The sequence below is a fragment of the Corynebacterium meitnerae genome (assembly GCF_027570075.1).
GTDB classification, from domain to species: domain Bacteria; phylum Actinomycetota; class Actinomycetes; order Mycobacteriales; family Mycobacteriaceae; genus Corynebacterium; species Corynebacterium meitnerae.
In genome coordinates this window covers 1-57,671 of sequence record NZ_JAKMUS010000008.1, presented here as the reverse complement: position 1 = coordinate 57,671, position 57,671 = coordinate 1, and the positions used below count along the sequence as shown (strand labels likewise).

The 57,671-nt window shown below is 61.1% G+C and carries 51 protein-coding genes, 2 tRNA genes and 1 riboswitch (1 of these 54 running past the window's edge); of the genes, 28 read left to right on the top strand and 25 right to left on the bottom strand.

The features are described 5' to 3' along the window. The 8 genes from L8U60_RS06365 to L8U60_RS06330 form a co-directional block, all read left to right on the top strand. Positions 1 to 1,017 carry the 3' portion of an anthranilate synthase component 1 gene (locus L8U60_RS06365; RefSeq protein ID WP_269965529.1) on the top strand. Its footprint begins 528 nt before the window's first position, so 1,017 of the gene's 1,545 nt are visible here — the last part of the coding sequence; the start codon falls outside the window, past its left edge; the stop codon is at positions 1,015 to 1,017. Further along, on the top strand, positions 1,014 to 1,694 hold the full coding sequence (locus tag L8U60_RS06360) for an anthranilate synthase component II (RefSeq protein WP_269965528.1): 681 nt from the start codon (positions 1,014 to 1,016) through the stop codon (positions 1,692 to 1,694). The genes L8U60_RS06365 and L8U60_RS06360 overlap by 4 nt, the downstream gene beginning before the upstream one ends. Beyond that, a complete protein-coding gene (gene trpD / locus L8U60_RS06355; protein ID WP_269965527.1) occupies positions 1,687 to 2,715 on the top strand; it encodes an anthranilate phosphoribosyltransferase in 1,029 nt (342 codons plus the stop codon). Before L8U60_RS06360 ends, trpD begins: the two co-directional genes overlap by 8 nt. A 64-nt stretch (positions 2,716 to 2,779) precedes the next feature. Further along, a complete protein-coding gene (trpCF, locus tag L8U60_RS06350) occupies positions 2,780 to 4,201 on the top strand; it encodes a bifunctional indole-3-glycerol-phosphate synthase TrpC/phosphoribosylanthranilate isomerase TrpF (RefSeq protein ID WP_476728562.1) in 1,422 nt (473 codons plus the stop codon). Between the two features lie 32 nt (positions 4,202 to 4,233). Further along, complete coding sequence (gene trpB, locus L8U60_RS06345; RefSeq protein WP_269965525.1) at positions 4,234 to 5,541, top strand: tryptophan synthase subunit beta; 1,308 nt, start codon at positions 4,234 to 4,236, stop codon at positions 5,539 to 5,541. Continuing rightward, complete coding sequence (gene trpA, locus L8U60_RS06340; RefSeq protein WP_269965524.1) at positions 5,541 to 6,383, top strand: tryptophan synthase subunit alpha; 843 nt, start codon at positions 5,541 to 5,543, stop codon at positions 6,381 to 6,383. Before trpB ends, trpA begins: the two co-directional genes overlap by 1 nt. Further along, positions 6,380 to 6,790 carry a Rieske (2Fe-2S) protein gene (locus tag L8U60_RS06335; RefSeq protein WP_269965523.1) on the top strand — a complete coding sequence of 137 codons (411 nt, stop codon included), beginning with the start codon at positions 6,380 to 6,382 and terminating at the stop codon, positions 6,788 to 6,790. The genes trpA and L8U60_RS06335 overlap by 4 nt, the downstream gene beginning before the upstream one ends. 8 nt (positions 6,791 to 6,798) lie before the next feature. After that, a complete protein-coding gene (locus L8U60_RS06330; RefSeq protein ID WP_269965522.1) occupies positions 6,799 to 7,122 on the top strand; it encodes a hypothetical protein in 324 nt (107 codons plus the stop codon). On the opposite strand, the gene L8U60_RS06325 is transcribed toward L8U60_RS06330, so the two are convergent. The 11 genes from L8U60_RS06325 to L8U60_RS06275 all read right to left on the bottom strand — a co-directional run bounded on the left by L8U60_RS06325 (position 7,119) and on the right by L8U60_RS06275 (position 15,222). Further along, complete coding sequence (locus L8U60_RS06325; protein ID WP_269965521.1) at positions 7,119 to 8,615, bottom strand: HNH endonuclease signature motif containing protein; 1,497 nt, start codon at positions 8,613 to 8,615, stop codon at positions 7,119 to 7,121. The two genes, L8U60_RS06330 and L8U60_RS06325, sit on opposite strands and share 4 nt — an antisense overlap. A 176-nt stretch (positions 8,616 to 8,791) precedes the next feature. Beyond that, entirely contained in the window at positions 8,792 to 9,286 is a 495-nt protein-coding gene (locus L8U60_RS06320; protein ID WP_269965520.1) for a hypothetical protein, read from the bottom strand. A 209-nt stretch (positions 9,287 to 9,495) separates the two neighbouring features. Then, complete coding sequence (locus L8U60_RS06315) at positions 9,496 to 9,918, bottom strand: hypothetical protein (protein ID WP_269965519.1); 423 nt, start codon at positions 9,916 to 9,918, stop codon at positions 9,496 to 9,498. Between the two features lie 259 nt (positions 9,919 to 10,177). Beyond that, positions 10,178 to 10,546, bottom strand: coding sequence for a hypothetical protein (locus tag L8U60_RS06310; RefSeq protein WP_269965518.1), 369 nt, complete (start codon positions 10,544 to 10,546; stop codon positions 10,178 to 10,180). A 96-nt stretch (positions 10,547 to 10,642) separates the two neighbouring features. Then, positions 10,643 to 11,008: a hypothetical protein gene (locus L8U60_RS06305; RefSeq protein WP_269965517.1), complete on the bottom strand. Its 366-nt coding sequence runs from the start codon at positions 11,006 to 11,008 to the stop codon at positions 10,643 to 10,645. 96 nt (positions 11,009 to 11,104) lie between these two features. Further along, the gene (locus L8U60_RS06300; RefSeq protein ID WP_269965516.1) at positions 11,105 to 11,470 is read right to left on the bottom strand and encodes a hypothetical protein; all 366 of its coding nucleotides are present in this window, start codon (positions 11,468 to 11,470) and stop codon (positions 11,105 to 11,107) included. A 57-nt stretch (positions 11,471 to 11,527) separates the two neighbouring features. Further along, entirely contained in the window at positions 11,528 to 11,899 is a 372-nt protein-coding gene (locus L8U60_RS06295) for a hypothetical protein (protein WP_269965515.1), read from the bottom strand. A gap of 154 nt (positions 11,900 to 12,053) precedes the next feature. Beyond that, positions 12,054 to 12,371: a branched-chain amino acid transporter permease gene (locus L8U60_RS06290; RefSeq protein ID WP_269965573.1), complete on the bottom strand. Its 318-nt coding sequence runs from the start codon at positions 12,369 to 12,371 to the stop codon at positions 12,054 to 12,056. 38 nt (positions 12,372 to 12,409) lie between these two features. Next, the gene (locus L8U60_RS06285; protein WP_269965514.1) at positions 12,410 to 13,138 is read right to left on the bottom strand and encodes an AzlC family ABC transporter permease; all 729 of its coding nucleotides are present in this window, start codon (positions 13,136 to 13,138) and stop codon (positions 12,410 to 12,412) included. Beyond that, positions 13,128 to 13,736 carry a YqgE/AlgH family protein gene (locus L8U60_RS06280; protein WP_269965513.1) on the bottom strand — a complete coding sequence of 203 codons (609 nt, stop codon included), beginning with the start codon at positions 13,734 to 13,736 and terminating at the stop codon, positions 13,128 to 13,130. The genes L8U60_RS06285 and L8U60_RS06280 overlap by 11 nt, the downstream gene beginning before the upstream one ends. Continuing rightward, positions 13,729 to 15,222 (bottom strand): CCA tRNA nucleotidyltransferase, encoded by a 1,494-nt coding sequence (locus tag L8U60_RS06275; RefSeq protein WP_269965572.1) that lies wholly within the window; start codon positions 15,220 to 15,222, stop codon positions 13,729 to 13,731. The genes L8U60_RS06280 and L8U60_RS06275 overlap by 8 nt, the downstream gene beginning before the upstream one ends. Positions 15,223 to 15,343: 121 nt before the next feature. Here L8U60_RS06275 and L8U60_RS06270 point away from each other — a divergent pair, with 121 nt between their 5' ends. The 7 genes from L8U60_RS06270 (at position 15,344) to L8U60_RS06240 (ending at position 25,365) form a co-directional block, all read left to right on the top strand. Next, the gene (locus L8U60_RS06270) at positions 15,344 to 16,162 is read left to right on the top strand and encodes an NUDIX hydrolase (RefSeq protein WP_269965512.1); all 819 of its coding nucleotides are present in this window, start codon (positions 15,344 to 15,346) and stop codon (positions 16,160 to 16,162) included. 35 nt (positions 16,163 to 16,197) lie between these two features. Continuing rightward, positions 16,198 to 18,705, top strand: coding sequence for a DUF6049 family protein (locus tag L8U60_RS06265; protein WP_269965511.1), 2,508 nt, complete (start codon positions 16,198 to 16,200; stop codon positions 18,703 to 18,705). A gap of 73 nt (positions 18,706 to 18,778) precedes the next feature. Next, positions 18,779 to 21,853: a murein biosynthesis integral membrane protein MurJ gene (gene murJ, locus L8U60_RS06260; RefSeq protein ID WP_269965510.1), complete on the top strand. Its 3,075-nt coding sequence runs from the start codon at positions 18,779 to 18,781 to the stop codon at positions 21,851 to 21,853. Positions 21,854 to 22,038: 185 nt separating this feature from the next. Continuing rightward, complete coding sequence (locus L8U60_RS06255; RefSeq protein ID WP_269965509.1) at positions 22,039 to 22,656, top strand: RNA polymerase sigma factor; 618 nt, start codon at positions 22,039 to 22,041, stop codon at positions 22,654 to 22,656. 56 nt (positions 22,657 to 22,712) lie between these two features. Next, complete coding sequence (gene trxB, locus L8U60_RS06250) at positions 22,713 to 23,657, top strand: thioredoxin-disulfide reductase (protein WP_269965508.1); 945 nt, start codon at positions 22,713 to 22,715, stop codon at positions 23,655 to 23,657. Positions 23,658 to 23,782: 125 nt separating this feature from the next. Then, the gene (gene trxA / locus L8U60_RS06245) at positions 23,783 to 24,106 is read left to right on the top strand and encodes a thioredoxin (RefSeq protein ID WP_269965507.1); all 324 of its coding nucleotides are present in this window, start codon (positions 23,783 to 23,785) and stop codon (positions 24,104 to 24,106) included. Between the two features lie 80 nt (positions 24,107 to 24,186). Next, positions 24,187 to 25,365 (top strand): N-acetylmuramoyl-L-alanine amidase, encoded by a 1,179-nt coding sequence (locus L8U60_RS06240; RefSeq protein ID WP_420840160.1) that lies wholly within the window; start codon positions 24,187 to 24,189, stop codon positions 25,363 to 25,365. A gap of 132 nt (positions 25,366 to 25,497) precedes the next feature. Here the strand turns inward: L8U60_RS06240 and L8U60_RS06235 are convergent, their stop codons facing one another. The 7 genes from L8U60_RS06235 to rpmH all read right to left on the bottom strand — a co-directional run bounded on the left by L8U60_RS06235 (position 25,498) and on the right by rpmH (position 30,080). Then, the gene (locus tag L8U60_RS06235; RefSeq protein ID WP_269965506.1) at positions 25,498 to 26,622 is read right to left on the bottom strand and encodes a ParB/RepB/Spo0J family partition protein; all 1,125 of its coding nucleotides are present in this window, start codon (positions 26,620 to 26,622) and stop codon (positions 25,498 to 25,500) included. Between the two features lies 1 nt (position 26,623). Beyond that, on the bottom strand, positions 26,624 to 27,565 hold the full coding sequence (locus tag L8U60_RS06230) for a ParA family protein (protein WP_269965505.1): 942 nt from the start codon (positions 27,563 to 27,565) through the stop codon (positions 26,624 to 26,626). Between the two features lie 101 nt (positions 27,566 to 27,666). Further along, positions 27,667 to 28,308, bottom strand: a complete 642-nt coding sequence (gene rsmG / locus L8U60_RS06225) for a 16S rRNA (guanine(527)-N(7))-methyltransferase RsmG (protein ID WP_269965504.1) — start codon at positions 28,306 to 28,308, stop codon at positions 27,667 to 27,669. Positions 28,309 to 28,313: 5 nt separating this feature from the next. Next, positions 28,314 to 29,330, bottom strand: coding sequence for a membrane protein insertase YidC (yidC, locus tag L8U60_RS06220; protein WP_269965503.1), 1,017 nt, complete (start codon positions 29,328 to 29,330; stop codon positions 28,314 to 28,316). Between the two features lie 6 nt (positions 29,331 to 29,336). Beyond that, complete coding sequence (yidD, locus tag L8U60_RS06215; RefSeq protein ID WP_269965502.1) at positions 29,337 to 29,579, bottom strand: membrane protein insertion efficiency factor YidD; 243 nt, start codon at positions 29,577 to 29,579, stop codon at positions 29,337 to 29,339. Continuing rightward, complete coding sequence (gene rnpA / locus L8U60_RS06210) at positions 29,576 to 29,932, bottom strand: ribonuclease P protein component (RefSeq protein WP_269965501.1); 357 nt, start codon at positions 29,930 to 29,932, stop codon at positions 29,576 to 29,578. Before rnpA ends, yidD begins: the two co-directional genes overlap by 4 nt. Before the next feature lie 10 nt (positions 29,933 to 29,942). Then, positions 29,943 to 30,080 carry a 50S ribosomal protein L34 gene (gene rpmH, locus L8U60_RS06205; RefSeq protein WP_084576676.1) on the bottom strand — a complete coding sequence of 46 codons (138 nt, stop codon included), beginning with the start codon at positions 30,078 to 30,080 and terminating at the stop codon, positions 29,943 to 29,945. Between the two features lie 977 nt (positions 30,081 to 31,057). Between rpmH and dnaA the strand changes: the two genes are divergently transcribed. From dnaA to L8U60_RS06165, 8 genes are all read left to right on the top strand, one after another. Next, on the top strand, positions 31,058 to 32,605 hold the full coding sequence (gene dnaA / locus L8U60_RS06200; RefSeq protein WP_420840166.1) for a chromosomal replication initiator protein DnaA: 1,548 nt from the start codon (positions 31,058 to 31,060) through the stop codon (positions 32,603 to 32,605). Positions 32,606 to 33,358: 753 nt separating this feature from the next. Further along, positions 33,359 to 34,549: a DNA polymerase III subunit beta gene (dnaN, locus tag L8U60_RS06195; RefSeq protein WP_269965570.1), complete on the top strand. Its 1,191-nt coding sequence runs from the start codon at positions 33,359 to 33,361 to the stop codon at positions 34,547 to 34,549. Positions 34,550 to 34,593: 44 nt separating this feature from the next. Next, entirely contained in the window at positions 34,594 to 35,793 is a 1,200-nt protein-coding gene (gene recF, locus L8U60_RS06190) for a DNA replication/repair protein RecF (protein ID WP_269965499.1), read from the top strand. Then, a complete protein-coding gene (locus tag L8U60_RS06185) occupies positions 35,790 to 36,404 on the top strand; it encodes a DciA family protein (RefSeq protein ID WP_269965498.1) in 615 nt (204 codons plus the stop codon). Before recF ends, L8U60_RS06185 begins: the two co-directional genes overlap by 4 nt. Positions 36,405 to 36,547: 143 nt before the next feature. After that, positions 36,548 to 37,360, top strand: a complete 813-nt coding sequence (locus tag L8U60_RS06180; protein ID WP_269965497.1) for a hypothetical protein — start codon at positions 36,548 to 36,550, stop codon at positions 37,358 to 37,360. A gap of 154 nt (positions 37,361 to 37,514) precedes the next feature. Beyond that, positions 37,515 to 39,596, top strand: a complete 2,082-nt coding sequence (gyrB, locus tag L8U60_RS06175; protein WP_269965496.1) for a DNA topoisomerase (ATP-hydrolyzing) subunit B — start codon at positions 37,515 to 37,517, stop codon at positions 39,594 to 39,596. Positions 39,597 to 39,706: 110 nt separating this feature from the next. Then, positions 39,707 to 40,594: an alpha/beta fold hydrolase gene (locus tag L8U60_RS06170; protein ID WP_269965495.1), complete on the top strand. Its 888-nt coding sequence runs from the start codon at positions 39,707 to 39,709 to the stop codon at positions 40,592 to 40,594. A 242-nt stretch (positions 40,595 to 40,836) separates the two neighbouring features. Next, on the top strand, positions 40,837 to 46,857 hold the full coding sequence (locus L8U60_RS06165) for a G5 domain-containing protein (protein ID WP_269965494.1): 6,021 nt from the start codon (positions 40,837 to 40,839) through the stop codon (positions 46,855 to 46,857). A gap of 86 nt (positions 46,858 to 46,943) precedes the next feature. On the opposite strand, the gene tenA is transcribed toward L8U60_RS06165, so the two are convergent. The 7 genes from tenA to L8U60_RS06130 all read right to left on the bottom strand — a co-directional run bounded on the left by tenA (position 46,944) and on the right by L8U60_RS06130 (position 52,762). Next, entirely contained in the window at positions 46,944 to 47,612 is a 669-nt protein-coding gene (gene tenA / locus L8U60_RS06160; RefSeq protein WP_269965493.1) for a thiaminase II, read from the bottom strand. Positions 47,613 to 47,616: 4 nt separating this feature from the next. After that, the gene (locus L8U60_RS06155; RefSeq protein ID WP_269965492.1) at positions 47,617 to 48,276 is read right to left on the bottom strand and encodes a TenA family protein; all 660 of its coding nucleotides are present in this window, start codon (positions 48,274 to 48,276) and stop codon (positions 47,617 to 47,619) included. After that, entirely contained in the window at positions 48,269 to 49,132 is an 864-nt protein-coding gene (gene thiD / locus L8U60_RS06150; protein WP_269965491.1) for a bifunctional hydroxymethylpyrimidine kinase/phosphomethylpyrimidine kinase, read from the bottom strand. Before thiD ends, L8U60_RS06155 begins: the two co-directional genes overlap by 8 nt. After that, positions 49,121 to 49,217: riboswitch (TPP riboswitch) on the bottom strand. (Overlaps the previous gene by 12 nt.) A 447-nt stretch (positions 49,218 to 49,664) precedes the next feature. Next, entirely contained in the window at positions 49,665 to 50,012 is a 348-nt protein-coding gene (locus L8U60_RS06145) for a hypothetical protein (RefSeq protein WP_269965490.1), read from the bottom strand. A gap of 38 nt (positions 50,013 to 50,050) precedes the next feature. Continuing rightward, positions 50,051 to 52,105, bottom strand: coding sequence for a Rib/alpha-like domain-containing protein (locus L8U60_RS06140; protein ID WP_269965489.1), 2,055 nt, complete (start codon positions 52,103 to 52,105; stop codon positions 50,051 to 50,053). 146 nt (positions 52,106 to 52,251) lie between these two features. After that, on the bottom strand, positions 52,252 to 52,509 hold the full coding sequence (locus tag L8U60_RS06135; RefSeq protein ID WP_269965488.1) for a TetR family transcriptional regulator: 258 nt from the start codon (positions 52,507 to 52,509) through the stop codon (positions 52,252 to 52,254). Positions 52,510 to 52,537: 28 nt separating this feature from the next. Continuing rightward, a complete protein-coding gene (locus L8U60_RS06130; protein ID WP_269965487.1) occupies positions 52,538 to 52,762 on the bottom strand; it encodes a CopG family transcriptional regulator in 225 nt (74 codons plus the stop codon). A gap of 101 nt (positions 52,763 to 52,863) precedes the next feature. Here L8U60_RS06130 and gyrA point away from each other — a divergent pair, with 101 nt between their 5' ends. The 5 genes from gyrA (at position 52,864) to L8U60_RS06105 (ending at position 57,547) form a co-directional block, all read left to right on the top strand. Next, positions 52,864 to 55,410 (top strand): DNA gyrase subunit A, encoded by a 2,547-nt coding sequence (gene gyrA, locus L8U60_RS06125; protein ID WP_269965486.1) that lies wholly within the window; start codon positions 52,864 to 52,866, stop codon positions 55,408 to 55,410. Positions 55,411 to 55,413: 3 nt separating this feature from the next. Continuing rightward, positions 55,414 to 55,755 (top strand): DUF3566 domain-containing protein, encoded by a 342-nt coding sequence (locus L8U60_RS06120; RefSeq protein WP_269965485.1) that lies wholly within the window; start codon positions 55,414 to 55,416, stop codon positions 55,753 to 55,755. A 90-nt stretch (positions 55,756 to 55,845) separates the two neighbouring features. Beyond that, positions 55,846 to 55,922: transfer RNA gene (locus tag L8U60_RS06115), tRNA-Ile, on the top strand. A 12-nt stretch (positions 55,923 to 55,934) separates the two neighbouring features. After that, positions 55,935 to 56,007, top strand: a tRNA-Ala gene (locus L8U60_RS06110). 301 nt (positions 56,008 to 56,308) lie between these two features. After that, entirely contained in the window at positions 56,309 to 57,547 is a 1,239-nt protein-coding gene (locus L8U60_RS06105) for an IS256 family transposase (protein ID WP_269965484.1), read from the top strand. Positions 57,548 to 57,671 lie beyond the last annotated feature (124 nt).

The following is a 57,671-nucleotide window of genomic DNA, read 5'->3' as shown; positions in this document are numbered from 1 at the left end:
GTCCTCACCATTGATCACCGCGCGTCGACGGCGCGGTTGTCGGGGGTTGATTGGGGGACGGGGGACGTCGATAAGCGAATGCTTGAGCTTGCTGAGCTGATCCGCACAGCGCACACCCCCGCACCCACAACCCCGCAGGGTGAGGGCACGTTGCGCGTGGAGGCGAGCTTGGCGGATGATGAGTTCCGCCGTGATGTGGACAAGCTGAAAGACAATATTTATAACGGCGATATTTATCAGGTCGTCCCGGCGCGCGCGTTCACAGCGCAGTGCCCGGATGCTTTTGCGGCGTACCAGCAGCTGCGTGATTCCAACCCGTCACCGTACATGTTTTACGTGCGCGGGCTCGATCGGGCGGGGGAGCCGTACGAGCTCTTCGGTGCCTCACCGGAATCCAACCTGAAGTTCTCCGCCGCGACCCGCGAAGTGCAGCTGTATCCCATCGCCGGTACCCGCCCGCGTGGTGCGACCCATGAGCTGGACACTCGCATGGAGCTGGAACTGCGCACCGATGCCAAGGAGATCGCTGAGCACACCATGCTCGTGGACCTGGCCCGCAATGACATGGCGCGTGTGGCCCGCCCCGGCACCCGCCAGGTGCGTGAGCTGCTGCAGGTGGACCGCTACTCCCGCGTCATGCACCTGGTCTCCCGTGTCACCGCAACACTTGCGGACGACCTCGATGCCCTCGACGCCTACCGCGCCTCCATGAACATGGGCACCCTAACCGGCGCCCCGAAGCTGCGCGCCACCGAACTCATCCGCGAACTCGAAGGCACCCGTCGCGGTTCCTACGGTGGGGCGGTGGGGTACCTGCGCGGCAACGGCGAATTCGACACCTGCATTGTTATCCGCTCCGCCTTCGTCCGCGCTGGGGTGGCCACCGTGCAGGCCGGCGCCGGTGTTGTCCGTGACTCCAATCCACAGGCCGAAGCTGATGAAACCCTGCACAAGGCCTACGCTGTGCTTAATGCCATTGCGATGGCGCAGGCCAAGACCGTGGAGGTGATCCGATGAACTCGCCCGCCCGCGTTGTCCTGCTGGATAACCAAGATTCCTTTGTGTACAACCTCGTGGACGCGCTCACGACCATCACCGAGCCCGCCATCGAATTCACCGTGTTCCGCAACACCGTCTCCGTCGACCAGGTGCTCGCCGCCGAACCCGACGTGATCATTCTCTCGCCCGGCCCCGGCTACCCCGCCGACGCCGGCTGCATGATGGACCTCATCCGCGCAGCTCAAGGCCGAATTCCCATCCTCGGCATTTGCCTCGGCTACCAGGCTCTCATCGAGCACTTCGGTGGCACGGTCAGCCCCTGCGGCCCAGTCCATGGTGTCAGCGAAGCAATGACGCTTACCGACGCCGGCGTAGCCAGCCCCCTCTTCACCGGCCTGACCATTGACAGTGGCCCCGAACACGGCGATACCCCAGGGCGCCTCGTTCCCGTGGCGCGCTACCACTCCCTGGGCAGCGTCGATGTCCCCGCCGGCATCGAGGTGCTTGCCCGCACCGAGACCAAAGTCGGCGACGTTGTCATGGCAGCAGAAACCACCGATGGCATGTCCATCGGCCTCCAGTTCCACCCAGAGTCCATCCTCACCCCGGCTGGGCCCGTGCTGCTGGAGCGGTGTGTGAGGCAGTTATTAGAGAAGAAGGAATCCGTGAAAGTTAAGGTGAGCAACAATGGCTAGTGAAAAATCCCTCGGAATTTTCCGTCGTTTTCTGGATAACAAGAACCCCTCGCTAGAGGAGGCCATCGAGGCGTTCACCCCACTCACCGTGGGTGATTATGACGATGTCCACATCGCCGCCCTCCTTGCCACCGTGCGCACCCGCGGCGAAACCTTCGCCGATATCGCCGGTGCCGCCAAGGCCTTCCTGGCTGCTGGCCGTCCGTTCCCCATCACCGGTGAGGGCCTCATGGACACCGCCGGTACAGGTGGTGATGGCAAGAACACCATCAACATCACCACCGCCGCCTCCCTCGTCGCCGCTGCTGCCGGGGTAAAGATGATCAAGTGCGGTAACCGTTCCGTCTCCTCAAAGTCCGGCTCCGCCGACGTGCTGGAAGCACTGAATATCCCACTTGACCTGGACCCGGACCGTGCTGTCCGCCAGTTCGAGGCCTCCAACTTCACGTTCCTTTTCGCCCCCGCCTACAACCCGGCGATCGCCCACGTGCAGCCGGTGCGTAAGACCCTGGGTGTGTCCACCCTGTTCAACACCCTTGGCCCGCTGCTCGCACCGGGGCGCCCTGAGTACCAGATCATGGGCATTGCCAACCCGGCTCTCGGCCAAGTTATCGCCGAAACCATGCGTGAACTTGGCCGTGGCCGCGCCCTTATCGCTCACGGCGCCGGCACTGATGAAATCGCCGTCCACGGCCCCACCGAAGTCTGGGAGCTGGACCGCGAAGGCAACATCGAGCACTACACCATCACCCCGGAGGACCTCGGTCTGCCCACCTACTCTCTCGAGGAGTTGGAAGGTGGCAACGGCGAGGAGAACGCCGCAGCCATCCGCGCTATTTTCGACGGCACCGGCCCCGACGCCCACCGCGATGCCGTCGCCGCCACCGCCGGCGTGATGTTCTACCTCTACGGCATGACCGACACGATGGCCGAGGGCGTCACCAAGGCCACCGAGCTCCTGACTAACGGCACCGTCCGCGAATGGTTGGCCAAGCACGAGGGAGCGAATTATGGCGCCTAATCTTAACCCCTCTGAATTTATCCCCTCTGCCCAGGGTAAATCCGCTGTGCGCCATTCTGAGGGGCTGCCAACGGTTTTGGAGGGTATTGTCCAAGGCCGATTTCGTCACCTTGACGAAATTAAGGCACGCATCTCCCACGTGGACCCGCTGACCCTGCCGCGCTCCGAGCGTTCGCTCTACGATTCGCTCGCTCGCCCCGGCACGCGCTTCATCATGGAGTGCAAGTCCTCCTCGCCATCTCTCGGCATGATCCGCGAGCACTACGAGCCCGGCACCATCGCATCGATCTACTCCCGCTACGCCGCCGGCATCTCCGTCCTCTGCGAGCCCGACCGCTTCGGGGGAGACTATGACCACTTGGCCACCGTCGCCTCCACCACACACCTCCCGGTGCTGTGCAAAGACTTCATTATCGACGAATGCCAGATCCACGCCGCGCGCTACTTCGGCGCCGACGCCATCTTGCTCATGCTGAGCGTGCTTGACGACGCCACCTATACCCGCCTCCACTCCGAAGCCGACCGCCTCGGCCTCGACGTCCTCACCGAAGTCATCGACGAAGAGGAGGCCGCCCGCGCCACCAGACTCGGCGCCAAGATCTTCGGCGTTAACCACCGCAACCTGCACGATCTATCCATTGATCTGGACCGATCCGCACGTCTTGCACCCCTTGCGCCCGAAGGCGCCCTCATCGTTTCCGAGTCCGGCATCAGCAATGTGGAAACCGTCCGCCGCCTCGGCGGCCACTCCGACGGCTTTCTCGTCGGCTCCCAACTCACCGGCACCCCCGACATCGACTGGGCCGCCCGGATGCTCGTCTACGGCCCCAACAAAGTCTGCGGTCTCACCTCCTGGTCCGCCGCCCAAGCCGCTCGCGCCGCCGGCGCCGTCTACGGCGGACTCATCTTCGAGGACTCCAGCCCGCGCAATGTTTCACGTGAAACATCGAAAAACATCATGGCGCACGAGCCCGGCCTCCACTACGTCGCCGTCAGCCGCCGCACCGAAGGCTGGGCTGACCTCATCACCAGCGTCGACGGCCCCATCCACGCCGTGCAGATCCACGCGCCGTACCAGGGGAGCCTCGCTGCAGAGCAGGAGCTTATTCGCGCCATCCGCGCCGACCTCTCCACCCTCACCAACACCCCTCAGATCTGGCGTGCCGTCTCCATGTCGCACCCCGATGGGGCGGAGATTGCGCGGGGGCTGGCGGGGGACGTCGATAAGCTTGTACTTGATGCGAAGGACGGCGGCTCCGGCTCTGAATTCGACTGGAGCACCATCCCCGACGAGGTCCGCGCGCATAGCCTCCTCGCTGGCGGCATCGGCGCCGACAACCTCGACGCCGCGCTGTCTGTCGGCTGCCTCGGCGTTGACCTCAACTCCGGCGTGGAATACCCCGCCGAAGCAGGGGAGTGGGCCGGACAGAAGGACGCGGGCGCGCTGCGTACCGTGTTTGAGCGGATCCGAAACTTTCACTACTAACTTGAACTCATCATTCTCACGGAGGAATCCACATGACTGACTCCACTGACTCCACTGATTCCACTGCCTCCACCGCCTCGCGCGACGGCGGCCGAACCATCCTTCCCGCATACTTCGGGGAGTTTGGCGGGCAGTTCGTTGCTGAGTCGCTGCTTCCCGCGCTTGACCAGCTGGAACAGGCTTTTGTCGACGCTTGGAACGACCCGGAGTTCATGGACGAATACCGCCGTCTCCTCCACGATTACCTCGGCCGCCCGACCCCGCTGTGGGAAGCCAAGAACCTCACGCGCGGCAATGATTACGCCCGGATCTTCCTCAAGCGCGAAGACCTCGTGCACGGCGGTGCCCACAAGACCAACCAAGTGATCGGTCAGGCGCTGCTGGCTAAGAAGATGGGCAAGACCCGCATCATCGCCGAGACCGGCGCCGGCCAGCACGGCACTGCCACCGCCCTGGCGTGTGCCCTCATGGACCTTGACTGCGTCATCTACATGGGCGCAAAGGACATGGAACGCCAGGCACCGAACGTCTACCGCATGCGCCTCATGGGTGCTGAGGTCGTCGGCGTGGATTCCGGTTCCGGCACGCTCAAGGACGCGGTCAATGAAGCGCTGCGCGATTGGACCGCCACCTTCCACAACTCCCACTACCTCCTGGGCACCGCCGCCGGCCCGCACCCATTCCCCACGATCGTGCGCGAGTTCCACAAGGTCATCTCCGTCGAGGCGAAGGACCAAATGCTGGAGCAGACCGGTGCGCTTCCGGATGTCGTCGTCGCCTGCATCGGTGGTGGCTCCAACGCCATCGGCATGTTCGCGGACTTCATCGACGACGAATCCGTCGAACTCGTGGGCGCTGAACCCGGCGGCCACGGCGTGAACTCCGGCCAGCACGGCGCCGCTATTTACGCTGGCACCATGGGCATTCTGCACGGCACGAAGTCCTACCTCATGCGCGATCCTGACGGCCAGGTTGAGGAGTCCTATTCCATCTCCGCCGGCCTGGACTACCCGGCCGTCGGCCCGCAGCACGCCCACCTGGCTAAGACCGGCCGCGCGAAGTACGTGCCCGTCACTGACGAGGAAGCCCTGCGCGCCTTCCAAAACCTGTCCCGCCATGAGGGCATCATCCCTGCCCTTGAGTCCTCCCACGCTCTCGCCTACGCGCTCCAGCGCGCGGAGGAGGCCAAGAAGTCCCAGACCCCGACCACCATCCTCGTGTCCCTCTCCGGCCGCGGCGACAAGGACATCGCCCACGTCCGCCAGACCCTGGAAGCGCACCCGGAGTACGTGGTCACTGACGACACCGATGACACTGACGAAGAGAAGGGAACCAACTAATGTCCCGTTTCACCGCACTGTTTGAAGCCCTCGAAGCAAAAAATGAGCGAGCTTTTGTCCCATTCGTCATGCTCGGCGACCCATCTGCCGACGATGCGGTGGAGATCATCTCTACGCTTGTTCGCGCGGGCGCCGACGCCCTCGAACTCGGCGTCCCCTTCTCCGACCCCGTGGCTGACGGCCCCACCATCCAGAAGGCCCACCTCCGCGCCCTCGACGGTGGTGCGACCGTGGATTCCTGCCTGGATCAGATCCATGAGATTCGCCGCCGCCACCCGGACACCCCGATCGGCATGCTCGTCTACGCCAACGTGCCGTACGTCCGCGGTCTGGAGAAGTTCTACGCAGAGCTCCACGACGCTGGCGCCGACGCCGTCCTCGTCCCCGACGCCCCCGTGCGCGAAGGCGCCCCCTTCGTTGAGGCCGCCACCGCCGCGGGCATCGATCCCGTCTTCATCGCCCCTGCTCAGGCCCGTCCCGAGGTCCTCGAACGCGTTGCCGCCCATTCCCGCGGCTACATCTACGCCATCTCCCGCGACGGCGTGACCGGCACCGAGCACGAATCGCAGACGACAGGGCTTTCGGACGTCGTCGCCAACATCACCTCCTACGGCGGCGCCCCCGTGCTCCTCGGCTTCGGCATCTCCACCCCGCAGCACGTTTCCGATGCCATCGCCGCCGGCGCTTCCGGTGCCATCACCGGCTCCGCTATCGCGAAGATCATCGACGCCCACGTGGATTACGCCCACCCCAACCCGGGCACCATCCGCGACATGGACGCCCTGAAAACCGAACTCACCGACTACGTCACCGCCATGAAGCGCGCTACCCTGAAACCATGACAGCCCAGAACCCAGCCGCTCAGACTCCTTCCGGCCCGACCTGCTCGCGCCGAATGTTCATCCTCGGTACCGCTACCACCTTTGCCGGTGCGTTCCTCGCCGCCTGCGGTAAGCCCGCGTCAGCAGAGGTCGCGGCGACGCAGGTTCCGGTGGGGAGTGCGGTGATCGTCGGTAAGTTCATCATCGCTCAGCCCACTGAGGGCAAATTCGTGGCATACTCCACCACCTGCCCGCACCAGGGCAGCCCGATCACGCAGGTCGACGGCAACACTGTGCGCTGCCCGGCCCACGGTTCCATCTTCGACATCGCCACCGGTGAGGTCGTTGACGGTCCGTCCAAGTCCGGCATGATGCCCGCCCCCGTCACCGAAGAGGGCGGCACCGTCTTCGCCGGCGAGCGGGAGTAGGGGGAGCATTGCCCGACGCAAAAACCCCGGGACTTTTTGTCCGCACCACGCTGACGATCCCCGGCGCCGGTTCCGTGGTCAACATCGCCGAACTCGTTGAACTCAGCCCGCACGAATGCCGCATGGTGCGCATGATTGAGCTCACCCCGGACCACGCTATTGTGGGGGCGTTTATCGACGGCCGCGTCATCGGCAACGCCAACCGCCCCCTCGACACCGTCCCGCACCCGGACACCTACGACCAGTTCGAGGGCATCGAGGCGGAGCGCATCACCGCCGACCACTTTGAGGGTCTGTGGGCGGAGGCACGCGCGAAGTTCCCGGAGCTTTAAGCACCCACGTCATCTACCTCCTCTGCAACCTCATCATCTTCCGGCGGCGGCTCGTAGTCCGGATCAGGCTCCTGCGCTGGCGGTTCGGGGGCGAAGGGGAATTTCAGGCCGTATTCTTGTTCGAGTTTCTCCAGCGCTTCGATGGTGGTGGGGTAGGGGGTGCCGGCCTCGTAGCCGTCGATAAGCTTGTGCGCTTTTGCGTAAAAGTGGGCGACTTTTTGCTTGTGACGGCGGACCTGGCTGAGCGTGGAGACCCAGCGCGGTGCTGTTAGTGTGACTTGGTCGTGGAGGAAGCCTGCGGGTTTGGTGATGGCGTAGGTGCCGTCCGCGAAGAGCCACACGATGTCGCCGGTGAAGGGATCGGGCAGGTAGAAGGCCCTTTTATCGGTTTTTACGTTGTGGTGCTTTTGGCAGAGGCAGTAGAGGTTTGAGGCGGTGGTGGGCCCACCTTCTTCGTAGGCGATGCGGTGGTCGAGCTGGCATCGGCGGGCGGGGACGGTGCAGCCAGGGAAGATACAGTGCCCGTCGCGCATGCGCACGAATTCTTTGACCTTCTCGGGTGCATCGTGGCCGTTGACGGTGTGCGTGGCGGTGGATTCCAGGTCCACAAAAGTGGCGGGGTTTTTGGCTTCAAACCCGTTCAGCCCGGCCAGCGAGTGGAATTTCTCCGTGGCCACCGCATTGGTCCAGCCGAAGCCGGGGAAGAACACGGATTTGGTCAGATCCACCGACCCATCAGGTCCTTTGGGCGCATACACGCTGACGGTGGCGTTGCCTGTCGGGGTGATCTCGCCGGTCAACAGCTTGAGCACTGTCTCCTCGAGGGTGAGGCCGTGGGAGCGCGCAGTTGCGTCGATAATCGCCCTCGTCATCGCCATCGTGGCAATATCGCCCATCATGGTCATCCCGCTCTGGTTGGCTCCAACGCGGCCATTGTGGAAGGTCACGTCACATGAGCCCGGCGGGATGTTCTTTGGTCGCTCCTCACGCTCCTTCCGATTCTCCGGGCAGAACGCCGCCGCGTTGTCGAAGTCCGCGATGAGCTTGTTGATTCTCCTTTTGATCGTGCTCACCGTGGGCAGCGCGGCGTTGTGGCGGTGCGGGGTGAAGATCTCCACCATCACCGCATCCACCGCGGCGTAGACCTCCGGCGTGGCGTTCTCCCCGAAGCTGTCCATCGCGTCGCTCAGGGCCTTCAGTCGTGGCAGGTCCAAGCGTTGAAACTCCTGCTGTAACTCCCTCAAACCAGGCAGCTCCCGCAGCGCCATGTAGGCCATGACCGCGCTATCTACCTGCCACTTTGGCATGCCAGTGGACTTGGATAACCGCGCGTACTCCTGGTCGAAGTCGCGGCTATCCACCAGCTCAACATCCCCCTCGGCGTACTCCTTGAACAGCTCATACTCGGCTTTGCGGAGTGCCCAATGCGCTTGCGCGACCGGATCGGACGGGTTCTCCGTCGCAAAACTTGGCGTCTTTACCGGTGCACTCATGTCGCCCCCTTTCCCAAGCGAAGTCGTTGCCATGCACTCACCTTGAGCACATGCGAACATACTTTCACATGGGTGCGACACGCCCCTTGCCCCGAAGCATTAAATAGGCGCTATTTTCGAACACTTATACACAACGCCGAGGTCAGCGCAGTTGAAATCTTGTGGAGAATGAACCCTTAAAGCAGGTTCTGCAGCGCCGGCACCCGCTCAAAAGCACCACTCAGAAACGCCGCAACACCAGCAGTCAGCACAGTGCCAATCACGCCAAGTGCAATCCACCAATTCAGCGCCGTGCCCAGCTGCTGTCCGCGCGCGGCATCCCACTTCAGCGAGCTGCCAAGCACCTCATTCGCCGTCGGCTTCGCCTCAAACTTGCCCTCATTCGCCGCCTCGCGCTCCTGCCAGGTGACGTCCCCGATCTCGAGGTCGTAGATCTTCTCAATCGTGGGGGAGAAGAACCCCATGCGCACGGCCTCATCCCACTTGGTTTTCAGCTCCTCATCCGTGGCAAAAGACCAGTACTGCGAACTATTCTCCGCCGAGCTCATCTCCAACAACGGCTTCACAGAACTCCGCTGGTCAACGGGTCGGCCCGCCTCCGCATGCGCCGGCGCCGCCACCCCGCCAAGCACACACGCAGCCAACGCGACAGCAACAAAACGGGACTTCATCGGTACTCCTTAAGCTAGTTTCAAGCACGCACAGCTTAGGGCCAATCCACCAATCAAGCAGCGCATTCATAGAATGTTCACCGCAGCTCAAGGAGCTATTTGCTTATCGACGCCCCCCACCAAACCAAAACCCCAACCACCCCCTCCGCACTCAGTTCGAGCACGAAGAAGTGGTTGGGGTTAGTTCAGACCAAAAAGTCCCGGACTTTTTAGAACGGGAGCTTGATCATGCCCTGCTGCTGCGCAACACCGAGCAGTGCGAGGATGGCAGCTGCGATGCCGGTGCCGACCAGGATGTCGTAGGTGGTGCCGAGCTTGTAGCCACGGTTAGCGTCATTGCGGAAAGAGCTCACAACTGCGTTGCCAAGATCCTGCTGGGCACCGGCCTTGTCCTTTGGAAGGTCAAACATCCCAGCCTTAGAGGAACCCAAGTAAGGCTGGGAAACGCCCTGCCCCGGGAAAAGTCCTTCAACCACAACACGGCCGAAGGCGTATCCAAGAACTTCGGCATCCGTCACCTGGGAAGACGAATCCTTGTTCAAGCCCGGCTTATCAGCGGCCTGAGCGGGGGCGACAGACAGGGACAGGGCGGTGGCTGCAGCAAGGCCAGCAGCAATGAAACGACGCTTCATGAGGGATCTCCTTCTTCGGGGCAGAAGCTGTGCGGAACCTGCCAAAAATGTTGGCAATAGTCGGAGGTTAACTTAGAACCCCCCCCCGCAAGATCTGGCGTAACTTCTTAGCTGAGCCTCAGCTTGATAGGGAAAGTGCCGGATAGTGCTTGCCTGTCAAGACATAGAGATGATCTTTCCTAAGAACTTTCTCAGGCAGAGGTATATCGAGTGGGGGTAATCCCCACCCCGAAAGCGCAGCGAAAAAGTCCCGGACTTTTTAGAACGGGAGCTTGATCAGGCCCTGCTGGAACGCAGCGCCGCCAAGGAGGGCCAGGAGCGCGGCGGCAACGCCGGTGCCAAGCAGAATGTCAAAGGTGGTGCCGATCTTGTACCCGTTGTTCAGGTCGTTGTCGTAAGAAGGCTTCATGAACTTTTCAAAGGCTGAGGCGATGTCAATGGCACGACTAATCTTCTTCCCATCGCCGGAAGCATTAGCGTCCTTCAGGCGCTTGTCGATCCTTTTGCTGCTGGTCTCGTAGGAGGAAGTCATTGGGAGTTCGATGTCAGGCTCGGCCTGAGCCGGAGCAACAGACAGGGACAGGGCAGTGGCGGCAGCAAGGCCGGCAGCGACGAAACGACGCTTCATGATGATCTCCTTTGAGTGAGGGTTCAAATGATGGTGTTAGTCGAGTACGCGGTGTGGACGTAGGGATAGCGCTCAGAACAAAAAGTCCCGGGGTTTTTAGAACGGGAGCTTGATCAGGCCCTGCTGGAACGCAACGCCACCAAGAATGGCGAGGAGCGCGGCAGCAACACCGGTGCCAAGCAGAATGTCAAAGGTGGTGCCGTACTTGTACCCATTCGCCCTGTCATTCTTAATGGAGCCATCCATATTGGCGCGTGCGTCGTAGATCTCCTTTTGGATGCGGACTACCTCGGCGCCATCGCCCTTCCGCGCAGCTTGACCCATCCGCTTAGACGAGCTGCCGTTTTGGCCGAAGAAGTCGTTGTACGACGACGTCCAGTTGTTCTGAGCTTGGGCCGGCGCAACAGACAGGGACAGGGCGGTGGCGGCAGCAAGGCCGGCAACGATGAAACGACGCTTCATGATGATCTCCTTTGAGTGAGGGTTCAAATGATGGTGTTAGTCGAGTACGCGGTGTGGGCGTAGGAATAGCGCCCAGGACAAAAAGTCCCGGGGTTTTTAGAACGAGACCTTGATCTTGCCCTGCTGAAACGCAACGCCACCAAGGATGGCGAGGAGCGCGGCAGCGATGCCGGAGGCGAGCAGAAGATCGAAGGTGGTGCCGGTCGGGTAGCCCCGCACTTCGTCGTTCTTGGAAGAACCTGCAATGGACTTCAGATAGAATTCGAGTGGCTTGCGAAGACGCTCTTCCGTAGCCTTGTCGCCTGTGTTCTGAGCCTCGGCATGCCTTTTGAACATGCTGCTCTTCTCGTTGTAGACGTACTCGTACGAAGAGGTCATGTTCTCCTCGGCCCGAGCAGGCGCAACGGAGAGGGATAAGGCAGTAGCGGCGGCAAAGCCGACGGCGATGAAACGACGCTTCATGGGAACTCCTCCGGTGAGAGTGCGGTTGTGGTGGACTGGACAAAAAGTCCCGGGGTTTTAGAACGAGATCTTGATCTTGCCCTGCTGAAACGCAACGCCACCAAGGATGGCGAGGAGCGCGGCAGCAATGCCGGAGGCGAGCAGAAGATCGAAGGTGGTGCCGATCTTGTACTTGAACATTTCGTCATTGGCCACGGAACCTGCGGTGGCTAACTCAAACTCATGGGCCTGGTTAGCAAGACGGTCGTAGGCAGCGTCATCGTTTTCTTCCCGAGCTTTATCGAGCCTTTTCGCAGTGCTGCCTTCAACGCCATAGACCTGCTCAAACGATGACGTCCTGTCGTCCCTAGGCTGAGCATGAGCGGGAGCCACGGACAGAGATAGTGCAGTGACCGCGGCAAAGCCACCAGCAATGAAACGACGCTTCATGGGAGCTCCTTGAATGGGAAAAGCAGTACGTGAGACAGCAACTGCAGAGTAACGCTGGCAAAGAGCCCTGAACAGCGAGTTCCCAAAAAGTTTGCCAAACGTTCAATTTGGCAACAAAACTACATGGGCATTAAAACACCAGCTAAAACGCCAGTTAGAACACCACATTAACCAACACCATGTACGCCGCAGTGCCCGCGAGGATGGAGAGGCCGGCACGGCGCTTCCAGGCGTGGAGGGCGAGGGTGAGGGCGCCGGCGATGAGGGCAGCAGGCAGACCGTGAGGGACGGCAGTGTCGTGGGCGATAGTGGAGAAGGTGTAGACAACCAGGACGGTCATCACGCCGACGGGCATGGTGGCGCCGAGGAAGTCGATGAAAGGACTGCCTTTGAGGAGGCGGAGGAAGGAGAAGGGCAGGGCGCGAAGAAGAACGGTGACGATGGCCACGGGGATGAGTACCGCGGCGACCATGGTTAGGGTGACGCCCTCAGGCAGACCAAAAACCCCCACTACTTTTCACCACCTGAAGAATCACGGCCGACGCGCAGCTCAAGGGCGCGGTCCGCGCCGGGGTTAGCGAAGCGGAAGATGAGCACGAGGAAGTAGGCGCTGAGTCCGGCCATGAGGAGCCAACTGGGTGCGAGCACGGCGAGAAGCGCGGCGATCGCGGTGGCGGTCAGCGGCAGGGAGAAATCCGGATTCGCGCGGAAAGCCTCGTAGGCCAGGACGATGAAAAGCGCGGTCAGCGCGTAATCGACGCCCAGAACTGACGACGGAATCGCCGCCCCCAACCACGCCCCCGCAATGCCGGGCAGCACCCACATCAACTGGCACAGGATCTGGATGGTCAGAACGCGGGCACCGGAGTTGGGGGCGGTTGGGGGGCGGGAGGAGGAGATGGCGTAGGACTCGTCGGTAAGCGCATAAGTGCTGTACGCGCGGCCAAGCGGTGAGGAAATGAGGTGACGTGGGAACGTGAGGCCGTAGAAAATGTGGCGGAAGTTGACCATGAAGCCGGTGACCGCGGCCGAGAGTGGGCCGACGCCGGTGGAGACGAGTTGGACAGCGAGGAATTCCATCGAGCCGGCGTAGATGATGATGGAGAAGATGGGTGTCCACCACCACGCGAAGCCGGCTTGGACCATGACCAGGCCGAAGGCGAGGCCGAGCGGGATGAGGCCGAGGCCAACGAGCCAGGTGTCGCGGATGCCGCCGCGGATTTCGGATCTAGTTGTCATCAATATCCGCCGGGAACGTCGAGAACAGCGGCAGCGGCATGGGCTGGCGGCGCATGATGTCGCTGTAGAGGTCGGTGCCGGCGGGGGCGATGACGTCGGAGGGCAGGGCGGGGGCGACGTACCAGTCGCCGCGCTCGATCTCGTCGTCGAGCTGGCCAGGGGCCCATTCGGCGTAGCCGGCGAAGATGCGGACGCCTTCGAGGAGGCCGTTGAGCATGGCGGGGTCGGTGCGCAGGTCCACGTGGACGAGGCGGTTGGCCAGGCGGGTGAACTCCAGATGGTCCTCAATGACGGTGCCAGAAGTGGTCACACCAACACCGATGGCGGCCTGCGGGCCGAGCGGTCCGCCGAGGTAGAGCGCCTGCGGTTTAGCCACGTAGTCGAGCCATTCCGGCAGGACATTGGCCACGGCGACTTCGCTGCGGCGGTTGAGCACAACGCCGAGGGTGTGCTCCAGGTTGTGTTCGATGATGAGGACGACGGTGCGCGCGAATTCGCTACTAAGCATGCCCGGCGCGGCAAGCATGAGCATGCCGGGGGCGGGCTCCTCGCGCTCGAGCGCGGAGAAGAGACGGTCAGCGTAGAAGAACTCAGCCATGGTTGGCCTCCCACCAGGCCTTGAGCTCAGCGACGGCCTCATCATGGTCGAGCTCGCCGCGCTCCAGGCGGAGTTCCTTCATGTACTTCCAGGCCTTGCCCACCTCAGGCCCGGGCTTGAGGCCGAGGATCTGCATGATCTCGTTGCCGTCCAGGTCCGGGCGGACGCGGGCGAGGTCCTCCTTGGCGGAGAGGTCCGCAATGCGTTCTTCCAGGTGGTCGTAGGTGCGGCGCAGGCGCGCAGCCTTCTTGGGGTTGCGCGTGGTGCAGTCCGCGCGCACGAGTTTGTTCAGGCGGGGGAGCAGCTCACCGGCATCGGTGACATAGCGGCGCACGGCGGAATCGGTCCACTGGCCTTCGCCGAAACCGTAAAAGCGCATGTGTAGGTAGACCAGCTGGCTGACATCCGCGATGACGTGCTTGGGGTACTTCAGCTTGCGCATGCGGCGGCGAGTCAGCTTCGCGCCCACGACCTCGTGGTGGTGGAAGGAGACGCGGCCCCCCTCGTGGAACTCGCGCGTGTCCGGCTTGCCGATGTCGTGCATGAGCGCCGCCCAACGCAGCACAAGGTCAGGGCCTTCCTCCGGGTCCTCAAGCTCCGTTGCCTGACGCAGCACGGTCAGCGAGTGGGCGTAGACATCCTTGTGCTGCATGTGCTCATCGCGCTCCAGCTTCAACGCGGGGATCTCCGGCAGAACATGATCGGCCAGACCAGTTTCCACGAGCAGGTCAATGCCCGCCCACGGCTGGATGCCCAGCATGAGTTTGTCCAGCTCCGCCTGCACGCGTTCGACGGTGATGCGGTTAATCTCATCCGCCATATCCGTCATCGCCTGCTTCACGCGTGGGCTCACGGTGAAGCCAAGCTGCGACACAAACCGTGCCGCGCGCAGCATCCGCAGCGGGTCATCGCGGAAGCTCACCTCCGGCTCCTGCGGCGTGTCCAGAACGTGGTTGAGCAGATCCTTCAGGCCGTCGCAAGGGTCATGAAAATCCAATTCGAGCTCTGATTCAGAGCTCGAAGAATCAGAAGACCCGGCAGCCAGCTCAATCGCCATCGCATTCACGCGGAAGTCGCGGCGCACAAGGTCGCCCTCGACGGTGTCGCCGAAGGTGACTTCGGGGTTGCGGGTCACGCCGTCGTACAGGTCAGCGCGGAAAGTGGTGATCTCCACCTGCTGGCCGTCCTTCGTCGCGGACACGGTGCCAAATTCGATGCCGGTGTCCCAGACGGCCTCGCCCCACTCATCGAGAATCTCGTGGATGACCTCAGGGCGCGCGGAGGTGGTGAAGTCCAGGTCATGGCCCAGCCGCCCCAGCATCGCGTCGCGCACAGGCCCGCCCACCAGGTACAACGACTCACCGCGCGCATGAAAAGCGCTCGCCAACGGCGCAAGGAGAGCCTCAAGCTTTCCGACGGCCCCCTCCGCCCGCGCCAACAACCCAATAAACGCGGTGGAGTCCCCTTTCTCCGGCAGGTTAAACAGCCCGGCGGGATCAGCCGTGTTCGTCGGATTGTTCACCGGAGTATTCGTCGGAGTATTCACCCGCCCAACCATACAGGCCTTAGTTCCCTATATATGAGCCTGCCAGATACGATCGGACACAATGACTGAGAACACCCCGCCCCAAGGCCAAGGACAGCGGAGGCGCCGCCGGCGCCGCCGTGGGTCTGGCCATGCGCAAAACAATGCGCAAAACAAACAGAGCCCAGACAAGCAGGGGTCAGGGAAGCAGGACTCAGGGGACAAGAACCCCAACAAACACCGCAAGCGCAACAACCAGCGCGGGAATCAACGCAATAACCAGCGCAATAACCAGCGCGGCAGCAAGCGCGGGGGTAAGCAGAGCGGGAAAAATTATTATCGGCGCCCGAATTCGTCGACAAGCGGTGCGAAGCGTACGTACACGCCGGTGCACAACATGGAGACGCGGGACGAGACGAGCGCGGGTGGGCTCGTTGTGTCCGGCATGGCGGAGGCTGTGCGCAAGGACGGGTCGGTGAATCTGGCGCGGATTTATGTGGCGCTGATTGGTCGTATTGATAGGCGTGGGCGGCTGCTGTGGTCCATGCCGAAGGGGCACGTGGAGCCCGGCGAGGATAAGTGGGCAACATCGCGCCGTGAGGTGTGGGAAGAAACTGGCATCGTGGGCGAGCCGTTTGAGGAGCTCGGCGTCATTGATTACTGGTTTGTGTCCGATGGCGTGCGGATTCATAAGACCGTGCACCACAATTTGCTGCGCTATGTCGATGGGGTGCTGAATAACGACGACCCGGAGGTCACCGAGGTCGCGTGGGTGCCCATCAGTGAGCTGATTGAGTATTTGGCGTACGCGGATGAGCGCAAGTTGGCGCGCATCGCGATTGATCGGATGCCGGATTTGGCGCTCGCGGAGCGTGATGCGGGGCGGGTGACTCCGCGGTGATGTCGCGGGGCGCGCAGGGTGCGCGGGGGATTTTGATGGCTGCTGCGGTGTGTGCTGCGGCGTGTACTGCTGGGCTCCCACTCGCAGCGGCGCAGTCCATCCCGGTGCCACTCGCGCCGGATAATCCGGCAGTGGCGGACCAATGGGTAAACTCGCAGATCAGGCTAGGCGAAGGCACGCATGGTGTGGGTATTTCGCTTATGAGCGCCCCCTCCACCGCCCCCAGTCGCGAGCCCATCCGGGTGAAGGTGCGGGTGCACAATGAAGGCTCTGAACCCGCCACCGGCCTGACGCTGACGCCGCGCCGGGGACCGGTCTCCGGGTCGCTGACGGATGCGCGGGCAGCCACGGTGGCGCAGGTGGGGGAGTACGCGATTGCCGGTGAGCAGGTGACAGTTCCGAGCGTCCCAGCAGGCGGGGACGTAGAAGTAGAGGTCACGTTCAGCGCCGAAGAACACCCCACCACCGTGACGCGCCCGGTGATGGTCGTGGCCGAGAATGCCGGTGCCATCGTGGATACGGAGCGCTGGCACATGACGGTGAAGGGGACTGGGCAGGGGAGTGCGCAGGGGACGTCAGGCGTTGACGAGCTTGAACGCACGCCCGCCGGCATGTCCGTGCTGTACCCGATCACCGCACCGGTTGACATTGTGCCGGGGGAGACGGGAGAGGCACCGAACCGGCCGCCGCTGATTCTGGAGTCAGAGCAGTTGGCGGGGCAGATCGCGCCGGGTGGCCGGCTGGACCAGCTGGTGGATATTTATGCCGAGCTGGGTGCCGGGGATGAAACCTGCATGGCGGTGGACCCGGCGCTGCTGGACACCGTGGCCAGGATGGCGGGCGGCTACACCGTGAATGATGACAGGCCAGCACCGGCGGAGAAGCGCCAGCGCCTGCGTGATTCCTGGGGTAGTTCTGATTCAGGGGCGGGTTCCACGCCAGGAACCGGCGCCGATGATGCCACGGCGTGGCTGGAGAAGATCCAGGCAGCGGCGAAGGACAAGTGCGTGCTGGCCATGCCGTGGGCCAACACGGACCTAGAAGCCGTGGCACGTACTGGTAACAGCTGGCTCATGCGTGAGGCAGTGGAACGGGGAACGTTCACTGCCGAACGCGTCTTGGACACCCCGATCACGCGCAACGTGGTGCTGCCGGGGGCTGGCTACGTCACCGAGGAGTCCGTGGCCGGTATGGGATGGGCTGATCACAGCCAGTCCACGGTGCCGGAGGTGGGGATGCAGACGGCGTGGGAGAAAGCGTCGAGAAGCAATCCCAGCGACACCGCGGACCGTGCGCCGGATGGGCGCGTGGAAGGTGAGCAGCGGAGCACCCTCGATGATCCGGCGATGCCGAATGCGGCGGGGATTGCGGCGCCGCAACCAGCGGAAACAGTGCGCGTGCTGGTGGCTAACAACACCACGAACGTGAATTCCGCGCATAGTCGTTTCACGGATCTGCGGCCCGGCGTGGTCTCAGTGGGCTTTGATTATCAGCTCGCGTCGATCCTGGCCACGACGGGGCCGAATCCGGAGACAACGGGTTTTTCGGACGATCACCTGCGCTTTGATTACACGCGGGACTCGGAAGTAGCGCGCAATACTACGGCGGCGACGGCGGTGCGCACGCTGGCGAATTCGCACGTTGTGGTGGGGGAGAGCTCTGAGGCGCCGGAGCCTGTCCTCGTGGCGCCGCCGGCTGCGTGGGAGCCCACGACGGCGCGCGCGGTGATGGAGACGGTCGCCGAACTGTTCCGCGAGCGCACAAGCGTGCCCATGAGCCTGGAGGACTACATGCGCCTGCCGGCTGATCCGGCGCAGCTCATCGCCGGCGCGCCAAGCCTGCTGGAGGCCGATCCGACGGTCTACTCCGACACGGAAGTGCTCAATGCGTCGCAGCAGGGGGCGTTTATCGACGATCTCACCGCCCTCCTCGGCAGCGACCCCGCCATCGCGCTGACGCAGTATGGCTACACCCTGCCACTGCGCCAAGATCTGCTCAACGCACTGACGGTGACGGGCCGACGGTCCTACACCGGGTACATGGAGGCGCAGCAACGGACGCGAGAACGCCTCAACGGCAACCGCGATGCCCTGGCTGGTCTGCGCGCCGCCATCAACCTCATCCCACCGGGCAACGTGTACACCCGCGCGTCTGAGTCATCGCCGCTGCTCATCGTGGCGGAAAACGGTCTGCCGCTGCCGGTGGACGCATCGATTCTGTACAACGGCCCCGCTGGCGCGCACCTGAACACACCGGCTGAATTCCGCATCCCGGCGCGCGGCTCACTGACCCTGCAGATGACGGCCGACTTGGAAGACCGCGAAGACCAGACGAAACTGCAGCTCTACCTGGCCACCCCGAAGGGCCAGCCGATCTCCCAACCGGTGGACATCGCGGTCCAAACCGCCGGTGGTGCGGTGCAGAACTGGATCATCATCGCCGGTGCCAGCGCGCTCTTCGTTTTGGCGTTGATGTTCCAGCGGGGGAAGCGGCGTGGGTCACGCGGGTCTAACGGGGTACAAGCTGTGGCGCAAGAGGGCTAACATACGCATAGTCCCCTGGCAGTAGCCCCCTGGCGGTTCTGCCATAACTCTCTTTGATCTCTTTGGAGCACCTGTGACGCAGCTTGAACGCAAGCCCACGAGCGACAATTCTGTCGTGCGCTCAACCGGCTCGATGGCTGTGGCGACGTTGATGTCGCGCATCACCGGGTTCATCCGCACGGTGATGATCACCTCCGCGCTTGGCGGTGCAGTGGCGTCGGCCTTCAATACGGCGAACACGCTGCCGAACATGATCACGGAGATCGTGCTCGGCTCGGTTCTCACCGCACTGGTGGTGCCGGTGCTCGTGCGCGCGGAGAAGGAGGACCCGGATCAGGGTGCGGCGTTTATCCGGCGGCTGTTCACGCTGACGCTGACGTTGGTCACGGTGGTCACCGTGGTCACGGTGATAGCGGCGCCGTTGCTCACGCGGGTGATGTTGGATGCGGACGGTGAAGTCAATGTCATCCAATCCACATCCTTTGCCTATCTGCTCTTACCGCAGATCATGTTCTACGGGTTGTTCTCCCTTTTCATGGCGGTGTTGAACACCAAGGAAGTATTCCGGCCCGGCGCGTGGGCGCCGGTGGTGAACAACCTGGTGTCCATCGCGGTACTGGCCTTGTACATGCTGCTGCCAGGCAGTATTGACAAGGATGATCCGACCGGCGTGATGGACCCGCACGTGCTGCTGCTGGGTCTGGGCACCACGCTGGGTGTGGTGGTGCAGTGCCTCATCATGGTGCCGGCGCTGCGTCGCCTCAACATTGATCTGCGCCCGCTGTGGGGGTTGGATGACCGCCTGAAGCAGTTCGGTGGCATGGCCGTAGCCATTGTCACGTACGTTGCTATCTCCCAACTGGGCTACATCATCAACAACCGCATCGCCTCGGAGGCCTACAGTTCCGCCCCGGCGATCTACATGCAGCACTGGCTGCTGCTGCAGGTGCCGTACGGCATCATCGGCGTCACCCTTCTCACCGCGATCATGCCGCGCCTGTCCCGCAATGCGGCCGATGGCGATGATGCGGCGGTGGTGCGTGACCTGACGTTGGGCACGAAGCTCACTTTCATCGCGCTCATTCCCATCATCATCTTCATGACGGCGCTGGGCCCCGACATCGGTGTTGCACTGTTCCACTACGGCCAGTTCACGGAGACGGATGCGCGCACGCTGGGCATGACGCTGAGTTTCTCCGCGTTCACGCTCATCCCGTACGCCCTAGTGATGCTGCACCTGCGCGTGTTCTACGCGCGAGAAGAGGCCTGGACGCCCACCTTCATCATCGCCGGCATCACGGTGACCAAGGTGGTTCTGGCCATGCTCGCGCCCACCGTGGCGGCCAGCCCCGAACAGGTCGTGGTGCTGCTCGGTGCCGCCAACGGCTTCGGTTTTGTCGCCGGCGCGATCGTCGGTGCGTTCTTGCTGCACCGCAAGCTGGGTAACCTCGGCGCGCGCGCTGTCCTGCACACCACCGTGTGGGCGGCAGCAGCCGGCCTGGTGGGTATCGCCGCAGCACTAGTCGCGCGCTACCTCCTGCGCATCCTGCCGCCGCTCATTCCGGGTTCGGTGGGTCTGCTGGTGCAAGTCGCGGTACTGGGCATCATCTTCGTCATCGTCACCGGCATCGTGTTGTCCTTCTCCGACCTCGCGGAAGTCCGTAGCCTCGGCGCCGCGCTCGCACGCATCCCGGGCCTGAACAAGATCATTCGCACCACGCCCGCAGACACAGTTGCGGCCAAGCAGGTTCCGGTCCAATTTCTTATCGACGACACCTTCAACGCCTCCCCCATCCCACCCCCCATGTCCGCTGGTGTTGTCCGCGGCCCGCGTCTCGTGCCCGGCGCGGCAGTATCGGATGGGCGTTTCCGTCTCCTGCGCGATCACGGCTCCGCCGGCAATGCCCGCTTCTGGCAGGCAACGGAGTTGCGTACCGGGCGGATGGTGGCCCTGACCTTCGTAGATACGTGTGGCGCCGCTCCGCTGGCACCAGTCACCCCACGACAAGCTGCCCTCGATGCTGCTGGGGTTGCCCACCGCACCCGCCAAATTGCGCAGCTGAATCTGCCGGCAGTCGCCCCAATCATTGACATCATTTCCTACCGCACCGGCTGCGTAGTCGTGGCGGAGTGGATTGCCGGCTCCTCCCTGCAGGCCGTGGCGGAATCGACCACGCCGCTGCTGGAAGACGCCGTGCATGAGGCGATGGTGCCGCTGACGGAATCCATGGAATACGCCCATGAACAGGGCCTGGCGCTGGGTCTGGATAACCGCAACCGCATGCGCGTCACCGAAAGCGGCGTGGTGGTTCTGGCCTTCCCCACGGTGCTGGCCAACGCGAGTGCGGAGGCCGATGCCGCCGCCTGGGACTCCGCACGTGAACTGCTCATGTCCGCCACCCAACCAGACGCAGACCTGGAAGACGGCCTGGAAGAAGGCCCAGCAGCACCCCTAGAAGCACCCCAGCCCGCCCCGGAAACCACACCGCAACCGGCCCGTGTCGCTGGCTTTGGCGCGCGTGATGTGGGCACCGCCGGCACGACGGCACTGGTGTCCATCGCCATCGTTGCGGTTGTCGCCGTTGCTGCCCTGACCGTCTACGTGGTCAGCCACTTCAGCAGCAACCCCGATGCGCCAGTGACCAAGAACTCGGTGGAACAGGCAGAGCAAGCAGAGCAGCTGGAGAAAGAAGAAAAGGACTCCGGCGACACAGTGCGCCTGCCAGTGATCATCTCCTCTGTGTCCACCAACTCCACCTTCGCACCGCTCACGGACGGGGATACCGCCACCACTGCCACCGTTGAGCCGGGCGACCGGATCGTGCTCACCGCCGTTGAGCGCGCCGGGAGCACCAGCTTCACCCCGCGCAGCATCATCCTGGACAGCCAGACCGGCGGGCTGGATTACACGGTCTTCGCCCTCCCATCCGGCGCGTCCGCCACCGATGCGGACCTGCCTGTGATTGCCAACGGCACCCTGCCGGAGGAGCGCTTCACCATCACGGTCGCCGAGCAGGCACAGCAGGGTGAGCTCAAGGACCTCAGTGGCGTCGTCGTTGCCATCAAGGCGCCGACGCAAGAGCGCGACTGGGATGGGAAACCGGCGGTGATGCGGGACATCACCATCGTCGGAACGCGTACGCGCTAAGTGCGCACGAAACGGTGAGCAAAAAGCCCCCGACTTTTTGGCCGCCATGATCCTTCCACAATCTTGTCCGCCGATGTCCACTTAAGTGGACACTTTTTGCTGGCATGGCGTCTACCCGCATGCCACAATGAGGGCACATGTCAAGGACACATATCGGGGTATTGGGATTGTCTGGGGGGACAACCATGAACAACACGATGAAGAACATTGAGCGCAGAAAAGCTCAGCACACACAGCGCACACAGCGCGCTTGGTCGGATGAGGCTTTGGCGGCGGCGTATTTGAAGGGGGATGTGCGGGCGTTTGCGGCGATCGTCGATAGGCATACTCCGCGTCTGATTGCTGTGGCGCGCAAGAATGCGCGCACGCACCAAGATGCGCAGGACATCGTGCAGGAGGCGCTGCTGAAGGCCTCGCTGCACATGCATACCTTCCGCTCGGAGGCGGCGCTGGCCACGTGGCTGTGCCGGCTGGTGATTAACGCGGGCTATGACCACGCGAAACGCGCGGACAACAAGCGCCGGCACCTGAGCCTGGATGATGAGGACACGATGGGCCCGGGCATCGTCACCGCCGCTGCGTACACACCGCTGGCGCACTTCGATCGGATCATGGCGCTGCGTCAGATCTTGGCCAAGATGCCATCAGCCAACAGGCGTGCGCTCATGCTTATCGACGTCCAAGGGTTCAGCATCAACAACGCCGCCCGCAAACTGGGCGTGGCACCCGGCACCGTGAAGTCCCGGCGGCACCGTGCGCGCGAGATGATCGTGGACTACTTTGCGGACGAACCGGTGGGATAAGTGCAGGTGAGGGCTGGGATAAGCCGGTGTCGCAGGAGCGCGTTACACTGGCACGCATGACCGAACCGAACACCACGTCAGAAACGCAGGACGTCATCATCATTGGCTCCGGCCCAGCCGGCTACACCGCTGCGCTGTACACCGCGCGCGCCAACCTTAAACCGCTGGTGTTTGAGGGCTGGGAGTTCGGCGGTGAGCTGATGAACACCACCGAGGTGGAAAACTTCCCTGGTTTTGAAAACGGCATCATGGGCCCCGAGCTGATGACGCAGATGCGTGCCCAGGCAGAGCGCTTCGGCGCGGACCTGCGCGCTGAGCTGGTGGATAGCGTTGAGCTGGACGGCGACATCAAGAAGGTCCACGTCGGCGATGAGGTTTACGCTGCCCGCGCTGTCATTCTGGCCACCGGTGCGGCACCGCGCCACCTGGGTATCCCGGGTGAGCAGGAGCTGACCGGCCGCGGCGTGTCCACCTGCGCAACGTGTGACGGCTTCTTCTTCAAGGACCAGCACATCGCCGTTGTTGGTGGTGGTGACTCGGCGATGGAGGAAGCAACCTTCCTGAGCCGTTTTGGTTCCAAGATCACGCTCATTCACCGCCGTGAGGAGTTCCGTGCGTCCCAGATCATGCTGGACCGCGTGCGGGACAATGAGAAGATTGAGATTCTCACCAACACCGTCGTGGAAGAGGTCCTCGAGGACGGCGGCAAGGTTAATGGTCTGCGCCTGAAGAACACGGTGACCGGCGAGGAATCCACCCTGGACGCCACCGCCATGTTCGTGGCTATCGGCCACGATCCGCGCTCCGGCTTCCTTGACGGCCAGGTGGCTACGGACGAGGCTGGGTACGTCACCGTTGAGCACCCAAGCACGAAGACCTCTGTTCCGGGTGTCTTCGCCGCAGGTGATCTGGTGGATAACTACTACCGCCAGGCCATCACGGCTGCCGGCTCCGGTTGCCGCGCGGCCCTGGATGCGGAGCACTACCTGGAAGCGCTGTAAAAAGCAGCTTCCATCTAAAAGTTTTCAGGTTGTTTTCCAATCCGGCCCACCGCGTGGCGCCGTAGGACACAATAGGGAAACACATCCGGGAAACACATCAACCACAACCCATAAAGGAGCAAACAATGCAGGGTTCTATCAAAGCTGATCAGTTCACGTTTAAGAATGAGGTCATTGACGCCGACGGTCCGGTGCTCGTGGACTTCTGGGCTGACTGGTGCGGCCCGTGCCACGCCCTGGCACCGGCACTCGAAGAGGTCGCTGAGGAGATGGCCGGCCGCGCGAAGGTGGTCAAGGTCAATGTGGACGAGGACCGTATGCTCGCTGCCACCTACCAGGTCATGTCTATCCCGAACCTCCTGATTTTCAAGGATGGGGAAGTGGTGGATAACTTCGTTGGCGTGCAGCCGAAGGAGGCCATCATCGAGCGCCTCGAGGCACACCTTTAAACTCTCGAGGGACCTTCGCCAGTTTGCTACGTGCGGACAGTAAGATTGGTCCGGTACGTGTTAACAAAGAAAGGTGAGCAGTGATAGGACGTCTTGGGGTCGGGGATTCGAGCCCGCGCGTCGCTGAGGTCCGCTCAACGCTTGCGCGATTGGGCCTGCTCACCGGCTTTGAAGGCGACGTGGGGGAGTGGAGTCGCCGTAAGTTCTCGCCGGAAGAGATGCTTTTCGACGAAGACTTGGCCAACACCCTCAAAGCCTTCCAGCAGTCGCGCGGGATTTTGCCCTCGGGTGAGATTGATGATTTGACGCTGCGCGAACTGCGTCAGGCTTCCTACACTCTTGGCGCGCGTGTGTTGAGCTACCAGCCGAACCAGATCATGGTCGGTGATGACGTGAGCCAACTGCAAAAGCAGCTCCAGGAGCTGGGCTTTTATTCCGGCCGCATCGATGGCCACTTCGGTGCGGATACGCATGAGGCCCTGTCGAATTACCAGTTGAACTACGGCATCCAGGATGACGGCATGTGTGGGCCGGAAACGCTCCACGCGCTGAGTCTGCTGGGTCGCCGCATCACTGGTGGTTCCACCCAGGCGATCCGTGAGCGTGAGGTTGTCCGCATGGCTGGCCCACGTTTGACGGGTAAGCGCGTGGTGATTGATCCGAATATTGATGTGGCCAACACCATGAACGTCACTGGCCCCCACGGACAGATCTCCGAGGAGGAAATCCTGTGGGATCTGGCCTCCCGCGTGGAGGCCCGCATGATCGCTGCCGGTATGGAGACGATCATGTCCCGCCCCCGCGGTGATCACCCCACGCCGAAGGCGCGCGCCGATATGGCGAATGGTTTTGATGCGGATCTGCTCATCTCTTTGCAGCTAGACCGCTACCACAACGACAAGGCCAACGGTGTGGCCACGTTCTACTTCGGTTCGGAGCAGGGCGCGTCCTCCATGACCGGTGAAACCCTGTCCGGTTTCATCCAGCGTGAGATTGTTGCGCGCACGGAGCTGGGCAATTGCTACACCCACGGCCGCACGTGGGAGCTGCTCCGCATGACGGAGATGCCGTCTGTGGAAGTAGTGCTGGGTTACCTGACTAACCCGCATGACGTGTCCATTGTCACCGACCCAACCCAGCGCGACGCGATCGCCGAGGCCATCGTTGTCGCCGTCAAGCGCCTCTACCTGCTGGAGCAGGACACTCAGCCGACGGGCACCTACTCCTTCAAGGAGCTCCTGCAGGAGGAACGCGACTAAAGGTTGCAGGCCAATCGAGATTTCTAACACAGCCCCGCTAGCCCAATTTTTAAACCCCCTGGTCAGGGGGTTTTGGTCTTTCAAGGGCTCGGCGCGACTGTCAGATTTCTCGAGTGCCAGCCTTAAATCTCCCTATTCCCGGCCCTCGATGAGGGCCAAGATGCGCTCAAAGTCCTCGCGGTCCCCGAATTCCACGACGATCTTGCCCTTGCGCTTACCCATGGTGACGGAGACCTTGGTGTCCCATTCATCGGCAAGACGGTCAGCGGCCTGGGTGAGGAATTCCGGCTGCGGGGTGGGCTGACGCTTGGGTTTCTCCGGCAGCGCACCCGAACGGTTGAGCAGGGCGACAGCCTCTTCGGTGGCGCGCACACTCAGGCCCTCCGCCACGATACGGTCCGCCAGCTGCTCCTGGGCTTCTGCCCCGGCCTTGACGGCCAGCAGTGCACGGGCGTGGCCGGCACTCAAAACACCAGCGGCGACACGGCGCTGCACTGGCACAGGCAGGTTGAGCAGGCGGATCGTGTTCGTGATCGTCGGGCGGGAGCGGCCCAGGCGGTCGGCGAGTTCTTCTTGGGTGACCCCAAATTCATCAAGAAGCTGCTGGTAGGCAGCACCTTCTTCGAGGGGGTTCAGCTGGACGCGGTGGATGTTCTCCAGAAGCGCGTCACGCAGCATGTCCTCATCGGAGGTCTCACGCACAATCGCGGGAATGTGCTTGAGGCCCGCCTTGGAGGACGCGCGCCAGCGGCGCTCACCCATGATGAGCTCGTAGCCGTCCTTGGCTGGGCGGACCACGATCGGCTGCAGTAGACCAAATTCCTTAACGGAATGGACCAGCTCGGCGAGCTCATCCTCATCAAATTCCGTACGCGGCTGCTTGGCGTTGGGGAAGATGTCCCCGATGGGGATCTCCTGGTAAGTCGCCCCGAAAGAATCAGCGCTGGCCATAGCAGCCGGCACCGTGCCAGAACGCTTACCACCAGTTGCGGAGCCGCCAATCACCGGTGCACCAGGAATCAAAGGGGCACCCTTCTTCGGGCGTGCGCCCGAAGAAGAAGCAGAGGGACCCGAAGAAGAAGCAGAGGAACCCGAAGAAGAAGCAGAAGCCCCAGCATTCCGCGCGCCCTTCGACCCGCCAATGATCACGTCGGCGGCGCTGTCACCCAGCGGGCCGGTCTTCTGGTGGTGGTCCGGGTTGGATGGGATCAGGGCAGCGAGACCGCGACCTAGTCCGCCTTTACGCTGTTGCGCCATATTAGTTGTCCTCCTGGCCGAGTTGGGCGGCGATCTCGGGGCTCACGCCGATGGGCCCTGTGGTTGGGTGCGGCTGATAGTCACCGCGGGTTGCTAGTTCCTTGGCTGCGTCGAAGTAAGCCATGGCGCCGGTGGAGCCTGGGTCATAGTCGATGACGGTTTGGCCAAAGCCGGGGGCCTCGGACACTTTGACGGAGCGAGGGATGACGTTGCGGAGCACCACCTCGCCGAACTGGCCACGGACTTCGGCGGCGACTTGTTCGGAGAGTTTGGTGCGGCCGTCAAACATCGTCAGTAGCACCGCAGAGATGTGCAGGTTCGGGTTGAGTGCCTGACGGATCATGCTGATGTTGTTCAGCAGCTGGCCCACACCTTCGAGTGCGTAGTACTCGCACTGAATAGGGATCATCACTTCGTCCACGGCATTCATCGCGTTGATGGTCAAAAGGCCGAGGGATGGTGGGCAGTCCACGAAGACGTAATCGAATTCGTGCTGCTTCAAAAAGCCGCGGCGCAACGCGTCGGCCAGGCGGTATTCGCGGCGGACCAGGCTGACTAGTTCAATTTCCGCGCCGGCGAGATCGATGGTGGCAGGGATGCAGTACAAGTTCGGGTCAGATTGTTGGAGGGCTTGCTCCGCGGTGGCGGCGCCAATGAGGACCTCGTAGGAGGAGGTCTCCCCATCGCGGTGGGCGGCACCAAGAGCGGTAGAGGCGTTGCCCTGCGGGTCCAGGTCAATCACTAGGACCTTGCAGCCGAGTTTGGCCAGGGAGGCAGCCATGTTCACGGAGGTGGTGGTTTTACCTACGCCGCCCTTCTGGTTGGCCACGGTGATCACACGGGGCTCATCGGGCTTGGGCACGGTGGCCTGTCCGGTGTTCATGTGTGCGGCGCGGCGGGCGGCGGCCGCGATGGGGGTGTCGTCCCACTGCTGGTCGTCCACGTGGCCTCCCGTTGCTCCCTAAAGTGTCCCTAAAGTATTCCTAAAGTGACTGCATCAAAACTTGTTACACACAGACTCTAATAAATGCCTGCGACATCCGTTCAGCCTGCCCGCGTAATGCGGATCAAGGTGGTGGGTTGCTCCAGCACAGCATCGCCCGCGGTGAAAATTTCCGCGTCGACGCCGCCAGCTTTCGCAATGACCTTCGCGTCGCGTTCAAGCTCTTCGCTTACCGACGCCCCCTTCATCGCCACCATCGCCCCTCCCGGACGCACCAACGGCAGCGACCAGACGGCGAGTTTGCCGAGGGGGGCGACGGCGCGGGAGGTCACGACGTCGAAAAGCATCTTCTTTTGCTCTTCCGCGCGGCCGCGAATGACGGTGACATTGTCTAGGCCGAGTTCCTCTTTGACTTCACCGAGGTAAGAGGAGCGCTTGAGCAGCGGCTCGATCAGCGTGACAGAAAGGTCTGGGCGCGCGATGGCCAGCGGAATACCAGGCAAGCCGGCACCGGAGCCGATGTCCGCGATGGATTGGCCTTCGCTGAATGCTTCGGAGATGACAGCGCAGTTGAGAATGTGGCGGCTCCACAGACGGGAGACCTCTTTCGGGCCGATGAAGCCACGCTCCGCTGCCGTGGTGGCCAGCGAGTCGTGGTAGGCCTGGGCGAGCTCCAGCCGGTCACCGAAGACGGTGCTTGCAGCGGCGGGAGCTGGCTCAGCGTGGGAAAGGTTGTCCGACATGGGCTCTACTTCTGCTTCTTTGCGTCTGCCTGACGCTGCTTCTTCGTGCGGTTATCCACCTTGCGGGCACCCGGCAGCGGTGCGGAAGCGCGCTTCGCCTCGCGGCGTGCTTCTTCTTCCTCGGCCTCTTCGCGGTCCATCTTGGCAAAGACGATGGTGGACTGAACGAAGGTCCACACGTTGTTGGTCACCATGTAGGTAAGCAGGCCGATGTGCCAGAACACACCCGTGATCAGCAGCGTTGCCGGGAGGAACCACAGCATCATGCCGTTCATGGTCTTCATCTGAGTTTCCATGAGTTCCGGCGACATCGGGCCGTTGTTTGCCGGCTTCTTGCCCTTTGCTGCCTCTTCAGCCTTGCGCTTAGCCATGCGCTCACGCTGGCGCTTCATGGACAGGCGGGCGTTGAAGTGCGTCATCACCACGCTGATGAGGATCAGCGGCAGAGCCACCATGATGATGTTGGTCTTGGTGAAGTCCACTGGGGCGAACGCTGCATACTGCTCCTGCGGCATGGAGATGTAGGACGACAGCGGCACGCCGAACACGCGGGCATCCAGGAAGGACTGCACGTCCTCAGGAGAGAAGATGTAGTTCGCCGTGTTGCGGTTCTGCTCCACGCTCATGCCCAGGCCACCGGCACCAGTACCGGTGCGGTTGAAGGAGCGCAGCACGTGGAAAAGACCAATGAACACAGGCAACTGCGCCAGCGGCACGATGCAGCTGGCCAGTGGGTTCATGTTGGCTTCTTTGTAGAGCTTCTGAGTCTCCGCGGCCATTTTGGCCTGATCCTTGCCGTACTTGGCACGGATTTCCGCCATCTTCGGCTGGAGCTCCTGCATCTTCCGGCCAGAGCGGAGCTGGTTGACCATCGGCTTCACCAAAAGCACACGAATACTGAAGGTGAGGAACACGATGGCCAGGATCCAGGAGGCACCCGAATCGGGGGAGAAGATGTAGCCGAAGACCTTGTGCCAGAACCAAAGGACGGCAGAGATCGGCCAGTAGATGAAATTCAGCACTGGGGTCTAACTCCTGACTTGTGGTACGGGGTCGTATCCGCCTGGATGCCATGGCCCGCACTTGCATAGGCGGGTGGCGGCGAGCCAGCTACCTTTCCATGCGCCGTGTTCTGACACGGCGGTCAAAGCGTAGGCACTGCATGTGGGCTCGAAGCGGCATGTTGGTCCCATTTTAAGGGGTGACAGATATTTTTGGTAAAGGTGCAGTAACGCAAGGACGACACGCTGTGCGGGATTACGTGGGCTCATGATGCGTGTTTCGCGGCCGCTCGTTTAAGGCCGTTTGCCAGATCCTTACGCAGGTCCTCGGTTGAGGCCTCCGCGCTCGCCGGGAGTGCCCGCAGGACAACGTCGGTTTCGCGCGGAAGCTTATCGACGATCTCCAAGCACAGATGCCGCAACTGCCTACTCACCCGGTGCCGGGCAACAGCGTTACCTACCTGCTTAGATACAACTAACCCGAACCGTGGACCACCAGTGATGATGGGCTCGGTTCGGGTGTAGTAATGCACCACTACGGTGCGGGTGCCAGCACGTCCACCTTTGCGCATTGCATGGCGGAAGTCCGCCGATGACGTGAGCTTATGTGGGCGTGGCAGCACTACAAAGCACTTACGCGGTGAGGCTCTTGCGGCCCTTCTTGCGGCGCGCAGAAACGATGGCGCGGCCGGCGCGGGTGCTCATACGGGTACGGAAGCCGTGCTTGCGGGCACGACGACGGTTATTGGGCTGGAAAGTCCGCTTAGGCACGGTGACTCCTTGACGTCGTGGCGGCCTGCGGCGGTACTCCACTGCTCCAACGTGGGTGCGGTGGTGCACACGCCTTCCGGGGTTAAGGCAGCCGGAAAACTTCTAGTAGTGAGATTGCTCTTAGGTAGCTCGAGTCCTACTGATCCTCGGGCTTGAGGCATGCGTTATCCGAGCTGACTCGCTTCCCATCCACCCCACTACCTGGGGTTGTTGTGGGCTGCGGCCCGGTGCTCGGCGCAGATAACGCTCTCACGCACACCCTGTGACAGGTGTGACAGACCACGACAGAATACGGCAGCGTTAGCCCTGCTGACAAATCGACGCGCGGGGGCGAGCAACTGGTTTCCTAACTACCCCCGAAATTACAAGCGTGTGTTTTTCCGCAGGTCAAAAGCGACACGCCGAGGCAACCTGCAAGAGACCTGTCAATCACACCACCACGTTGTCCCGACCCCGATTTCAGCGACCCCCCGACCCCACTTCAGCGAAGGCCGGAAAAAGCCATTTTCTAGACAGTCCACGTGCTTACCGAGTAGAAAGTTTCTATCACCACAACTTCACAAGAACGTTTTGGTCCCCGTTGTGGATAAACCTCAACTATCACTTGAGGTTTTTGCACCAACTATTTCAAACGAGCAGGTCACAGCGGGTTTTTGAGTCTTAATTGTTTTTCCACAGGGAGAGGCATATCTTGTGGATAAACCCCACAACTCAAAGACTCACACCTGTGGATAAAGTTGTGGATTACAAGGTAAGAGCGGGGATTCCATCCCGCCGCGGATGTGAATAGTCCCGTGGATAACCGTGGGGCCGGTTCCTGAAAAATTGGTAGGAGAGGCATGGCACACGAACAGCAGGGGCTTGACGCCCTGTGGCACGACATCGTTGCCGAACTGCTCACCCTCTCCGAGCGCCCCAACTCCAACGTGCCCACTTTCACCCCCGGTGACCGCGCCTACTTACAGCTCTGCCACCCGGTGGTTCTCGGCGAGGGCTACTGCATTTTGTCCGCCCCGCACGCCGCCGCCAAAAACGTGGTGGAAACCCGCCTGGCCCCGCACATCAGTGAACTTCTCAGCCAACGCATGGGCATGCCGTGCACCCTAGCCGTGACAGTTTCTGCAGGTTCTCCCGCAGAGCAGGCACCAGAGCCAGCAGAACCGGTCCAGCCAGATCAACCTGCCCAACCCCAGAGCCAACCCGCTCGCCAGTGGTACTCCACCTACTCGCAGTCGGCAGGGGAGGAGCACACTGCAGCATCGGTAGCACCGGCAGCACCGGAGCCGGCTGTATCTTCTGTACCTTCTGCACCTTCCGCACCCATCGCCGGCGAACAGCTACCGATGGGCCTTGATGAGCTCGCCCGAATTCACGCGCAGCAGCAGGAGAACCTGGTGGAGGAGTCTCCCCGCCAGCAGTCGGCGCACCCGATTGTGCCGGCGCCGCAGCGTATTCCGCGTGAGAAGCCGGCGGTGGATCCAAACCGTGAGACGTCGCTGAACCCGAAGTACACGTTTGAGAACTTTGTTATTGGTTCCTCCAACCGCTTTGCCAACGGTGCGGCCGTCGCAGTGGCGGAAACCCCAGCCCGTGCCTACAACCCGCTGTTCATTTGGGGCGGCTCCGGCCTGGGCAAGACGCACTTGCTCCACGCGGCTGGCAACTACGCCCGCGTGCTGCAGCCGAATCTGCGTATTAAATATGTGTCTTCGGAAGAATTCACGAATGACTACATCAACTCAGTGCGCGATGACCGGCAGGAATCCTTCAAGCGCCGGTACCGCGACCTGGACATCCTCATGGTGGATGACATCCAGTTCTTGGAAGGTAAGGAAGGTACTCAGGAGGAGTTCTTCCACACCTTCAACGCACTGCACCAGGCGAATAAGCAGATCATTTTGTCCTCTGACCGTCCGCCGCGTCAGCTGACCACGCTGGAAGATCGCCTGCGCACGCGCTTTGAGGGCGGGTTGATCACGGATATTCAGCCGCCAGACCTGGAAACGCGTATTGCCATCTTGATGAAGAAGGCTGCCGCCGACGGCACCCAGGTCAGTGACGATGTGCTGACCCTCATCGCGTCCCAATTCGAGTCCTCCATTCGTGAGCTCGAAGGTGCATTGATCAGGGTCTCGGCGTACTCCTCCTTGATCAATGAGCCGATCACGCTTGAGGTTGCCCAGGTTGCATTGCGCGACATTCTTCCTGATGAAGGCGACATCACTATTACTGCCGCCACCATCAAGGAAGTAGCTGCGGAGTACTTCCGTATTTCTATGGATCGGCTCACCGGCTCCGGCAAGACGCGCACCGTTGCGCATGCTCGCCAGTTGGCCATGTACCTGTGCCGCGAACTGACAGATTTGTCCCTGCCCAAGATCGGCCAGGAGTTCGGCGGCAAGGACCACACCACGGTCATGTATGCCAACCGGAAGATCCGCAAGGAAATGACAGAGAACCGCGAGACCTACGACGAGATCCAGGAACTCACCCAGATCATCAAAAATCGAGTCCGCGCACGCTAACTCAGTTCATAACAAGGACCGCTCCCACGTGGGGCGGTCTTTTTTGCTTTTCGACGTCCCCTGGCGTGTGTAAAAATTTACAACGCAAAAAATCGGCCCGGATGAAACCCCTGGTAGAAAATTTCTATCTTTTGGTAGTTACCGGTGCAATGTAAAATTTTACACAGAGAGCCGGTGGCTCAGCGGGGCAACGGGCCTTGACACTTAACCCACGTCTCCCCCTCACCCTTCCCGCTGAGTTATCCACAGAGTTATTCACACCTGTGTAATTCCACCGTTGTAATTAAATGAGATTAGTCACAGTTTTGGTTATCCACAGGCCCTTAGCAGCATCGTCCCTGATTCCACATGGTGTGCCCAAGGCTGTGAGTGAGGGGTGGATAACTCACCTTCGGCTGTGAGGAATGGGAATAAGAATCTGAAATTCCACAGATGATCCGAGTTATCCACAGGTTGTCCACACCCGTGGCTCACACCCCAAAATCACAATTACCGTGCACCGAAACCGGGATCTCCACAGAATGCACAGGACCTATTGTTCTTACCGGTTCTTTTCTTAGTATTAATCCCAAGAGAAAGAGAGCGTGGGGATAACTTCGGCGGCTCGGGCGCCGCGACGGGGAACCACAAGTGGTGCGTCTCGCACCCACTGCCTAGGGTGGAGCGCAGAACTTGTAATCTTGGGCAGATGTGGGGCTAATGCCGATGAGCAGTCATGAGCTCCCACCTCTTCCGACCACCAAGGAGCAGATCATGGACGACATCAACGTGTCATTCCGCGTGCACAAGGATGACCTGACGGACGCTGTCGCGTGGGTCGCCCGCAACCTGCCTACGAAGAACACTCAGCCGGTGCTGCGTGCAGTGGTCATCACTGCTGATGACAACGGTTTGGAGTTCGCGGGCTTCGACTATGAGGTATCCACTCGGGTGCGCATCGGCGCCGAGGTGGATCAGCCGGGTCGCGTTGCTGTAGCCGGCAAGCTCATGGCGGACATTGTGTCCAACATGCCGGCGAAGCCGGTCGAGGTGTCGGTGGTCGAAGGCAAGCGCCTGCTGCTTCAGGGTGGGTCCGCGCGCTTTGAGCTGCCGCTCATGCCGCTGGATGATTACCCGCAGTTGCCAACGCTGCCGGAGGTGACCGGCAGGCTGTCTACCTCGAATTTTGTGGGTGCTATCACGCAGGTTGCTTCCGCTGCCGGCCGTGATGACACGTTGCCGATGCTCACGGGTGTGCACATGGAAGTCCACGGCAACCGTGTGCAACTGGCTGCGACGGACCGTTTCCGTTTGGCACTGCGTTCCCTGGAGTGGGAGCCGGTGAGCCAGGACGTGGAGGCAAAGTTGCTCATCCCGGCGAAGACGCTGTTGGACAATGCGCGCACGCTGGATACGCACCTGGAAGAGCCGGTGGAAATCGCCGTGGGTACCGGTGACAACGTGGGTGGGGAAGGCCTGTTTGGTCTGCACTCCGCGAACCGTGAAACCACCACTCGTTTGCTGGATGCGGAGTTCCCGAACATTCAGCCGCTGTTGCCGAAGACGCATACGTCGATGGCAAGCGTCGAAATTGCACCGCTCGTGGAAGCTATTCGCCGCGTGAGCCTGGTGGCTGACCGCAATGCGCAGCTGCGCATGCACTTCAAGCCGGGCGAGGTCACGCTGTTTGCATCCGGTGCTGATTCCGGTGAGGCGAGCGAGTCCCTGCAGTGTGCGTTCACGGGTGAGGATGAGCTGCTCATCGCCTTCAACTCGGGCTACCTGCGCGATGGTTTGTCGGTGATTCCTACGGACCGTGTGGTCTTTGGTTTCACGGAATCGTCCCGCCCAGCGATCATGATCCCGGAGCCGGAGGAGATGCCGGAGGCGAATGCGGACGGAAGCTTTGATACTCCGGCCACCAACTTCACGTACCTGCTTATGCCGGTGCGCCTGCCGGGTTAAAACGCCAGGTAAACAGCTGTCATCAAAAAACCCCGGGGGTTTTTGTGTATCTCCGCGAACTCGATCTGCGTGACTTCCGCTCATGGCCTGAGTTGTCGTTGTCGCTCGAGCCGGGGGTCACGGTGTTTTCGGGCCGCAATGGCCATGGCAAAACCAACATCGTGGAGGCGGTGATTTACTCCGCGACGTTGGCCAGCCACCGGGTGTCCTCGGATGTGCCGCTGGTGCGGGCGGGTGCCGCGAATGCCAGGATTTCAGCCACCACGGTCAATGAAGGCCGGGAGCTGACAACGCACCTGCTCATCAGCCCGCGGGAGGCGAACCAGGCGCAGATTAACCGGACGCGGTTGAAGTCCCCGCGCGAAATCCTTGGGGTCCTGCGCACAGTGGTGTTCGCGCCGGAGGATCTCGCCCTCGTGGCGGGGGAGCCGGCAGAACGCCGCCGGTTCTTGGACGGGCTGGCTGCCATTCGCGCGCCGCGTTTCGGTGGGGCGAAGGCGGATTATGACAAGGTGTTGCGTCAGCGCAATGCGCTTTTGCGGACGTCGAATATGGCTCTGCGCAGGGGATACAACGACGATGATGGCGCCAGTGCGCTGAGCACTCTCGACGCATGGGATCTGCAGCTGGCACGCCTCGGCGCCCAGGTGGTGGCTGGCCGGATGAAGCTCACCAATGAGCTGGCACCACAGGTACACGCGGCGTATGCGTCGGTGGCGCCGGAATCCCGGCCCGCACAGATAAGCTACTCATCCACCTTGGACCGCGCGGTGAAGGAACTCGCCGGCGACGAGGAGATCACGGTGGAGATCCTCGAAGCTGCGTTTCTTACGGAACTGTCGCGCCGCCGCCGCGAGGAGATTGATCGCGGCACCACGTTGGTGGGCCCGCACCGCGATGACCTTGTGCTCATGCTGGGCGAACAGCCCGCGAAGGGCTACGCCAGCCACGGTGAGACCTGGTCTTTCGCACTGTCGCTCCACCTCGCGGAGTACGCGTTGCTGTCGGCGGATGGTTCGGCGCCGGTGCTGATTCTCGACGACGTTTTCGCGGAGCTTGATGCTAAACGACGTCAACGGCTCGTCGCCGTCGCCGAAGAAGCAGAGCAAGTGCTCATCACTGCCGCTGTCGGCGATGACCTGCCGGAAAACCTCGACGACCATGTGTCCGCGCGCTACTTCGTGGAGATGGTCGATGGGATCTCCCGCATTACGGAGGCCACTGTGAAAGAGGCGGACCAGTGACCGAGCACACCCCACCACAAGACTTGGTCGCCTCCACGTTTGAGAACCTCCGCGCCACGGCGAAGCGCCGCGGCGGCAAACTGCCAAACTTGAACCGGCAGGGCGCCAACGTCATTCCGCGGCGCAGTACCGGTAAGGGCAACCCGACACTAGAAGGAGTGATGGTTCCGGGATTGGACCTCACACCGGAGGCGACAAAAACTCGGCCACTTTTTGGCCGGCCGACGGGTGCGGATGGGCGCGCGTTGCCGCGCAGCTATGCCGTGAAGGGCTTTGGGTCCCTGATCAAGAAGGAGATCGCGCAGCGCGAGTGGACGGAATCCATCGCGCACGGCTGGGTGATGGGCAACTGGGAGTCCTTGGTGGGGGAGAAGATCGCCCAGCACACCGAGGTGACCATGATCAAAAACGGGGAGGTTTTTATCTCCTGCGACCAAACAGCGTGGGCGACAAACCTGAAGTACATGCAGTCCACGGTGCTGTCCAAGATTGCGGAGAAGATCGGCCCCGGCGTGATCACGAAGCTGCATGTCTACCCGCCAAAGACCAAGAACTGGCGGTACGGGCCCCTCCACGTCAAGGGCCGGGGGCCGCGGGATACGTATGGGTAAAGTACTTGCCTGAAGAAAAGTTAGGAACTAGCATGAATCGTGTTAGCTCCGAGATTGAGCCGTAAGGCGAAGGTTCTGTTCGACAGGACGCTCGGGGCACTTGAATTTTCGGGGGCGGGGAATTGAAGTTTAGTGATCTTGATATGGATCTTTTGGTATCCGAACCGCGCATGGATACCTACCGTGAGGCAGCTGTGAGGGCTTGTCCTTCTCTAGGCAAAGCGCCAATTGAGCTCTTGTCTGAGAGTGAAGGAGAACTCGAGTTTCATAGAAAGCTCGAGATCGCTGCTGCCCGCCTTTATTTTTGGGACTCATTTGTTTCGGGCGCGCTTTGGCCGTGGATTTCATTTGTAGAAGTGATTGTTCGTAACTCAATAAATGATCACCTTTGCGCATATTTCGATGTCTCACCGGTTGATGGTTGGCACACTTTGGTACGCGATGGTGAGAACTTCGTGAAGAATTCCAAAGAAGGAGATTTTCTGAAGACGCGATATCTCCTTTTGACCTCCAGAGACTATGAGGCCTTTAAGACGAAGTTGAACGAGGTCAAGCGGCGTAAACGAACTGACTCAATCACAGGCGATATTTTCGTTGGAAAAGTGTCATTAGGCATCTGGATTAGTCTTCTTAATGAGGGGAGTTCTGCACCTGGGAAAGGGTTTCTGAATTATGAACAGACTCTTTGGCAACCGTGCCTGAAAGAGGCATTTCCAAATTTCAATGGTCGGAGAGCACAATTGCGTGACAAGCTGAATCGCTTTGCACGTTTGCGAAACAGGATTGCCCACCATGAGCATTTGCTAGGTAAGAATATTGCGAACGAGCTAGACAACCTGATTGAGATTGCTGGCTATGTGGATAGCGATGCGGCACAACTAATTTCTGAGAAGAACATGGTGGAAGTTGCTCTGTCTAAGAAGTCAGAGTTCTTGCACGGTGGAACAGTTCTTTGAACATTATTCATTAGCCCTGAGTTCGGATTGCCTGAAATCGCGCGAGAAACGCGCTCTCGCTGGCGCTGGCGGTGCGTCTGTGGGGAACCACAAGCGTGTAAGATGGCGTGGGTTAGAGACGTATTGAACGCCGTGACAGGAGAGTTTCGGGAAAGTGGCTGAGCAACAACCGCATTATGACGCGTCATCGATCACCATCCTTGAGGGATTGGAGGCGGTGCGTAAGCGCCCCGGCATGTACATCGGTTCGACCGGTGTGCGCGGCCTGCACCACTTGGTGTGGGAGGTCGTGGATAACTCCGTCGATGAGGCGATGGCTGGGTACGCGGACAAGGTCGAGGTGACCCTGCTCGCGGACGGTGGTGTCCAGGTGGTGGACAACGGCCGTGGTATTCCGGTGGAGATGCACCCGTCCGGTGCGCCGACGGTGCAGGTTGTGATGACGCAGCTGCACGCGGGCGGCAAGTTCGACTCGGAGTCCTATGCGGTCTCGGGTGGTCTGCATGGTGTGGGTATTTCCGTCGTTAATGCTTTGTCCACTCGTGTTGAGGCGGATATTAAGCGCGACGGTAAGCACTGGCTGCAGAATTTCAAGAATGCGGTGCCGGATGAGCTCATTGAGGGCGATAACGCGCGCGGCACGGGTACGACGATTCGTTTCTGGCCGGACGCCGAGATTTTTGAGACGGTCGATTTTGATTACGACACGATTGCGCGCCGCCTGCAGGAGATGGCCTTCCTGAACAAGGGTCTGACCATTGTTCTGAAGGATGAGCGTGTCTCCGATGAGGAGCTGGAGCTTGAGGCGATCGCTGAGGAAGGCGATACGGCCCAGGCTCTGGACGGCGATTCTTTCGATGACGCAGACGCTGATGCTGACACGGAGAAGACCGAGGACAGCAACGATGAGACCGGTGTTGCCCCGGCGACGAAGAAGAAGCGTGAGAAGAAGGTCACGTACTACTACCCGGACGGCCTGGTGGATTACGTCAACCACTTGAATCGCACGAAGACGGCGATTCACCCGTCCATCGTTGGTTTTGAGGCCAAGGGCGAGGAGCATGAGCTTGAGATCGCCATGCAGTGGAACAGCGGCTTCAAGGAGTCGGTGCACACGTTTGCTAACACGATTAATACGCATGAGGGCGGTACGCACGAGGAAGGTTTCCGTGCAGCGCTGACCATGCTGATGAACCGTTATGCGCGTGAGCACAAGCTGATCAAGGATAAGGATCCGAACCTGACGGGCGATGACTGCCGTGAGGGTCTCGCCGCGGTGATCTCTGTGCGCGTGGCGGACCCGCAGTTCGAGGGTCAGACGAAGACGAAGCTGGGTAACTCGGAGATCAAGGGCTTCGTGCAGCGCTCTGTCAATGAGCACCTGAATGACTGGTTTGATGCGAACCCGGCTGAGGCCAAGGTGATCATCAAGAAGGCAGTGTCTTCCTCCCAGGCACGTGAGGCAGCGCGTAAGGCGCGTGAGTCTGTGCGCCGTAAGTCCGCGACGGACTTGGGTGGTCTGCCGGGCAAGCTGGCGGATTGCCGTTCGAAGGACCCGGTTGTCTCCGAGCTGTTCATCGTGGAGGGTGACTCCGCTGGTGGTTCCGCAAAGCAGGGCCGTGACTCGATGTACCAGGCGATTCTGCCGTTGCGTGGCAAGATCCTCAACGTAGAAAAGGCGCGCCTTGACCGTGTGCTGAACAACAATGAGGTTCAGGCGATCATCACGGCGCTGGGCACGGGTATCAATGATGAGTTTGATATTTCGAAGCTCCGCTACCACAAGATCGTGCTCATGGCCGATGCGGATGTGGATGGCCAGCACATTGCAACGCTGCTGCTCACGCTGCTGTACCGCCTCATGCCGGAGCTGATTGCTAATGGTCACGTGTACTTGGCTAACCCGCCGTTGTACAAGCTGAAGTGGCAGAAGGGTGAGCCGGGCTACGCGTACTCCGATGCGGAGCGTGACGCGGAGTTGGAGGCTGGTTTGGCTGCTGGCCGCAAGATCAACACGGATGATGGCATTCAGCGCTACAAGGGTCTGGGTGAGATGAACCCGGGCGAGCTGTGGGAGACCACGCTGGATAAGGAGCACCGTGTGCTGCGTCGCGTGGAGTTGGATGATGCTCAGCGTGCGGATGAGCTGTTCTCCATCCTCATGGGCGATGACGTGGCTGCGCGCCGTTCCTTCATTACCCGCAAGGCAAAGGATGTGCGTTTCCTCGACGTGTAGTGCGCGGTGAGGTTGCCGGGGGTCGTCGATATTTTTGCTTATCGACGGCCTCCGGTTTCTTTTTAGCTGTTCCCCCTCTTCCCGCATTGTTTCTTGGCAGAATGTTTCCCATGTCTGTGATTGAGCGTTATACGTTGTCCTACTTGCCGGATCATTCTGTGAGCACTGTGTATTGCTTTACACCGGATGCACCGGTAGGGGATGCGCCGTTGGTGATGATGTGGCCGGGCTTTGGCATGGGCGCCCGGTACTACCGCCCGTTGGCGCGTGAGTTGGCGGGACGTGGGTACAACGTGGCGATTGGGGAGCTGCGCGGCCAGGGTACGAACTCCACGAAAGCGATGCCGGACAACCAGTGGGGCTATCACAACCTGGCGTCGGAGGATTACCCGCGGGCGATTGAGGCGGCGAAGAAAGAGCTGGGCCTGCCGCGGGACTATCCCACGGTGATGCTTACCCACTCGATGGGTGGCCAGGTGGGCTCTATGTTCCTCGCCCGCCCGGAGGCTAAAGAGTTGAACGTGCAGGGTTTGATGGGTGTGGGCACTGGCAGCCCGTATCACCGCGGCTTCACCGGGCGGGCGTATGTTCGCGCTCTGTTGGGCGGGCAGCTCATGGGCCAGGTGGCCAAGCTTCGTGGTTTCTGGCCGGGCGGCGCGTTGGATATTGCTGGTTACGGCCGCCAATCCGGCCGGCATGTGTACGAATGGTCCTTGTTTAATCGGACCAACAGCATTGCCAATCTCGCGGGCCAGGACATCAACTACGCGGAGGAGATCAAGAATGTCCGCGTGCCGGTACTACTCACCCGCTTTACCAATGATGCGGAATGCACTTTGGCGTCGTGCGAGTACCTTCTTTCGCACTTGGAAAAGGCCCCGCGTAAGGCGGAGGATCTCTCCGGCAACCTGGGGCATAACCGGTGGGCGCGTGAACCACAGATCATCGCTGACCGCTTTGAACGCTTTGTCGCGGGGCTTGGACATGAGTCACTGTGATAAATATCACATATACCCATAGCTTAAGGTATCTCACGGGAAAAGAGCTTCCGCACGCAACTATTTCCTGCTTGCGTCGTACTCGCGTTGCAGGTTTCAACCAGAATCCTGAGAAAACTTGTATCTATCTGGCACTTCCCCGGATTTTTAGTTGGCTAAATGGCCATTTATTTGGCACAGTAACCATAGATACCTGAGATGGGTATCCCCATTTCACGGTTGCATAGTCAAAAGGAGTAAGTGTGACTAAATCAACCCGACGTACACGCACGACTACCCGTTCCGGGATAGCCGCTGCGTCAGTCGTTTCATTGGCCCTCGGCGCATTCGCTGTCGTCGGCCCCGGTCCCGTTGCCACAGAGGCTGCTGCAGCAACACTCTCTGGTGGCATCCGCGACAAGTCCGGCGCGGTAGAGCAGGACGCCCAGAAGGCCTCCGACCTGCCGGCCGGGTCGTGTGTTGTTGAAGAGAGCAACACCTCTAACCACAGCCAGGCTGGTTTCAGCTGGAACACCCTGGAGCCGGCCGCGGACAGCCCCGACAAGACCCTGTGGGGCTTGAGCGTCTCCTTTGATAACTCGAAGGACCGCACGTTCGCCGATTGGTCCTTCACCAATGGGGCGAACCTTGGCGGCGTCTTGAATACCGGCAAGGTGCCTTCCATGAAGGCCGGCCAGACCTTCCTTGGCAAGAGCGTCACGCACAAGGCTGACGAAGCCATTGAGATTACTGGTGGTGGTGTACAACGAAACCTGAATATCTACGCAGAGATGACCGATGAGAAGGTCGGGCAGTTCGCTTCGGCCACTGCCGACAATCCTGTGCGCTACGCCTGGCAGAGCAATTACAAGAAGGACCATACTTCGGGCCTGAAAGCTACGGAAGGCACCAGCGCGGTATTCAGCGCTACTGTAAACCCGTGGCCGAGCGAAAACATCGAATGTAACCCGATTACGGTGTCGTGGGAGGACTGGGAGAAGCACGTCATCGTCCCTGGGCCTGAGGGCGAAACCAAGGTCGGTACCGTCAACATTCCTGCTGTGCAGAACGGCGGTACAGACGACTCGATGTCCCGCATGGTCGTGGAGGCCTATGACGGCAACGGCAAGTTCATCGGCACTACGGATCCGGCAGTCTCTGGCGGTGAACAGCGCCTGCGTATCGACGAAAAGACCGGTGACATCTACTTCACCTGGCCGGAGTACCGCGGTACTGACCTGGCGACCGACAAGAACGTCAACTTCTCCGTTCTGGCAAAGCCGCGTAGCGTGGACCAGCTCAAGGCTGCAGCTAAGAACAACAATGAGTGGATCGAACATGACGGAGCCTTCGACAGCTCCAACTCGCTGGATCGCTACAGCAAGGCGAACGTCATCGACTCCAAGGCGTTCTCCCTGGACGACACCGAATACCACGACCCGAAGTACGACAAGACCGACGCGTCGATCATCTCCGGCGTCGACAGTGCTACCGGTCCGATTGCTACCGAGCCACAGAAGGTCACCTTCACCCAGACCCCTGACCTGATCAAGGAACTGGCGAAGAAGAAGGATCAGAAGGGTTTCGAAGCTAAGGCAACCCTGGACGAGAAGTACGTCTACGAGGGTTGGAGCGTCAAGATGGACGAGGACTACAACGTCACCGTCATCGCTCCGAAGGAGCCACGCCCGGGCACTTTTGCACGCCCTGTGGTGACGGTGGAGTACTCGAACGGCTCCACGGACGAGCTGGAACTCCTCGTGGTTGTCGACCCGAATAACACCCAGGTCACTGACTTGGTGCGCCCGAGCCTGACGAAGGGCACTATCGGTGACGAACTCACCGCCCAGGTGGGCACCAAGTCGATCATGAAGGGCCACAAGCCAGTTAACCCGGCTAAGTTCGAGATCGACGAGTCCACCGTGCCTGAAGGTTGGACCGTGACGGTCGACGAGACCGGAAAGGTCACCGCGAAGGCGGACGACACCGTCGCACCGGGCACCATCATCACTCCGAAGGTGAAGGCAACCTACCCTGACCAGACCACGGACGAGATCGAGACCCAGTTCCAGGCGATCGTTGACATCAAGATCCCGAACTACGACACGGTAACCAACAAGCCGAGCGCAAATGTCTCACTCAAGCCTGAGATTCCTGAGCGCGGCCTGAGCGGTAACACGACCGATGAGGCCCCGAAGCGCTACACCTTCCCGGAGGGCAAGACCGAGTACACCCACACGGATGACAGCGGAACGTGGACCGTCAAGATTGACGAAAACACTGGTGAACTCACCACGACGATCCCGAGGACCGCACCCGAGGGCTATATCCTGAACGTCCCGGTGCTCGCGCACTACGACAACGCTGACAAGCCGCAAGAGGTCAAGGGCACTGTCGTCGTTCTGAAGAGCGACTTCTCTCCCACATACTCCGTTGAGTCGACTGGCCCGAACCAGGCCGTGAACCACCAGGTTCAGGACGCCCCTAAGGGTTCCAAGTTCTCCTTCGGCAAGGACGAGAACGGCGAACCGATCACTGAGCAGGAAGTTGACGGCTGGAATTACAAGGTCGACCCGAACACCGGTGTTGTATCTTCCACCCCGCCGGCAGACTCCAAGCCGGGTGACAAGAAGACCATCAACGTCACTGTGAACACTCCAGATGGCGGCACGCCGCTGGTGCCAGTCACCACTGTGGTGAAGCTGACCAACAACTACGAGGCTGAACCTGGCATCCCGCCGCAGACCGTGTACCCAGGCGATACGGCAACCTCGCCGCTGGAGATCAGCCAGCCTGCGGGCGCTAACGTCAAGGTTGCTGACAAGAACCCCTATGTCATCGATCCGGATACCCCGGGTTTCACGCCGACTGGCGGCACCAACGAGTTCGGCAATCCGACCTACAAGGTCAACACTGCTAACGGTGATTGGATCGTCGGCCTGGACGACAAGGGCAACGTTGTATCCACTTCGCCGGAAACCGCAGAGCCGGGCGACAGCATTGAGGTCCCCGTCACCGTGACCTATGAGGACGGCTCCAAGGACGTCACCAACGCTTTGATCAAGGTCATTGACGTTCTGAAGCGCGAGATTCCGTTCAAGGTCGAGTACAAGTACGACGACACCATCCCTGCTGGCGAGTACAAGGTAGAAACAAAGGGCGAGCCGGGTGCAGAGAAGATGAACAAGGACGGCAAGTGGGAGCGCGTCGTTGATCCAGCAACTGGCAAGCCGATTGATCCGGTCAACGAGGTCGTCGTCATCGGCACCAAGCCAGCCGAGAGCGCCAAGGACGTCTCTTGGAAGTTCCCGATTCCGTACCCGACCGAGGTTCGCGAGAACCCGGCGCTTGCGCCTGGTGAAATGAAGGTTATCCAGGAGGGCGTGAACGGTGAGAGGATTTACTCTGCCAAGTTCACGTCTAAGGGTGATCAAGCCTCGGTAGCTGAAGAAAAGGTCACTCAGGAGCCGCAGCCTCGCATCATCGAGGTCGGTCCAGGTCTCCCTGACCAGGAACTGACCAGCAAGAAGACCCAAGAGGTCCCGTTCGAGATCGAGTACGTCTACGACGACACCCTTGAGTCCGGTAAGCAAGTTGTCGAGGAAGAGGGCGTCCCGGGTGAGCAGACCATTACCTCCACCCAGAAGATCAAGGACGGTAGGCCGGACGGCGAGCCGAGCATCAACATCGAGGAGACCAAGGCCCCGCAGAAGGCCAAGATCCGCATCGGTACCAAGACCACCGGTGAAAACGTTGAGACCGTGAAGTCCGAGGTTCCGTTCGGTGTGAAGATCGAGTTCGATCCGAACATGGCGGCTGGTACGTCCGAGGTTGTGACCGAGGGTGTTCCTGGTGAGAAGACGGTGACGGTCAAGCGCGACATCACCAACTCCAAGCCGGGTGACCCGCAGGTCACCGAGGACATCACCAAGAAGCCTGTTGATCAGGTGATCAAGGTTGGTACGAAGCCGTCTGAGGCTTCGGAGAAGGTGACCTGGACTGCTCAGGTTCCGTTTGAGGTTGAGACTCGTCCGAATCCGGAGTTGAAGCCGGGTGAGATCAAGGTTGTCCAGAAGGGTGTTCCGGGTGAGAAGACCTACACTGCTGATTTCACCGCTAAGGGTGATCAGGCAACGGTGACCCCTGAGGAGAAGCAGACTAAGGATCCGGTTAACGAGATCATTGAGTACGGTCCTGCTGCTAAGGACACCTCTGTGGTGACCAAGGTTGAGAAGCCTGTTCCATTCGAGACCGAGATCGTCTTTGATGACTCCCTTGAAGAAGGTCAGCAGAAGGTTGATCAGCAGGGTGAGACCGGTACTGAGGTTGTGACCTCCACTCAGAAGATTGTCGATGGCAAGCCGTCTGGTGATCCTGAGGTGAACACTGAGCGCACCAAGGAGCCGGTCAAGCAGATCATCCGTGTTGGTACCAAGACCACCGGAAAGAACACCGAGTCCGTTGAGACTGAGATTCCGTACGATGTGAAGGTCGTCTACGACCCGAGCCTGAAGCCGGGAGAGTCCAAGGTCACTCAGGAGGGTAAGCCTGGCAAGAAGAAGGTGACGATCGAACGCGATATCGTCAACTCCAAGCCTGGCGACCCGAAGATCTCCGAGGAGACCATCGAGGAGCCGGTGGAGAAGATCATCACTGTCGGCACCAAGCCTGCTGAGGCAACGAACAAGGCAACATGGGTCGCGCCGCTGCCGTACGACACGATCGTGCGGGTGAACCCGGAGTTGAAGCCGGGAGAGATGAAGGTCGTCCAGGAGGGTGAGTACGGCGAGAAGGAATTCACCGCCGACTTCACTGCGAAGGACAACACCTCCACGGTGAACACCACCGAGAAGGTGACCAAGCAGCCGGTTCAGCAGATCATCGAGTACGGCCCAAAGGCTGACGACAGCGAGGTTGTGACCAAGACGGAGAAGCCGGTTCCGTTCGAGACGAAGATCGTCTTCGATCCGAATCTGAAGGCGGGCGAGCAGATCGTCGATAAGCAGGGCGAGCTGGGTACTGAGGTTGTGACCTCTACTCAGAAGATCGTGGACGGTAAGCCTTCCGGCGAGCCGACTGTGACGACTGAGCGCACCAAGGAGCCGACCAACGCGGTCATCCGCGTGGGCACCAAGGCTGACCCTGTTACCGACAAGGTCGAATGGACTGAGAAGACCCCGTTCGAGACCGAGATCCGCGTGAACCCGGACTTGAAGCCGGGGGAGACCAAGGTTGTCCAGGAGGGCACGCCTGGCGAGATCAAGCACACCGTCACGGTGACTGTTGATAACGGCAAGGTGAACAAGGACGAGTCCACTGAGAAGATCAGCGACCCGACTCCGCGCATTATCGAGGTTGGTCCGGCTGAGAACCAGACCGAGCTGACGGACAAGCACACCGAGGAGATTCCGTACGAGACCATCGTTGAGTACGACCCGAACCTCGAAGCCGGCAAGGTTGAAGAGGATCAGGCTGGTGTCGTTGGTGAGAAGGAAGTTTCCAAGACCTGGAAGCTTGTAAACGGTGAGCCTGTTGGCGACCCGGAGACCACCGAGACGGTGACGAAGGAAAAGCAGGATCGTAAGATTCGCGTTGGCACCAAGTGCAACTGCGATAAGCCGACGGACCCGGACAACCCGGACAACCCAGACACGCCGGATAACCCGGATCAGCCGGATACCCCGACGCCTCCGGTGGATCCGAATAACCCGAGCTCGAACGGTGGCGAGGTGGCAAAGCGTTGCTTCGGTAACGCGGTTCGTTCCCCGCTGCTGTGGCTGCTGCCAATCGGCCTGCTGGCAAGCCTGGGTGGCAAGCTGGTTCAGCCGTACATCGGCCAGGTCCAGGGCCAGCTGGATGCGATGAATGCGAAGATCCAGGAGCAGATCCGTCGTAACACGCCGGACTTCGGCCACGGTCACGGCCACCACGGCCAGGACAACGAGCAGTTCAACGAGATGGCTCGTCGTGTGAACGAGGTCAACGCACAGCTCCAGGGCTTTGCAAACGACCCGAACATCCAGAAGATCGGCCAGGCAGCCGGTGTCATCCTGGCAATGGTTGCCGCTGGTGCAGTCCTGTACGACTGGTGTTCCAACCCAGTGGGTGACGCCAAGACGTCCATCGGTGGCGCAGGTTCCTCCAACAAGGATGGGTCATCGAAGGACGGGTCTTCCAAGAAGGACGGTTCTTCCAAGGAAGAGTCCTCCAAGAAGGAAGGATCCTCCAAGAAGGACGACTCCAAGAAGGGTGGGTCTTCCCGCCCGACTAACTCCAACGAGTAAGTAGGGACAGCGAAACCCCCTGTGAGCGCCCACCATTTCGGTGGGGCCCACAGGGGGTTCGTCGTTTTAAATGGGGGAGGGGCCGCCTACTTCGCGGAGTCCACGGCTTGCTGCCAGAAGTCTGCCTCCAGGCGGGTGGCGGTGCGGAAGATATCCAGGAGGCGCTCGTAGCGCTTCGTGCCCTTGATCTCTTCGGCGGGGACGGCCAGGAGATCGTCGAGAAGCTTGGTCATGTACACGGCCTGATTCTGGAACGCGTCGCCGGAGTATTCCTGGATCCACTCCTTGTACGGGTGATCCGGGTTCGCGGTGAGCTTCGGCTCCAGGTAGGTGCCAATTTCGGCGTAGCCGATCTGGCAGGGGGCCAGTGCGATCTGCAGCTCCAACAGGTCACCAGCCATGCCGGTGTCCAGCACATAGCGGGTGTAGGCAACGGTGGCCTGTTTCTCCGGCGCGTGGTCGAGCTCGTCGCTAGTAATGCCCCAACGCTCCGTCAGGCGGCGGTGCAGATTCGTCTCATGGATAGTGGCAGACAGACCCTTCGCTGCGGCCTCAACCTCACCCAGGGTGCGAGCCTTGTAGGCGGCAAGCGCGTTGGCGCGGGCGTACTGGACGAGGAACAGGTAGTCCTGCACCAAGTAGTCCTGGAAGACGGGGAGGGGGAGGGTGCCCTGCCCAAGATCCTCCACGAACTCGTGGTGGATGTATGCGTCCCACTCTGGGGCGTCCTGCTTGAGTAGCTCCAGAAGATTCATGTTCTTACACCTCTAGGGGTTGCTCGTAGGAATTGTTGAAGAACTCCAGTTCCAGTGCCACGGCACGGCCGAAGTATTCGGTGATGATGCGGCGGTCTTCCTTGCTGCGCTCACCGAGGCGGTCCACCTCACTGCGGAGGAATGCCACGAGGTCGTGGAACTCCGGGTAGTCGTGCAGCTCAATCCACTCGTTGTGGACGAAGCTCTCCGGGCGGTTCTCCGGGGCCTTGATGGCCCAGTCGAGGTAGAGCCACTCAGCGACCACGAGGACGCCGAGGGCGGCTGCGTAGGAGCGAGTTTCTGCTGCCTCGCGCATGAGGCCGGTGAAGCCGGTGCAGGCGGGGGAATCCGGGGTGTTGGCGCGCAACTCCTCGGTCACGCCCAGCGCTTCAAAGGAGCGAAGGAAGTAGGTGTTCTCATCCCCGGCGACCTCGCCGATGAACTGGGACAGGCGAAGGCGCGGGGCGAGATCGTCCGCCGTGGACATCGCTGCGCCGAGCAGCTGCAGGAAACTGTCCAAGAAGCGGTAGTCCTGCACCAGGTATCCGGCCATGACGTTGTTGGGGATTGAGCCGCTAAAAAGCTCCTGCACGAACCTGTGATTGACGGCGGCATCCCACGTCTCGCGGTGGGTGTCACGCAATTCCTCAGTGAATCTAGGCATTGTTCCTCCAAAGATTGTGGAAGTGGTGGACCGGGCCGTGGCCGTGACCCACATTGAGCTGGTCAGCGTGCTTGAGCGCCGCCGTGAGGTAATCTTTCGCCTCACGCACCGCGGACTCCATGTCCATGCGCGGCAAACGCGCGGCGATGGCAGCGGACAGCGTGCAGCCGGTGCCGTGGTCATTCGTCGTGGCAATGCGCGGGGCCGTGAGCTCAATGCGCGTGTCCGGGCCGATGAGGATGTCCGTGCTCAGCTCACTCGTGTGGCCTTCCAAGTGGCCGCCCTTGAGCAGCACCCAGTCGCAGCCGAGGGCGAGAAGCTTGTCTGCGTTCTCCTGCATCTGATCGAGATTGTTCATCTCCGCGTCTAAGCCGAGGAGCACCGATGCTTCCGGAAGATTCGGCGTAATCAACGTGGAACGCGGCACCAGCTGCTCGCGCAGGGCGCCCTCCGTATCCGCGTCGAGGAGACTATCCCCGCTCTTAGCCACCATCACTGGATCAAGCACCACCGGGCAGGTGGCCTTGTCCGTGTACTGGTCCAGGGCCTTGGTGATCGCCTCGATGATGCCCGCGTTGGCCACCATGCCGATCTTCACCGCGTCCACCTGGACGTCCTCGAACACGGCTGCTGCCTGGTCAAAGACGAACTCCGGGTCAAGCGCCTGGAAGGCCCGGACCCCCTGGGTGTTCTGTGCCACCACGGCGGTGATCACGCTCATGCCGTAGGCGCCTGCGGCGGAGAAAGCCTTCAGGTCTGCCTGGATACCGGCGCCGCCTGACGGGTCCGTGCCGGCGATGGTGAGAACGTTGGGTATGCGTTTATTAGGTTTATTAGGTACGCGAATGTCACTCATAGACAATTCCTCCGCGAATACGAATTCGATCAGGTTCAACGGGTGTAATCTCAGCCGACTGCGGACGGCACCCCGTGTCTTACGAGTTCCAAGCTACCCCACCGGGGGATTGGCGGGTTGGTTTCGGGGTGGGGGTGGATGGTTGGGGGCTGTGCGGCGGTGTGGTTGCTCTTAAGTCTCGGGAGTTAAGAGCAGTCCTGGCGTTTTACGGAGGGTTGTGCACGATATTCCGGAGCTCTGGGCAGGCGGGGCTGGGCAGCGTGCTGCCATGGGCTGTTTCTGGGATTGAAGAAAGGGGATAAGCACGCCCGCTTTCATACGCGGGGGCTTATCCCCTTATCCCTGAGGAATATGTGTTGCAGTTCTTCCGCCACAGTCTTGCTTCGGTCATCCGCACGGGGTGCTCTGTGTTCAAGAGCTACCGCTAGTTGCTGTAACCACAATTGCCACTGCAACCACAACAGCCACAAATGTAACAGACCCCCGGTGGGTATGCCACACGAGGGTCTGGTTCGTCGAAACGGACGAGGGTTTAGTTTGTTCCCTGCTGCTTGAATGCCTCAAGCCGCTTCTGGAATTCCGCGTCCCAGCGCTGCAATTGCGCCTTAATCGGCGGGAACTGTGCGATGACACCCAGCACTGCTGCCGTTGCTGCGAATGCTAGGAACAGCGACAGAGGTGCCGAGCCGGTGTAGGCCTTGCCGAAGGTTGGCGGCTCCGGCACCTCATACCCATCAGGGATCGCGTCGGCGTTGTCCTTGTTCTCCCTCACCGAATTCGTCGGGGAACCACTAGACCCATCCGCGGCCACCGCATCGGGGGCCACGAGAAGGGACGTGGACAGTGCAACTGCCATCGCAACAGACGTGAGCTTCTTCATGCCGGGAATCTTACCGCTGAAACTGACCATCAGGAGAACTAACGGGGCATCCCGTTATTGTTCATCCAGTTCCACACACCAAAGCCCAGACCACCCAGCAGACCCAGGATCAGCAACACGATGCCGATGATTCCGCCCGTGGACGAGCCCTCAGCGGAAGAGTCCGGCTTATTGGTGTCCGTCGGCTTAGAGTCCTCCGTCGGCTTCGGGTCCTTGGTGGGTTCCGTCGGCTTAGTCGGCTCGGTCGGCTTGGTGGGCTCGGTGGGCTTAGTCGGTTCCGTCGGATCCGATGGCTTGGTCGGTTCCGTCGGCTGGCTCGGCTCAGACGGTTCACTCGGCTTGGTGGGCTCGGTCGGCTCGCTTGGCTCCGTGGGCTCCGATGGCTTAGTGGGCTCCGTCGGCTGGCTCGGCTCAGACGGTTCACTCGGCTTGGTGGGCTCGGATGGCTCGGACGGCTTGGTGGTGGTCGGCTTCGTGATGGTGGCCTTCACTTTCACCTTCTTGGTGGTGCCGTCGGGGAATTGGATGGTGACTGGGATGGTGAGTTCGGTACCAACCTTGCTGCTCTCGACGGTGATGGCACCGGTCTTCTCGTCGGTGGAGATCTTCACACCGTCTTTGTCCTGGTTCGGGCCAACGAACTTGGTGCCCGCCGGTGCGGCCGGGGTCACGGTCGGGGTGATGGTGGCGGACTTGCCGGCTTCAACGTTGGTGTTGTCGGGGTAGGTGACCTTGTGGGCGTCGGCAAGCTTGTTCTTGGGCTCCGTGGTTGTGAACTTGACGTTGTAGGCCTTGGAGCTGCCGTCGGGGAAGGTGGCCTTGATGGGGAGCTCGGCGGTGAGGCCGGCGGGGCTGTTCTTCGGTGCGGTGACGGTGACCTTGCCGGTGGTCTTGTCCACGTTGATGGTCCAGCCCTTGGGGGCTTTGGCGTTGAGGGCGAAGGTGGTGCCCTTGGGGGCGTCGCTCTGCGGGGTGGAGGTGCCGGGCTGGTCGGCGGGGGTGGTGATGTCCGGGTAGATGATGGTGGTCTTCTGGGAATCCCACTTGCCCCCCGTGACCACCTTGAAGGTGACCAGCTTCTGCTCAGAGGACTTGTCCGGGTAGGTGATATCCACCGGGAACTCAATCTTGGTATCGCCCTTCAGCGGCGCCTTCGGGGTGACGGTGAGGTCGCCCTTGTCGTTGAAGGAGGTCTCAAGGATTTCGGCGATGTTTTCGGCGAACTTCGGGACGATGGCGAACTTCGTGCCGGCAGGGACGTCCTTGGTCTGCTTCGCGGTGGTGGGAACGCCAGCGTTGCCGTTGAGGTCAGTGGACGGTGCCCACTCCGGGTCGTACTTGGCGTTGTCGCGGTCCTTGTGCGGGGTGGTGTTGCCATCCTTGTCAGCAACGATGACTGAGAGGTTGGTGTACTCGTAGGACGTGTCCGGGTAGGTGATCTTCAGGTGCACGTAGGCGGTGGAGCCAGCGCCGGTATCCGCGTGCGGGGTGACGGTGATGTTGCCGTTTTCGTCCACGGTGGCATTGATGTGATCGGACTTCTTCTCAATGGCGTACGTCGTGCCAGCGGGAACATCGCCCTTGCGGTTCGCGGTGGCGGACTGCTTCTCCTTGACGGTCAGCTTGTCGTAGGTGACCTCGTGGGTGTTGGCGTGGTTGTTGCCACCTTCAATCACGGTGACGGTGTGCTTGTACGTGCCGATTACTTCCCACTTGGTCTTGTCGGCGTTGAGCTTGGACACCTCCGTGGTGATGGTGATCGCCTGACCCGGACGTGCATCGACTGGGGCCTTTGCAGTGAAGATGCCAGTCTTGTTGTCGTAGGTGAAGGTCCAGCCGTGGGCATCCTTGATGCCGCTGAAGCGGTAGTCATCCGTAGCCTCCTTGGATGGCTTAATGGTCACCTCATCACCGGCGACAACCTCAACGTTGGGCCAAGAAAAACCGTCCACGGGTGCGGACGGGGCGGCGGCGGTAGCGGCGGTGGGGGTGGCGGAGGTGATGTTGTCCGCAAAGGCGGAGGGGACGGCCAGGCCAGCGCCTACGAGAGCGGCGGTGGTGGCCAGAGCGACGGTGTAAGAGCGGAGCTTCATAAAAATGCTTCCTTCCCGGAAAGGGAGATATAGTGCCAAGGTTTTTACAAGCAAAAGCTTACAACTTTCACGGTGGTTTCATGACATGGAATCTATTTCCGTGGAAAAGACACGGTGTGAGGCGTGTTCCTGTTGGCGGTTCAGCGTCAGCGCCGCAGGTAAATCTCCGCGGCGACGATGGCGAATTCCTTATTGTGGGCGGTGAGAGGTTCCAGGCGTTCGATGCCGCGGGCCAGGGCGGCAGCGGCAGCGGTGGGGGAGTCGAAGACCGGGATGCCCTCAATGCGCGCGCCGGGAATGGCGGCGGCAGCGCAGATGGCGGAGAAGCTGCGCACGGTGGTGGACCACTTCGCGCACGCTTCGTCGGCGATGATGAGGAGTTGTTCGGGGGACAGGGGAGTCATTGGTTTCTGCTTAGCCTCTAGTCAGCCCCTACTCCGCCTCATGCGGTCGCGCCCGGCGGATGCGGGCGGCCAGGGCGGGGCGGCCGGGGATGGTCTCCTGGGCGAGGGAGTGCACGGCGGCGTCGTCAAGCAATCTGCTCGCGGCAATGGCGATGGAGCGCTTCGCGGCTTCTTGCTTGCTGCAGCCCCACGCGCTGGCGAGCAGGACAAGGGCGCGGTCCTCTTCAGTGGACAACCTGAGGGTCATAGCCATGGGGTGATGGTATCACTCTGATACCGCATGGCACGGGCCGAAAGGCGCTAAAGGCGCGTAAACTGCGTAGAGGATCTATCTCTAACTGAAAGGCCAACACCTTGAGTGACGATATTTTCGGCGGTGAGCTCGGCGACCGCATCCTCCCCATTGACATCAATGAGGAGATGCAGACCAGCTACATCGACTACGCAATGAGCGTCATCGTCGGCCGCGCACTGCCTGACGTGCGCGACGGCATGAAGCCGGTGCACCGCCGCATCATCTACGCAATGTATGACTCCGGCTACCGCCCGGAGCGTTCTTATGTAAAGTCCGCGCGCCCGGTGTCTGACACGATGGGTCAGTTCCACCCGCACGGTGACTCCGCTATTTATGACACGCTGGTGCGCCTCGCCCAGCCGTGGGTCATGCGTTACCCGCTGGTAGACGGCCAGGGTAACTTCGGCTCCCGCGGTAATGACGGCCCGGCAGCTATGCGTTACACGGAGTGCAAGATGACGCCGCTGTCCATGGAGATGGTGCGCGATATCCGTGAGAACGCCGTGGACTTCTCCCCGAACTATGACGGCAAGGCGCAAGAGCCGGACGTGCTCCCGTCCCGTGTGCCAAATCTGCTGCTCAACGGCTCTTCCGGTATCGCCGTGGGTATGGCCACCAACATCCCGCCGCACAACCTGGGCGAGCTGGCGGAGGCCATCTACTGGATCCTGGACAACTACGACGCGGATGAGAAGGCCACCCTGGACGCGTGCATGGAACGCGTCAAGGGCCCGGATTTCCCCACCGCCGGCCTCATCGTCGGTGACCAGGGCATCAAGGATGCCTACACCACCGGCCGCGGTTCCATCCGCATGCGCGGTGTCAGCGAGATTGAGGAAGTGGGCACGCGCCAGGTCATCGTGATCACGGAGCTGCCGTACAACGTCAACCCGGATAACTTCATCTCCGGCATCGCTGAGCAGGTCTCCACGGGCAAGCTCACCGGCATCTCCAAGATCGAGGACGAGTCGTCTGACCGCGTAGGCATGCGCATCGTCATCACCCTCAAGCGCGACGCCGTGCCGCGCGTTGTGCTGAACAACCTGTACAAGCACTCGCCGCTCGAGTCCAACTTCAGCGCCAACATGCTCTCGCTTGTGGACGGCGTGCCGCGCACCCTCCGCCTCGACCAGATGCTGCGCTACTACGTGGCGCACCAGATCGAGGTCATCGTCCGCCGTACCCAGTTCCGCCTCGACGAAGCGGAAAAGCGCGCGCACATCCTGCGCGGCCTGGTGAAGGCACTGGACATGCTCGATGAGGTCATCGCGCTCATTCGCCGTTCCCCAACGGTCGACGAAGCACGCGCAGGCCTGATGAAGCTTCTCGACGTCGACGAGGTCCAAGCCGACGCCATCCTCGCCATGCAGCTGCGCCGCCTGGCAGCCCTGGAACGCCAGAAGATCGTGGATGACTTGGCCGCTATTGAGGCCGAGATCGCCGACTACAAAGACATCCTGGCCAAGCCGGAGCGCCAGCGGGCGATTGTGGCAGAGGAGCTGGCGGAGGTCGTCGATAAGCATGGCGATGAACGCCGCACCCAAATCGTCGCCGCAACCGGTGATGTGACCGAGGAAGACCTCATCGCACGCGAAAACGTCGTGGTGACCATTACTTCTACCGGCTACGCAAAGCGCACCAAGGTGGATGCCTACAAGTCGCAGAAGCGCGGCGGCAAGGGCGTGCGCGGAGCTGAGCTGAAGCAGGACGACGTGGTGAAGAACTTCTTCATCTGCTCCACCCACGACTGGATCCTCTTCTTCACCAACTTCGGCCGTGTTTATAGGTTGAAGGCGTACGAACTGCCGGAGGCCGGCCGCACCGCACGTGGCCAGCACGTGGCAAACCTGCTGGAATTCCAGCCGGAGGAGAAGATCGCCCAGATCATCCAGATCCAGACCTACCAGGACGCCCCGTACCTGGTCCTGGCCACCCGCGATGGTCGTGTGAAGAAGTCCCGCCTGACCGACTACGAGTCCGCGCGCTCCGCCGGCCTCATCGCCATCAACCTCAACGAAGGCGACGCCCTCATCGGCGCATCCCTGGTCAGCGAAGACAGTGACATCCTGCTTGTCTCTGAGCAGGGTCAGGCCATCCGCTTCACCGCGGACAATGACCAGCTCCGCCCGATGGGCCGCGCAACCGCCGGTGTCAAGGGCATGCGCTTCCGCGGCGACGACCAGCTGCTGGCGATGACCACCGTCAAGGACGGCGACTACCTCCTCGTAGCTACCTCCGGCGGCTACGGCAAGCGCACCCCGATCGAGGAATACTCCCCGCAGGGCCGCGGTGGCCTGGGTGTCATGACCTTCAAGTACACCCCGAAGCGCGGCAAGCTCATCGGCGCCCTGGCAGTGGAAGAAGACGACCAGATCTTCGCCATCACCTCCGCCGGCGGTGTCATCCGCACCGAAGTCAACCAGATCCGCCCGTCCTCCCGCGCCACCATGGGTGTTCGCCTCGTGGACCTGAACGACGGTGTGGACCTCCTGGCCATCGACGTCAACGTCGAAGACGAAGGCGAAGAGGAAGCAACCGCCGTGGCCAAGGGCGAGAAGACGCTCGAGGACGTGGCTGGTTCTGCTCCGGCGGAGACTGAGGAGTAACGCATGGCCGCACGCAACGTGACAGTGACGAAGGTCCGCCCGATGAGCGCCTTCAAAATTGGTATCTGCATGGCGCTCATCGGCTTCGCTGCGTGGCTCATCGCGGTATCAGTTCTGTACATGGCCGTCGACGCCGCTGGCGTCGTCGCGTCCATGAACTCCCTGATCAGCGGTGTGGGTGGTGACACGGCCATCGACTTCCCGTTCGTCCTCGCCATCGCCGCCCTCTTCGGCGCCATTGGCGTGGTGTTCGTGGCGCTCGTGGCCCCGCTCACCGCCTTCCTCTACAACGCTCTGACCGGGCTTGTTGGCGGCGTGGAAGTAGAGCTCACTGACTACCGTTAAACACGTTTTTGTTGAGCGGTAAAAAGGGCCGTTACCCAGGCGATTTGTGTTTGTATAGGTCGTCTGGGTAATGTTCTAGAAGTTCCGAGCGGGCCTATAGCTCAGTCGGTTAGAGCGCATCGCTGATAACGATGAGGTCGCAAGTTCGATTCTTGCTAGGCCCACCAGTTCGGAACAAAGGGGCATTAGCTCAATTGGTAGAGCGCCTCCCTTGCAAGGAGGAGGTCAGGAGTTCGATTCTCCTATGCTCCACAGGACGTGGAACCCGTCAGCCGTGATCGGCTGGCGGGTTTTCGCATTGCTCCCTTGTGCTCCGTCGAGGCCGTTGTGCACGATGCTGTGCACGATTCTCGGGAGTTGTGCGAAAAGCCCTCTAAAATCCCAGGACTGCCCGCAACTCTCCGGAGTTGAGGGCAGGCGTCCTTGGCGGTCTGGGTTGCGTCCCTTAGTGTGGTGTAACGCTTGCTGATGGTGGACCCTAGGAAATAGTGGGGCGGCCACCGCCAGTAACCTTTCGACTCAACTTCCACATCTCACCGAAAGGAACATGACGATGACCGCTGCACCGCATTCTATCGACCCGACAACCTATCTGGACGATCTGCTCGCCCAAGCGTCGCCGGATCTGATGCGGCAGATGCTGCAAGGGTTTATCAACCAGATCCTCTCCGCCCAGGCTGACACCGTCTGCGGCGCTGAATACGGCGTCACTTCTACCGAGCGGGTCAACCACCGCAACGGGTACCGCCACCGCGACCTCGACACCCGTGTCGGCACGATCGACGTGGCAGTACCAAAGCTGCGCCACGGCGCGTTCTTCCCAGATTGGCTGTTAGAGCGCCGCTCACGAGCAGAACGGGCACTATCGACCGTGATTGCCACGTGCTATCTCAAAGGGGTTTCTACCCGCAGGATGAACGATCTGGTGGCAACCCTTGGGATTTCCAACATGTCGAAATCACAAGTCTCGCGCATGTCGGAAGAACTCGACGAGATGGTCGCAGACTTCAGAAACCGCCCACTCGACCCCGGCGGGTACGCCTACCTGTCCTGCGACGCGTTGACGATCAAAGTGCGCGAAGGCGGCCGGGTAGTCAAATGCTCAGTGCTGCTGGCCACCGGGGTCAACGCCGACGGGTATCGCGAAATGCTCGGCATGCACGTCGCCACCGCGGAATCCAACGCATCGTGGAAAGGCTTCTTCCAGGACTTAAAAGCTCGCGGGCTTCGCGGTGTCTTCCTTATCACCAGTGACGCCCACGAAGGCATCCAGCACGCCATTTCCGAAGTGCTGCCTGATGCCTCCTGGCAGCGGTGCCGCACCCATTTCGCGAAGAACCTCTACGAGAAAGTCCCCAAAATGCAGTGGCCGATGGTCTCTGCGATGTTCCAGACGATCTTCCAACAACCTGACGCCGCATCCACCTGGGCTCAAGCCCGCGAGGTCGTCGACCTACTGGAACCGAAATTCCCGCAGGTTGCGGCGTATTTGGAGGAATCACTCGATGAGATCTTGGCGTTTACCGCAGCGCCGAAACCAGTCTGGACGAAAGTATGGTCAAACAACCCCACCGAGCGGCTCAACCGGGAGATCCGCCGGCGCACCGACGTTGTGGGCATCTTCCCGAACCGTGAATCCATCATTCGGCTTGTCGGTGCAGTCCTCGCAGAGCAGCACGACGATTGGATCCAGCAAAAGCGCTACATGTCACTATCGGCACTCGAACACACCAAACACCTCATGCACCACCCAGGAGGTGATCATGGCGACCACCACCAACTAACCGCCTGACCACAACCCCAAACTTCATACCGAGCCGAAAGCACAAACCGCTACACCACTACACGGGACTTGACCGGCGGTCTGGGCGTCTGCCCGCGACGGACTCCCCGAAGTGCTACAGGAAATCGTTATT

Coding starts and splice junctions, on each gene's coding strand:
- L8U60_RS06265 (WP_269965511.1), top strand. CDS start 16,198: ATGGCTGCTGCGGTGTGTGCTGCGGCGTGTACTGCTGGGCTCCCACTC.
- L8U60_RS06140 (WP_269965489.1), bottom strand. CDS start 52,105: ATGAAGCTCCGCTCTTACACCGTCGCTCTGGCCACCACCGCCGCTCTC.
- L8U60_RS06120 (WP_269965485.1), top strand. CDS start 55,414: ATGGCCGCACGCAACGTGACAGTGACGAAGGTCCGCCCGATGAGCGCC.
- L8U60_RS06315 (WP_269965519.1), bottom strand. CDS start 9,918: ATGAAGCGTCGTTTCATTGCTGCTGGCCTTGCTGCAGCCACCGCCCTG.
- L8U60_RS06325 (WP_269965521.1), bottom strand. CDS start 8,615: ATGAGTGCACCGGTAAAGACGCCAAGTTTTGCGACGGAGAACCCGTCC.
- L8U60_RS06145 (WP_269965490.1), bottom strand. CDS start 50,012: ATGAAGAAGCTCACGTCTGTTGCGATGGCAGTTGCACTGTCCACGTCC.
- L8U60_RS06105 (WP_269965484.1), top strand. CDS start 56,309: ATGACCGCTGCACCGCATTCTATCGACCCGACAACCTATCTGGACGAT.
- trpB (WP_269965525.1), top strand. CDS start 4,234: ATGACTGACTCCACTGACTCCACTGATTCCACTGCCTCCACCGCCTCG.
- trxA (WP_269965507.1), top strand. CDS start 23,783: ATGCAGGGTTCTATCAAAGCTGATCAGTTCACGTTTAAGAATGAGGTC.
- L8U60_RS06360 (WP_269965528.1), top strand. CDS start 1,014: ATGAACTCGCCCGCCCGCGTTGTCCTGCTGGATAACCAAGATTCCTTT.
- L8U60_RS06180 (WP_269965497.1), top strand. CDS start 36,548: ATGGATCTTTTGGTATCCGAACCGCGCATGGATACCTACCGTGAGGCA.
- dnaN (WP_269965570.1), top strand. CDS start 33,359: ATGGACGACATCAACGTGTCATTCCGCGTGCACAAGGATGACCTGACG.
- L8U60_RS06300 (WP_269965516.1), bottom strand. CDS start 11,470: ATGAAGCGTCGTTTCATCGCCGTCGGCTTTGCCGCCGCTACTGCCTTA.
- L8U60_RS06155 (WP_269965492.1), bottom strand. CDS start 48,276: ATGCCTAGATTCACTGAGGAATTGCGTGACACCCACCGCGAGACGTGG.
- L8U60_RS06280 (WP_269965513.1), bottom strand. CDS start 13,736: ATGGCTGAGTTCTTCTACGCTGACCGTCTCTTCTCCGCGCTCGAGCGC.
- L8U60_RS06135 (WP_269965488.1), bottom strand. CDS start 52,509: ATGACTCCCCTGTCCCCCGAACAACTCCTCATCATCGCCGACGAAGCG.
- L8U60_RS06335 (WP_269965523.1), top strand. CDS start 6,380: ATGACAGCCCAGAACCCAGCCGCTCAGACTCCTTCCGGCCCGACCTGC.
- trpD (WP_269965527.1), top strand. CDS start 1,687: ATGGCTAGTGAAAAATCCCTCGGAATTTTCCGTCGTTTTCTGGATAAC.
- L8U60_RS06320 (WP_269965520.1), bottom strand. CDS start 9,286: ATGAAGTCCCGTTTTGTTGCTGTCGCGTTGGCTGCGTGTGTGCTTGGC.
- L8U60_RS06285 (WP_269965514.1), bottom strand. CDS start 13,138: ATGACAACTAGATCCGAAATCCGCGGCGGCATCCGCGACACCTGGCTC.
- L8U60_RS06305 (WP_269965517.1), bottom strand. CDS start 11,008: ATGAAGCGTCGTTTCATCGTTGCCGGCCTTGCTGCCGCCACCGCCCTG.
- rsmG (WP_269965504.1), bottom strand. CDS start 28,308: ATGTCGGACAACCTTTCCCACGCTGAGCCAGCTCCCGCCGCTGCAAGC.
- tenA (WP_269965493.1), bottom strand. CDS start 47,612: ATGAATCTTCTGGAGCTACTCAAGCAGGACGCCCCAGAGTGGGACGCA.
- trpA (WP_269965524.1), top strand. CDS start 5,541: ATGTCCCGTTTCACCGCACTGTTTGAAGCCCTCGAAGCAAAAAATGAG.
- L8U60_RS06255 (WP_269965509.1), top strand. CDS start 22,039: ATGAACAACACGATGAAGAACATTGAGCGCAGAAAAGCTCAGCACACA.
- L8U60_RS06170 (WP_269965495.1), top strand. CDS start 39,707: ATGTCTGTGATTGAGCGTTATACGTTGTCCTACTTGCCGGATCATTCT.
- L8U60_RS06295 (WP_269965515.1), bottom strand. CDS start 11,899: ATGAAGCGTCGTTTCATTGCTGGTGGCTTTGCCGCGGTCACTGCACTA.
- thiD (WP_269965491.1), bottom strand. CDS start 49,132: ATGAGTGACATTCGCGTACCTAATAAACCTAATAAACGCATACCCAAC.
- L8U60_RS06290 (WP_269965573.1), bottom strand. CDS start 12,371: ATGGTCGCCGCGGTACTCATCCCCGTGGCCATCGTCACCGTTCTTCTT.
- L8U60_RS06270 (WP_269965512.1), top strand. CDS start 15,344: ATGACTGAGAACACCCCGCCCCAAGGCCAAGGACAGCGGAGGCGCCGC.
- trxB (WP_269965508.1), top strand. CDS start 22,713: ATGACCGAACCGAACACCACGTCAGAAACGCAGGACGTCATCATCATT.
- L8U60_RS06130 (WP_269965487.1), bottom strand. CDS start 52,762: ATGGCTATGACCCTCAGGTTGTCCACTGAAGAGGACCGCGCCCTTGTC.
- yidD (WP_269965502.1), bottom strand. CDS start 29,579: ATGAGCCCACGTAATCCCGCACAGCGTGTCGTCCTTGCGTTACTGCAC.
- L8U60_RS06310 (WP_269965518.1), bottom strand. CDS start 10,546: ATGAAGCGTCGTTTCGTCGCTGCCGGCCTTGCTGCCGCCACTGCCCTG.
- L8U60_RS06235 (WP_269965506.1), bottom strand. CDS start 26,622: ATGGCGCAACAGCGTAAAGGCGGACTAGGTCGCGGTCTCGCTGCCCTG.